This is a genomic window from Segatella oris (assembly GCF_900637655.1).
GTDB classification, from domain to species: Bacteria; Bacteroidota; Bacteroidia; order Bacteroidales; family Bacteroidaceae; genus Prevotella; species Prevotella oris.
Genome location: NZ_LR134384.1, coordinates 1,614,802 through 1,672,472 on the forward strand (window position 1 = coordinate 1,614,802; position 57,671 = coordinate 1,672,472).

Sequence of the window (57,671 nt, forward strand, 5' to 3'; positions counted from 1 at the left end):
TAGGTTATCTGTCTAATTCGGCAATCTCCATATTGAATTTCTTTGCAACAGAGGAGGGAGTGAAATCCTATTTAGTGTGGGGATTAGGGAATTTTGGCGGTGTTTCCATGGCTCACATGCCTCTTTTTGCCTCGGTTGTCATCTTAGGTCTGACAGCTTCTCTTTTGATGATGAAGCCTTTGAATGCCTTACTTTTAGGAGAACAGTATGCCGAAAACCTTGGCATTAACACGCAACGGACACGTAACTTTCTGCTTGTTGTGACGGGAATTCTGACTGCAATCACTACTGCTTTCTGTGGTCCTGTAGCTTTTATTGGGTTAGCAGTGCCGCATATTGCACGCTTGTTGCTGTGCACCGACAATCACCATTGGCTTTTACCTGCAACTATTCTTACAGGAGCTGCAGTTGCATTGCTCTGTAACTTGCTGTGCTTCCTGCCCGGTGAGAGGGGAGTCATTCCGTTGAATGCAGTGACTCCTTTGTTGGGAGCACCTATAATTATCTATGTTATCACCAAAAAAAGATGAGTTATGAAAATCTATACAAAAGGCGGAGATAAAGGGATGACGTCTTTGCTGCATGGAGAACGTGTTGCCAAGGATGATATCCGAATAGAAACCAATGGGCAACTTGATGAGTTGAATGCTTTATTAGGCATTGTTGTGGCCTTGATGAAGCCAAATCATCCGGATGCTTTGCGATTGCAAAACATACAGAAACTTTTAATGAAAATCATGGGGCAAATCGCTGATAACGGGCAAGAGCATTTGCGTGAAGATGCTTCTTTGTCTGAAATGATTACAAGTTTAGAGCATTTTATTGATGCCGAAACGAGTAGAGAACGCTTTTCTTTCGTTGTTCCGGGTGGTTCGTTGTTGGCTGCTCACTTGCAATATGCCCGTGCAAAGGCCCGTACATGTGAACGAAGAATGTGGACACTTCATCGTGATTATCCTTTAGATGAAACGGTGATGAAACTGATGAACCGACTGAGTGATTATCTGTTTGTATTGGCTTTATGCGTCTGATGATGTTTTTGTGAAATCATTTTGCAGAACAATGCCTATTGGATTGCGTTGCAATCTGCGTCAAGTCACGCTGTAATCTGCATCAAATGACATGGTCATCTGCGTCACTTTACCGCCTCATCTGCGTCACTTTGCAAGTCATTATGTATCAGTCAATTATACGTTTACATTTTAATAATCCGACAGGGAAATGTTGATTGCTCGTCGACTTTCATCTTTCAAAGTATATTAAGAATACATAGAACAACTTAATATGACTTGCTGGTTTGATGATGATGCCAAGTTTAATGCTGCTGATTAATAAGTGTAAAAATAAAAAAAGAGTCGTTTAAGAGCCGTTAAAGTGTTAAATTGAAGTGTTAAATTCGGATAAAGAATTAAGAGTTTCCGCTGATATTGCTGATTTTACTTATATATTTGTAATCAGTTTTGAATAAGAAAGAGTATTCATAAGTATAGAACGTAAACTAAAAAAGATAAGTATGAGAATGTTTGGTAAGTATGTTTTGGGTGCAATGTGCGTAGGTGCACTTGCCCTTTCTACAGGAGCTTTCATTAAGGTGAACGCTGCACCGGCGACAGAAGCAGTGGTTTCCGGCCAACCTGTTGACTTGACTTATGCTGCAGAGAAGGCACTTCCTGCGGTTGTTCATATTAAATATGTACAGAATTCTAAGGTTCAAACTGTAGAGATGGAGGATGACCCGTTCAGTGACTTCTTTGGACCTTTCGGCTTCTTTGGTTATCCTGACCAAGGAAACGGCAAGCAGAAGCGCAAGGTGCAAACACCAAAGAGGGAGGCAACCGGCAGTGGAGTGATTATAAGTCCTGATGGTTATATTGTCACTAACAATCATGTTGTGAATGGTGCAGACGAGTTAACGGTGACTTTGAACGACAATCGGGAGTTCTCTGCCCGCATTATTGGAACAGATCCCAATACGGATCTTGCACTCATCAAGATTAATGGAAAGAACCTTCCAACTTTACCTATAGGTGACAGTGACAATCTAAAGGTTGGTGAATGGGTGCTTGCTGTGGGTAATCCCTATAACCTAAGTTCAACGGTAACCGCCGGAATTGTCAGTGCCAAGGCGCGTTCAATGGGCGGAGAAGGCTCTAATGGCCCTCAGATTTCCAGCTTCATTCAGACTGATGCAGCTATTAATCCTGGAAACTCCGGGGGTGCATTGGTAAACGCCAAGGGTGAACTTGTAGGCATAAATGCCATGCTTTATTCACAAACAGGCTCTTATAGTGGTTATGGTTTTGCCATTCCAACGACTATCATGAATAAGGTTGTAAGTGATTTAAAGCAGTATGGTACAGTTCAACGTGCTGTTCTTGGTATTCGAGGTGGTGACGTATTGAACTATATCAATGCACAGAAAGATGCAAATAAAGAGGTTGATTTGGGTACCAACGAGGGTGTTTATGTTGCTGAAGTCTCTGATGGAAGCTCTGCATCTGCAGCTGGTATCGTTAAAGGTGATGTGATAACGGAGGCTGATGGCAAGAAGATAACCAAGATGTCTGAGCTTCAGGAGTTGTTGTCGAAGAAGCGTCCTGGCGAGAAAGTAACGTTGACTTATCTCCACAATAAATCAAAACGGTCGAAGACAGTGACCTTGATGAATGCACAAGGCAACACGAAAGTGATTAAAACGGCAGACCTTGATGTGCTTGGTGCAAGCTTCCGTCCTGTTACAGAACAGCAGAAGAAGGAGTTTGATTTGAGCTTTGGTCTTGAGGTGACAAAGGTTGGAAAAGGTGCTATTAAAGATGGAGGTATCGAACAAGGTTTCATCATGCAATATGCTAATGACACACCTCTTAAGAGTATTTCAGACCTTCAGGAACTTGTTAAGAGTGCTTCAACCAGCAAGGATCCTGTGCTGATTGTCAAGGGAGTTTGGCCTTCTGGGAAGCGTGATTATAAGGTGGTCAAGGTCTCAGAATAAAGACATTATTTGACAGAAGGGGCGGGTAGCAATACTCGTTCCTTTTTCTTTTTGGTGTACAATAAACCTTGTAGTGTCGGAATGTATAAGGAATGGTGCTTGAAAGGATTGCCTTTGTCTGCACATCTAATATCATTTCCAATAGAAAAGAAAATGGAGCTGATGGTTTTATTCTTCTGTTATGCGAAGGATGATGCTTGTGGCGCCAATGGTAAAAAGGCTGCCATCTGCGATGACTCTGCGCTCACGATTGCCTAAGATTTCGTTGTCGACAAAGGTTCCTGTATAGCTTGGCCCGTCACGCAGCACATATTTGAGATTACCTTCTTTGTTGCGACTGACATTAATGATGCAATGTGTCATGTCAATGCTGGGATCATTGGTTTCGATAGGACAGTTGATATCACTTCCTTTCATGTAGCGGCCAATGACATTATCACCCATTTGCAGGGGAATTACCTGTTTATAATGAAACACGTTCTCAATGACAACAATAGAGCCGCAACCTTTCTCGTTGGCTAATTCATTTAGTTGTTCATCCTTTTGAGCGTTGCGAAGTTTAGATACTCCCATGCGGATGCCAAAGTTCTTGCCACATTCCGGGCATTCAAAAATCAGGGATTGGCCTGTCTGATATTTGGTTTCATCAAATGTAATGTAGTTATCACATTTCGGGCAACGTACACGTTTCATAAATAAAAGGCTGAAAGTAGTTTATTTAATATGCATCACCCAACAATCAGCAAACTCCGCTTTGTTGTTGAGTTTATTGACAATATTGCGTGCCTCTCGTTCTGAAGCATATTCTCCATAAATGACTTTTGTGCGGTTGTTCTGTGTAAGCACGCCTGCTTCTGTGTAACCTTTACGATGAAGCTCACGCACAAAAAGCTTTGCATTCTTGCGAGTAACTCTGCTGGCCAGCACAATGCAGTAGTAGTTCTTGGGTGCGGCTGCCGGAATGAGGTCTGCTTTTATCTTGTTATTGTCTGCAGTCTGCTTTTGTTGTACAGTTTCAACGGCTTTCTTAGTTATATCTTTTGTGATATGAGTTGTCGCATTTCCTATAGTCACATCCTTGGGCATGATATATGTAAGAAAGTCTGTATCGATTTTGTTTCCAGTCATAGTTGCTATGTCTCCATTACCCAAAGACGAGGGTAACAACAAGAATACCAATATGGCAATACATGCAATGGCGATGTTTCTTACTACGCTTCGGCGAATAGTATAAGCCTCTTCTTCTTTTTCTTCGCCATTGGCGGTTGTGTTGAAATCTAAGAGCTGTGCTTTTGGTTGCGGCGCTACAATGTTCACCTCCTGTTCGGTTTCAAACGTTTCCACAGCATCTAATCGTTTGAATTCAAAGCAACTAAGTCCATAAAGGGCAGGAGTGAGGAGTCCGGCTTCACAAGGTTCGAAAGTATAGTGCCCCTCATCATTGATAAATAGAGTGCCTAAGTCTTTCAACTCGTATTTACCTTCTCTCTCAAGTATTTGCTTCATTTCTTCTGTTTCCTGCTCTATGCGACACAATGCTTCTGGATAACTGATATCGTAAGCCTCAACATAGGATTGTGCAAGAAGAGAATCGTTGATTTTAAGAAGGGGATTAAAGCCGACAGTTCGTGTTGGCGGAAGAAACGAAAAGTCTCTCTCGTCAAAACGCGCAGCCGTATAATGTGCCATAAATCCACCGAAAGCAGGGATTATGACACAGTCATTTGTGAGCAAAAGTATTTCTATATGTCTTTCTAACTCTATCACGTTTGCAAATTTAGTACTTTTATTTTAGGTTTCAAAGTGTTGTGATGAAAAATCATCAAGAAAAATTTATTTGTGCTTTTTATTTTGCAGACTATTATAAAAGTCGTATCTTTGTGCCAAAGAAAGAACAAATTCTTATTAGAAAATGGAGTATAAGCAAACGGAAATTAAAGGTGTTTATATCATCGAACCGCATGTTTTTAATGATGCTCGTGGCTATTTTTTTGAAGCGTGGAAAAATGAAGAATTCCAACGGTATGTAGGAAAGATTAATTTCATTCAAGACAACGAGTCTAAGTCTTCTTATGGCGTGTTGCGTGGCTTGCATTATCAGAAAGGCGAGTATTCACAGGCTAAATTGGTACGTGTCATCAAGGGTAAGGTGCTTGATGTAGCTGTTGATATCCGTAAGAGCAGCCCCACTTTCGGTAAGTATGTTATGGTAGAACTGTCAGATGAAAACAAGCGTCAGTTCTTTATTCCTCGTGGTTTTGCCCATGGTTTTCTTGTTTTGAGTGAAGAAGCCATTTTCACTTACAAGGTTGATAATGTCTATGCTCCTCAGCATGAGGCCAGTATTCGCTGGAATGATGAAGATATTCACATAGAATGGCCAATAGAAACAAAAGATGTGCTTACATCAGAAAAGGATCTCAAGGCATCGTCATTGAAAGATGCAGAATTGTTTGATTGATGAGCAAAAATATTTTTAGATACGCTTTTCTGCTGTTTGCTGTCAGTTGTCTTCTTATGGCATGCAGTAACCGAAAGCATGGAATATCTTTGGCTTCTTCTGAAGATCAGGTAGCAAAGAAAATGCTCCAGGGAGTTTGGTTGAATGAAGACGAGGACAATCCAGCCTTTCGTGTTGTCGGTGATACTATTTTCTATCCGGACAGTACGTCGCAGCCTGTTTACTTCCAGATATTCAAAGACACGCTTGTGCTTCATAGTTCGAATACAGCCAAGTATCTGATAGTTAAGCAAGCACCTCATCTTTTTATCTTCAAAAACCAGAATGGCGATATTGTTAAGTGTGTAAAAACAACTGATCGTTCATATCTTGCGTTTTTTGGAGAGTCTCGCCCCGTGGCTCTGAACCAGAATAAACTTATCAAACGTGACTCGGTTGTTATCTATGGAAACGAGCATTATCATTGGTATATACAGGTGAACCCCACTACTTACAAGGTAGCTAAGCAGACTTATAATGACAATGGAGTTGAGGTGGATAATGTTTATTTTGATAATATCATCCATTTGAGCCTGTTTCGTGGCGGTACACAAGTTTTCAGTCGCGACTTTCGAAAGAATGATTTCAAGCGTCAGGTACCTTCAGGTGTGTTGAGCCAGAGTATTCTGAGTGATATTATCTATACAGAAACCAATACAGCTGGTTTCCATTTCCGTGCCAATGTTTGTGTGCCGGATAGTCCTACAAGTTATCAAATAACCATTATTATCGGGTTTAATGGTAAGATGAGTTTGACAGTATAGCTTTTCATACGCACATTATTATGCTCCAAAACAGAATTAATTAGGCTTTTGATGAACTTTGGTGCTATTGAAGAGAATTATATGTTAAATTCCTTCAAGTATTTTTACACTTGGTAGTTTCAACTACCAAATGCGAATTTACTTAAGTTTTTTGTAAAAAACAAATTTCGGTGTCCTAAAGTTAAGTTTCTTCCTGGGTCTGTCATTTAATTTGGCTTCTATTGCAGCAATATACTGCGTTGAGAGTTTGTTTATATTACATCTTTTATCGATATACTGCCTGATTAGCATATTCCGATTTTCTACAGCTCCCTTCTGCCAGGGGCAGTGTGGATGTGCATAATATACGCTGCATCCTAAAGATTTTTCAATGTCCTCATACTGCATAAACTCCGGTCCGTTGTCGGTAGTTATGGTATGTACGGCATTCTTTATGGGTCTCAAAGCCTCTGTTACGGCCTTGGAAACCTCACGGGCCGTCTTGTATCTTGCTAACTTTCTGATAATTCCAAGATTGGTACTTCTCTCCACCATGGTTAATGCCGATGAGTTTCCCGGGCCGATGATCAGATCCATCTCCCAGTCTCCGAACCGCTTTCCGTCAGCACAGGCAGGACGTTCGTCTATGCTTTTCCGATTCCCCGAGAGTATCTTTTTGTCTCTTTTAAGCCAGTGGTTCCTGTATTTGAACTGGAAACGACAGTACTTATAGATGTCTCCACCGGCATTACGGTCCCGCCAGATGTACTTGTATATGGTCGTGTGAGACACACACTTCCTGCCAAGTGTCTTCATACGCCCGCATATCTGCTGTGCAGACCATCCCATCCTTAGATATTTACTGATGTTCCGCCACATCTCAGGAGTCATCTTGCGAGGTCTCTGATAGCGTCGCTTGCGCCTTCTTGCTCTCCTGACGGCAACCGTATAGGTGTATTTACCCGTATATTCTGAGGAGTTACGCTCTATCTCACGGTATACTGTACTTCTGTGGACGCTTATTGCTTCTGCAATTGCTTTCTTGGACATTTCTTTTTGGAGTAAGACAGAAATTGTGTATCTTTGCTCCGAGGTTAATTGATGGAACTTCATAATACAAAATTAATTAATCTTGGGGAGACCGTGGTCTCCCCTTTGTTTAATATATGTTTAATCGTAATCTTCTGTTTCGCTCTCGGGGGCTGCGAGCCCCCGCCGCTGGGCACCCCCCTCGGTGTTTTTCATAGTTCTTTGTAAACTATTTGTCACCGGAGACTGTCGCATTTACTAATTTAAACTGCAGATATGTAAATATGTCCTTCTTCTTTTTCTCCTATATATTGACGATAATATTGATTGAAGGGGAGGGGTGAAGGGCCTAAACTATAAGGCCTATTATCCGCTCGTTTACCATGTTGTTTGACAAGTAATTGCTGCATATTTCGCCAATATTGTGTCGTATCCATAAAGGTTTCGAGAATTGTTCTGGCTTCAACCATCTGTTCTTTTGTAATGGTGAAGGTTGTTTCGTCAGGGCTCTTGCTTCTTAGACTGTCAGTATTAAGGATGATATCTAATTGTTAAAGGAAACAGGTGCTGTTTTCATGCCAGGAAATGCAGAAAGAACAAGCTGATTGTGATTCAACTTACGCATAACAATCTTTCGATTTTCGTTATTTTCAGTCTTAATTTTCAACGTATCGCCACATATAACATAAGGAGTAAAATAGGAATAGAACCCAAATTTTGCCCAAGAATAGGTAATATCATGCTCTGAAATGTTCAATACAAGTTTGTGAAGTGTGCCTTCTTTGATGTTACTGAGCCATATTCCGTGGAGTTGTGTGGTGTCAACGGGCGACTTGATGAATTTAGTCTTTTCCTTTTCTCTAAAGGGAAGCCCCGTGATTTCAAGGGAACTATCATTTAAAGAAAGGATAACACATTCATAATTCTTAGACTTCTGATAATTGAGTCGTAGGCTATCATGATTGATTTTGTAGCTATCGAAGTACATAACCGTGTCTCCTATTGCAGGATCATAATAGACTTCAGCCTTTGAAATGGTGAGTGCTTGTGCCATGTTCAAAGGTTTCTTACTGACACTTTCCCATTCTCCAAGGAGTTGATGAGCATTGATGGCTTTCTTTTCGGTTGTAGAACAGGCCGCTGAAAAGAGTAAAGTCAGCGCAGCAAAAAGGATAGAAAATGTCTTCATAACTTGTATTTCTCTTTTAGTTTCAAAACAAAACTATTCAGTCTCTCATCTTCTTTGGCAATGATGATGCCTTGGTTTTTAGCGTACATGAAATAGAAATGTGTTGGTGTTTCTATGATTTTGTAGAGTTTGTCATAGGTGACAGTGCTTTGTTCTGTATCGGTCTGACTCTCAAAATGGTCGTTGAAAAGCGAAATTTTGAATTTGGTCATGCTACTTAATACCTTGTTCTGTTCGTAGAGTTTAGCTGCTCTGCGGTCTCTCCGCTTTCTTATATACCAGTTGTAGAAAGCTGTTAAGAGAACAGCGAATATGCTTAGCTTGGCAGTGAGCATAGGATCATGAGTGGCGGTAGAAAAGATACAGGGGCCCCATATAAGTAGCATGGCGATGCTTGCAATGGTGGCAGAGCGGTTGAAATGATATTCCGTGTTGCTTATAACGCGGTTGAACATGATGAAATCCTCCTTGAGAGGTTTCTTGGTTATAATTACGTTAGCTTCTTCCATAATGGTAAGTTTGAGAGAACAAATATAGAAAATATTGTTCAAAGTTATATGGCTTCAGTGCGCTTTTCTTTCTTTTTCCATACAATCATAAAGTTTTTGTGGTGTAACAAAGTGCTCGTTTTATCCATTTCTATCCTAAAAATGTGGTGAAATATGAGCAGTATAATAAAATAAAAGCATTATCTTTGTAAAAGAAAATAACCGATAACTAATCAAAACACAGGTATGAAAACCATCTGTACTGACTTTAGCGTGATTGCTGACTATTATCGAAGGCACTACGAAGAGGTGAGACTTTTCGTTGCCAAACGGCTCATGCAACATGGTGAAGAGGCTGAGGACATCGTGCAGAATGTCTTTCTAAAGCTCATGACGGCAGACAAGATGATTACTCCCGTGACCCTACCTTGTTTGGTATATACGACTGCTCGCAATCTGATTTGTGATTATTGGCGTCATCGTCACTATGTTGATAATTACGAACATTATATTAAATCTAATGGTTTGAAAACTACTGATGACAATCCCATGTCGGTCTGTTCTGTTGCTGAAACTCAGGAATTTCTTGAGCAGGGTATAGCTCGTTTAACTGTCAGACAACAGCGTGTGTATCGTCTCCATATTTATCAAGGTATGAAAGTCAGTGAAATATCCAAGGCTTTGGCTGTGAAATATAAAAGTGTGGAGCATTGTTTGGGAGATGCGAGAAAGGGAGTAAGGGAGTTTATGAAGAGGGAGTTGGCGTGAACATGGGCCTTACCTATATAATTAAAAAGCCTCTTTTCTTTCTTAATAACTGTGAGAAAAGAGGCTTTTTATATTTATATTGTCTTGCAAAATAAGCTTTTGCAGGCTCTATTTACATATTCTTCCCTGTTCTTTTTGAGGAGAGGGACGAGGAAAGTCTCCTATTTCTTTGCAGGAACTGAAGCTGCCATCTTTGCTGAAGGCTTATAGGCTTTATTCAGACCGGCAATGACTTCATTGGTAATATCCAATGCCTTGTCAGCATAGAGCAGATTATCACCGGCTTTACTGAGGATGAGACTGTATTTCTTGTCTTTGTTATAAACCTTCAGATAGTGCTGAATACTGTCGCGAAGCGCATTGTTATATTTTTCAGTTTCAGTCTGGAACTCTGTACTTAAGCGTTGATTGAGCACCTGAAGATCTGAGTTCTGCTTCTGAAGACCAGCGTTAATAGCCTCTGCTTGCTCACGAGTGTAAGCGTTTTGCTGTACTTTCTGCTGGAAGTTTGCAGCTGCAGCTTGCAGTTGTTGCTGTTTTGTTGCGAGGGTATTCTGGATGTTTTGTCCTTTCTTCTGAAGCACCATAGAATAGTCTTTGCAGAATTGATACTGGCTCATGATGCTGTCTACCTCGACATAGGCAATCTTCATTTCTTTTGATGTAGGCTGAGCGGCATCAGATTTTGCATCTACTTTTGGGGCAGACTGGTTGCAACTTGTCATAGCCAAGGTTGCAATTGCAGCCACAGCCATTGTCTTAAGAATGTTTTTCTTGTTCATTTCCTTTTATTTGTTTTTTGTTTTTAATCTGTTGTTAATATGCCCTGTTGTTCTTGCGTGCTTCTTTATCCTGATCAATAACACAGTGGATGCCTTGTTTCCGCAGCCCGGGATTATCGTGAATATGCTGTGAAGAGAACTTCCCATTCTTCTGAAAGATGAGCTTTATGCCTAATAACGCCATAGATATAGCAATTATTAACACGCTCAATACTAATGTCTTGATCATTTTTATTACTTTTGCAGTGAACCTCTTGGCACTTAAATATGGGCAAAGGTAATATAAATCGACAAAAGAACAAAATAAAACAAAATAAAAAGATATAAAAAATGAGTAATGTAGAACTAAGACCTGCTCGCGTGTTTGAGCAGTTTGCAGAGATTAATAAGATACCTCGTCCTTCTAAACACGAGGAAAATATGATTGCATATCTTAAGAAGTTTGCAGCTGAGCGCAACCTTGAAGTGCAGGAAGATGAAACTGGTAATGTCATTATCCGTAAGCCTGCAACCAAAGGTATGGAGCATTTGGCAACGACAATCCTGCAGAGTCACATGGACATGGTATGCGACAAGTTGGTTGATGTAGATTTTGATTTCCATAAAGATGCCATTCAAACCTATGTCGATGGTGATTGGTTACGTGCCAAAGGTACGACACTTGGTGCTGATGACGGTATCGGTTGTGCCATAGAATTAGCTATCCTTGACAGTAATGACATTGAGCATGGCCCAATAGAGTGCGTTTTTACGCGTGACGAAGAGACAGGATTGACTGGTGCATTTGGTATGAAGTCTGGTTTCATGACAGGCAAATACCTCATCAATCTCGACTCTGAAGATGAAGGACAGATATTCATTTCGTGTGCAGGTGGCATCAATACAACGGTTACTTACGATTTCACACGTGAGGATGCACCGGCAGATTTCTTCTTCATGCAGGCTTCGTTGAAGGGCTTGAACGGTGGACATTCGGGCGATGATATTAATAAAAAGCGTGCAAATGCCATTAAGATAATGGCTCGTTTCCTTTATATGGAGCAGAGCAAAATGGAACTTCGCTTGGCACAATGGAACTCCGGCAAGATGCATAACGCCATTCCACGTGATGGAAAGGTAGTTTTTGCTGTTCCTGCTGACCGTAAAGAAGAGGTGATGGCCGACTGGAATGTGTTCACTGCAGGTGTTGAAGATGAGTTCCATGTAACAGATCCGACAATGCATTGGGGCATGGAGAGTGTTGATCGTCAGCAAGTGATGCCACAGCAGACTTCTCGTGGTCTGATATTATCATTGCAGGCACTTGATAATGGCCCGCTTACAACTTGCCAGGATGAGGCACTTGCCTATATGGTTGAGACCTCAAGCAATGTTGCCAGCGTGCAAAGTGAAGCCAATAAGGTTGTGATTGTGGCCAGTCAGCGAAGCAATGTGATGAGTAATCTCACGAATATGGCCAATACGGTCAAGGCTGTTTTCGAACTGAGTGGTGCCAAAGTGGTTCAGAATGATGGTTATCCTGCATGGAAGATGAACCCTAACAGTAATCTTGTTAAAATCACGGTGGACGCTTACAAGAAGCTGTTTAAGAAAGAACCAACCGTGAAAGGTATTCATGCCGGACTTGAATGTGGTCTCTTTTCTGAGAAATATCCGGAACTTGATATGGTTAGTTTCGGGCCAACTCTGCGTAATGTTCACACGCCGGATGAGTGTCTGTATATCCCAACCGTACAGATGGTATGGGATCATCTGCTTGAAATTCTGAAGAACATTCCACAAGAATAAAATCCTATAGGTAATAAGTAATGAAACAGCCTCACTTTCAACAGTTCCTATTAAGGACTTTGAGAGTGAGGCTTTTCTATGAATTACTTGTCAAATTACGGTTTCTTTACCGCTGTTTCAGACGGTGCAGAAGCTTGTTTCTCTTTCAATATCTTGACTCCTGTTGGGCAGAACGTACTGAAAGGGCAGTCTTGGCATTGTGGTCTTTGACTTTTGCAAATATATCTTCCATGTAACAATAGCCAGTGATGTGCATTTCCTACATCTGCTTTTGGTATGTATTTCATCAGTTCCAACTCCACTTTCAAAGGTGTGTTTGCCGTTTCAGGAACGAGTCCCAAGCGGTGGCTGACACGGTAAACGTGGGTATCAACGGCCAAGGTTGGCTTTCCAAACCACACGGCTTGTACCACATTAGCCGTCTTTCTACCTACTCCCGGAAGTTGGGTCAAGTCATCCGTGTTGTCGGGAACCTCGCCATTGAAACGCTCCACCAGTATTTTTGCCATCTCACTCAGGTGGTGTGCCTTGGAGTTTGGATAGCTCACGCTCTTTATCAGTTGGAAGATATCCTCCCAATCAGCCTGTGCCATAGCCTCGGCTGTAGGGTAGTGGCGAAAGAGTTCGGGCGTAATCATATTGATTCGCTTGTCTGTACACTGTGCACTGAGTAGTGTGGCCACAATCAACTGAAAGGCACTCCCAAACTCAAGTTCGGTGGTAACCGGGCCTTGTTCCTTTCGGAAGTAATCTAAAATATAATTGAATCTTTCTTTTCTTGTCATGCGGCAAAAGTATAAAAAATATAGTATCTTTGCAACAATAGATAGATAAAAAACAATGAATACAAAAAGAATATTAGGTTATTTACATGAACTTTCGGCTCATAACAACCGGGATTGGTTTCATGAACATAAGGCAGAATATGACATATGCAGGCAGAATTTCGAGGAAGGAGTAGCACAAGCCGTGGCAACTATTGCGCAGTTTGATGCCTCTATCTCGCATATCACGCCCAAAGATGCCTGCTATCGTTTCAATCGTGATACGCGTTTCAGTGAGGATAAGCGCCCCTATAAAGAACATTTCGGAGCTTATATCTGTGCACATGGCAAGAAATCGTTGCGTGGAGGCTATTATCTTCATCTGCAACCAGGCCAATGTCTCTTAGGCGTTGGTTCCTACTGGCTGCCTACAAACATTCTAACGGCTTGCCGAAATGAGATTATGGGTAATATCGATGAATGGAGAAAATGCGTTGAGAATGGGAAGTTTGTTAAGCTTTTTGGCTATCCTAACGAGGGAAAATGGGATGAACCGGGTGGAAAGGGCTTTGGATTGGCAAGTCTAAAGACTGTTCCAAAAGGATTCCCACGCGATTATGAGTTCGTGGAATACCTGCGCATGAAAGATTATTGCTGTTGGCATGCCGTATCAGATGAATTCTTTGAAGGCGACAGTTGGCTCAAGGAAATCACTGATATTTTTAAGACAGCCAAGCCAATGATGGACTTTATGAACAATGTTATTGATGACTACGAATAAAGTCTTCGGCACGTTGTAGGTCTTCCGGAGTGTCTATACCCACAGTTTCGACGTTTGTGATGCCCACTTTTATGCGATATCCGTTCTCCAACCAACGCAGTTGCTCAAGGCTTTCGGCCAGTTCGAGTGACGATTGGGGCAGTCGGGTGATTGCTTTCAGTACTTCGGTGCGGTAAGCATAGATACCTAAATGCTTCAAGAATGGGTATTTCTTGAGCCATTCTTGCCTTTCTACACTACGCACAAAGGGTATGATGCTGCGGCTGAAATACATGGCATAACCGCGATTGTCAACTACAATCTTGGGCGAGTTGGGGTTTTCTACGGCCTCAATACATTCGAAAGGTTTTCCTAATGTGGCAATCTGTGTGTCTTCATCCTCGAAGCAATGGCACAGCGTTTCAATCTGACTCTGGGCAATAAAAGGTTCGTCACCTTGTATATTTACAACAACATCGAAGTCGCCTCCAACTTTTTCAAAGGCCTCTTCAATGCGGTCTGTACCACTATGGTGCTCGGTTGAGGTCATCACGGCCTTGCCTCCGAATTCCATAACCTTATTGTATATACGCTCATCGTCGGTTGCAACGTAGACCGCATCCAACACTTTGGCCGCCTGTTCATATACATGTTGAATGACAGGCTTACCTGCCAACAGAGCCAAAGGCTTGCCCGGAAAGCGCGTTGAAGCATAGCGGGCGGGAATTAATCCAATGAATTTCATTTTGTATAGTTTCTTATTATTACCGCAAAATTAATAAAAAATAGGATAAAAACATAGGAAATAAATCCTAAAAGCTTATTTTTTGTTCCTCTTCTTCCTTATAGATAAGCTATAATATCATGCAGTTAAGATACTTTCTTCCAGAGATATAGCGTGTAATGTAAGTTGCTTGGTTTATGATTCCACTACCAATGTGATTGGATGACAAATGCAGAAACCTCCTTTTTCTGTAAATATTCTTAATCAGTTTTTAACATATCCAGAGGAGACCAAATAGAAAAGCAGATGCCATAAAATGGAGATGTTTTTCTGATTTCAAAGGCTTTGGCCTGTAATCTCATTCATAATGTGTTGTAATTTGGCTTAAGTTACGTAGTCTTTTGAGTCAGATTGGAGTGTATTCCAATGCAGATTGCACCGTGATTTGATGCAAATTGCAACATCTTTCTGCGTGATTTGACATTGTAATTTTTACTTAATTCTGTAATAACTTGATAGTCAACAGATTATAAATCCGTAAAAAATAGCCTGTATGTAGAGTAGGGGAGAATTCTATTTCAAATCAGTGAGCCTACAGAATGCAATCGTAAATATCTTTCAATTGAATTAACACATAAATCGTTTATCGGAATTATAAGGTTTAGGTTGCTTGTAACAGGTTGATGATGAAAGAAAGAAAACTATATATTTAGGGATAGATAACATTCAGAATATTATAATAAAAAACGCTAACTTATTTTGTTGTCTTCTATTATTTTCTTATCTTTGGCCTTGAAACTATAATAGAGAATACAGTGAAAAAACTTATATTATTCATATACGCTTTGCTTATGCCTCTGTTTTTGTCGGCACAAAAGATTGTTTTGGGGTCGTGTACTACGCATGATGGAGGACAATATAAGGGACAGATGATGAACGGGAAACCGAATGGAAAGGGGCATACCGTATTCAAGAATGGCGATACCTACGAAGGAGAATATATCAAAGGAAAGCGTGAAGGTTATGGTGTTTATTCGTTTTCGGATGGTGAACGCTACGAAGGACAATGGTTTCAAGACCAGCAACACGGGCGTGGTACCTTTTATTTTGCCAATAACAATAAGTATGTAGGCCTTTGGTTTCGCGATTATCAGCAGGGACAGGGCACGATGTACTATTATAATGGCGACAAATATGAGGGGAATTGGGTCCAGGATAAGCGCGAGGGAAAGGGGCGTTACACCTATTCGAGTGGCGCATATTACGAGGGTCAGTGGAAGAATGACCAGAAGAGTGGCCGTGGTTTCTTTGATTGGGGGGACGGAACTACATATGATGGTATGTGGGCTAATAATCAACGGTCTGGAAAAGGGACGAATAAATATGCCGATGGTGACGTATATATAGGCAATTGGGCTGATGACATACAGAATGGCCGAGGCATCTATAAGTTTCAGAATGGCGATGTCTACGAGGGAGATTACGTTCAGGGAGAACGCACCGGAGAAGGTATCTTCAAGTATGCCAACGGAGATCGCTATACAGGACATTTTGAAGATGGGGCCAAGAGCGGTCAAGGCACGTTTGAATGGCGTTCGGGTGATGTCTATATCGGACAGTGGAAGAACGATCTGCAGAATGGTCATGGCAAGCTGACAAAGAAAGCCGGTGACAAGTTTGAAGGTGAATTCAAGAACGGAAAGATTGAAGGAGAGATTATCATTCACTATGCCAATGGCAGCCGTTTCAAGGGAACTTACAAGAAAGGTCTGCGCAATGGTGCTGCCATTGAAGTGGACAAGAATGGCAACCGGTTTGAAGGCAGTTATGTAGACGACCGCCGTGATGGTTGTTTTGTAGAGAAAGATCGTAATGGAAACATTACACGTACAGGTCGCTATGAGCTTGGTCGCCGTTTTGAAGACTGATTAGAGAATTTCAATTTGTTTGGAAATGATAGTTGACAGAATAGAAAATCTTGGGAAATATGTGGCCTTGCATCCGCTTTTTGCAGATGTTGTCACATTCATGCAGACGCATCAGCTCGTGCAGCTTGAAGAAGGAAAGCATGCTATCAAGGGCAAAGAACTGTTTGTGAACATTGAAACATGTAAAGGAAAAACGCAGGAAGAAGCAGTGTTGGAATATCATCGGCGTATGATAGACATTCAGATGCCGCTCACGACAGACGAGGTTTTTGGCTATTCACCAGTTGAAGACTTGCCCGAGGTGACGTTCGATGAAGAGAAAGACATTGCAAAAATCTCCGGTATTTCGGCACAGACCTATGTGAAAGTAAAGCCTGGACAGTTTGCCGTTTTCTTCCCGCAGGACGCTCATGCACCATGTATTGCTGATGCAGAATGTATGAAAAAGGCTATTTTCAAGGTTAAAAAATAATTGCATTTGACTATGGAAACAAAGAAAGAAATCTCAAAAAAGAAGATTGCTAAGACTGTGAAGAAACCTCAGACCACGAAACATATCGGTCTTGTTAAGAATGATCCGTATTTGGAACCCTATGAAGATGCCATTCGCGGACGCCATGACCATGCCTTGTGGAAACTCTCACAGCTGACCCAAGAAGGCAAGAAGAGTTTGTCGGATTTTGCAAGTGGCTATGATTACTATGGTCTCCATAAGCTTTCCCGTGGTTGGGTTTTCCGTGAATGGGCACCGAATGCCACGGCTATCTATTTGGTTGGAGATTTCAATAATTGGCAGGAGGATGAAAAATATCTTGCTAAACGCATTGAAGGGACGGGCAACTGGGAACTTCGTTTGCCTGAAAAGGCCATGCATCATGGTGATCTGTTTAAGATGCATGTGAAGTGGAATGGAGGAGAAGGAGAACGTATTCCTGCCTGGGCAACGCGTGTTGTGCAGGATGAGGTGACTAAGATTTTCTCAGCACAGGTATGGAGTCCCAAGGAAACTTACCAATGGAAGAAGAATAATTTCAAACCTCAAACCTCTCCGTTGTTAATTTATGAATGCCACATCGGAATGAGTCAGGATGCAGAAAAGGTGGGCACCTATACGGAGTTCAAGGATAATGTGCTGCCCCGAATAGTCAAAGATGGCTATAATTGCATTCAGATTATGGCCATACAGGAGCATCCCTACTATGGTTCTTTCGGCTATCATGTCAGTTCGTTCTTTGCTCCTTCAAGTCGTTTCGGTACCCCTGAGGAGCTGAAGGCTTTGATTGATGCAGCCCATGCCAAGGGCGTTGCGGTGATTATGGATATAGTTCATTCACACGCTGTAAAGAATGAAGTGGAAGGGTTGGGTAATCTTGCAGGCGATCCCAACCAGTATTTCTATCCGGGAGAGCGTCATGAGCATCCTGCATGGGATAGTCTTTGCTTTGATTATGGTAAAGATGACGTTATACATTTCCTGCTGTCAAACTGCAAGTATTGGCTTCAGGAATTCCATTTTGACGGCTTCCGCTTCGATGGCGTTACCTCAATGCTCTATTACAGCCATGGATTGGGTGAAGCATTTGGCGGATATGGCGATTATTTCAATGGTCATGAAGACGACAATGCCATTTGTTATCTCACCTTGGCCAATAAACTTATCCATGAAGTCAACCCCAAAGCTATTACCATTGCAGAGGAAGTGAGTGGCATGCCTGGCCTTGCTGCCAAGTTTGAAGATGGTGGATATGGCTTTGATTACCGTATGGCGATGAACATTCCTGACTTCTGGATTAAGATCATTAAAGAGCAGAAAGACGAAGACTGGAAGCCAAGTTCAATCTTCTGGGAGGTGAAAAACCGGCGCGCTGATGAGAAAACAATCTCTTATTGTGAGAGTCATGACCAGGCATTGGTAGGCGACAAGACCATTATTTTCCGTCTGATAGATGCTGATATGTATTGGCATTTCAAGAAAGGTGACGAGAACGATATGGCTTTCCGTGGTATAGCACTCCACAAAATGATACGTTTAGCTACGGCTTCGACAATCAACGGCGGTTATCTTAACTTTATGGGAAATGAGTTCGGGCATCCCGAATGGATTGATTTCCCGAGAGAAGGCAATGGCTGGAGTTACAAATATGCGCGCAGGCAGTGGAACCTCGTTGACAATAAGGAACTTGATTATCACTATTTGGGAGACTTTGACTGCGAAATGTTGAAGGTAATTAAGGATGAACGTAACTTTATTCGCACTGCCATTCAGGAGGTTTGGCATAACGACGGCGATCAAGTTCTGGCCTATATGCGTGGTGATTTGCTCTTTGTATTCAACTTCTCACCGACAAAATCGTTTACGGATTATGGCTTTCTCGTTCCGGTTGGCAGCTATAATATTGTGCTCGACACCGATAATAAGGCCTTTGGAGGGAACGGTTTCAATGATGATGCGTTGACGCATTTTACAAATTACGATCCACTCTACGTCAATGAACACAAAGAGTGGCTTAAACTTTACCTGCCAGCACGTACAGCTTTGGTTTTAAAGAAAAATTGATGATTTAATAAATGTCAGCCGATTTAATCACAAAACATAGCACACGCCCTTACAGAGTGGTGTGTGCATTGTTGTTCTTAGTATTCACATTCTGTTGTCTCTACTGTTATCAGGATAACTTGTTGGCCATGGGTCAGCACGTACTTTCAAATGGACAGACCCATTATAGCCGTTTGATTGGTACTGTTATCATCACATTTGTACTGTGGTTGATGCAGATTTGTCTTTATATGTTGACTCGGGTGAAGGGGAGATTTCATATTTTGACCTATGTGCCTTCCATTGTCTGCCTGACTGCATTGACTTCTATTGATAGTAATATTGTGCATGGAGTCACTTTAGGTTGGTGGTGGTTGACGGCACCACTCCTGATAGTTGTCGACGTCATTCTGCTGTTCTATGTCCGTCAGTTACAGGCTTATGAACCGCAGGATTTCTCTCATGGTTTTCTTGGTCGGCGTGCATGGATCAATTATAGCGGTCTGTTGGTCTTGTTAGTCTTTGTGATGCTTTGTTCAAATCATCGTCAGGTGCTCCATGCCCGATTGGAGATAGAGCAGTGTATAGAAGCAGGTGATTATCAAAAGGCAGTCAAGGTGGATGCGCATTCTTTACATACGGACTCTACTTTAACGAGTTTGCGTGTCTATTCCCTGTCTTTAGCAGGCCTGCTTCCCGATAAATTATTCGAATACTCCTTAGTTGGCGGTTCGTCAGTCATGCTCCCTGACAATCCCAATGTGTGTTATCTGATATGCGGAAAAGCCCCTTTTTATCAGCGTTTAGGTGGCATGTTTCGGCAGAAGATGAGTGCAATGCATTACCTTCGTTTTATTCATCAGCATCATTTAGCTACGTCTGTGGCTCATGATTACTTGCTTTGTGCCTATTTGTTGGATGGTGACTTGGAAGCTTTCGTACATGCAATTGGAAAGTATTACAATTTGAAACAACCACTTCCCAAACATTATCGTGAGGCTCTTGTGCTTTATGCTCATCTGCGTTCCAACCCATATATCGTCTATCATAATAGTGTTATGGAGGCTGATTTTGCCGATTTCCAGTCGCTTATCAAGCAATATAGCAATCTTAATGAGCGTCTCTCGGCTCTTCGAGATACCTATGGAAACACCTATTGGGTGTATTATTATCGGATGAAACATTAGGGAAAGTCCTCTGTCTGTCATGTGGACAGGTCAGAGAGGCTGAAATTCGGGAAAACAATGTTTCGGGATGCCCCGACGAGTTGTTTTCTTGAAAAATGAGCCGTTGGGATGCCCCGAAGCCTCAAAATCTTGAAAAACAAGCTTTCGGGGAGTCCCGAAGCCTTAAAATCTTGAAAAACAAGCTTTCGGGATGCCCCGAAGCTCGAAAAATCTGAAAATCAAGCTTTCGGGATGTCCCGAAGCCTCAAAATCTTGAAAAATAAGCTTTCGGGGAGTCCCGAAATACGTTTATCACTTATGGAAATCAGAACAATCCAAAAAGGCCGGAGGGTGCACCAAAATTTTACCTTCTGACACATACACTCCCCGACTTTTATACGCGGAAAAAGGGTAAACTGGACAGCAATAGTCGCGTAACTGCTCATAGGGTTGGGTAATACTGCTGTGTTTCAGCCAATCCGCATCGGTAGTGTCCTATAAAAGTGTGTAAGCCCATTTTATTCTTATCTTTGTACTTGAAAACAATAAAGAAACGAACAGATGAAGCTTACACATTCACAAATTTCGGAAATTCTTTCGAATTACACAAGCAGTAGCGAGGGTTTTGTCACCCTTCTGTCTTTAATTATGAACTCCTTGATGTTTCATGAACGGGAGCTTTTCGTCAGTGCAAACGGCAATGAGCAATACAACGGTTTCCGTTCTCGACGTTGGTACAGTCACGGCTTTGAGTTTTCCCTGCGCGTCCCCCGCAGCCGCAGTGGCAACTTCTATCCCGTTCTCCTGGGCCTGATACGCAATGAAAGCGAGGAACGTGTGAGGCTGTTCAACCTTCTCTACACCAAGGGACTTACTACGCAACAGATAGGCGAGTTCTCCGACAGCATCTATGGCCGCGCTTACAGCAGGCAGCAGGTTTCCTATCTGTCCAGGTGTTGCTGTGAAGACGTTGAGCAGTGGCTCGGCCGTGCCTTGTCCCCGCATTACTTAGCCGTCTACATTGACGCCACCTTTATCTCCACCCGCAGGGACGGGCAGGTATCCAAGGAGGCCTACTATACCATGCTGGGGGTGTTGGAGGACGGAAGCAGGGAAGTGCTCACCGTAGTCAACCATCCCACAGAAGGGGCCGTATGCTGGAAAGAGGAGCTTGAGGCGTTGAAAGAAAGGGGCGTCGAGGGAATTGACCTTGTCGTTTCCGATGCGCTGCAAGGCATAGAGAATGCCGTCTGTGCTGCCTTTCCGTAGGCAGCCCACCAGTTCTGTGTGGCACATGTCAAGCGACAGATACTTGGTAGCGTATCCCATAAGGATAAGCCGGAAGTGGTCCGGGAACTTGGCGAAGTGTTTTCCTTGGAGAACAAAGAGATGAAATCCTTGCAGGGATACGGACATTTCATTACTTTTGTAACCAAATGGGAAAAGAAGTACCCAACCTTGAGAAGGTATAAGGCGGAGCGTAACGCAGCTTACTTCACGTACATGGACTTCCCCATAGAAGTACAAAGGTGCATATACACGACCAACTGGATTGAAAGGTTAAACAGAAAATACAAGAGAACCGTAAGTATGAGGACCTCTATGCCGTCAGACAAGTCAGTGATATTCCTATTGGCTGCTGTGGCTGTGGAGGAAACAAAGAAGACATATGCCAGAAGAATATATCAATTTAAAAACTGGAAACAGAAGATAGAAAACGAATGGAAAGAGAGAATAGAATAGAAGGAATACTTACACACTTTGAAAGACAGTACCGATAATACTTTTATAAAGTATCATATTAGCAATAATTAAAAATAGGTTGTATAATTTCAACTGTGTCAAGGCTCTAATCCTTTATATTTTTCCTCATATGGATGACACGATTTCTAATCGTGTCATCCATATGAGGAACCTTTCTTCCGAGGTAAAGTTACATGATTTTAAAACGTTCTCCAAATTTTATTGCTAATTGTTGTGATATCTGAGACCAGTTTGCAAGTGGCATAGTCCATTTCTTACGTATATTCCAGTATACCATATATACAAGCTTTTCGGGAGAAGTATCGGACGGGAAGACTCCTCTGTTCTTTGTTACCTTACGTACTTGTCTGTGGTAGCCTTCAACCGTGTTGGTGGTGTATATCAGCTTACGTATCGCAGGTGTATACCGGAAGTATTCCGTGAGGCGTTCCCAGTTGTCACACCATGATTTTATGACGATGGGATACGTTTCTCCCCACTTGCTCTCGAGTGTGTCCAACTGTGTTTCCGCAGTCTCTTTGCTAACGGCACCATATACAGTCTTAAGGTTACGGAGGAACTCCTTTTGATGCTTACTGCCAACGGTGTTTGATAGAGCTGCGTATTTGATGGACAATACAGAGTTGGACACTTGTATTGGGGAATACGCTCTGTATAATATCAGGGAAGCCTTTCAGACCATCAACACAGCATATCAATATATCCCGGACACCTTTGTTTTGGAGGTCGCTCAGAACCTCTAACCAGAAGTTTGCACCTTCACTCTTGGAGATATACATACCAAGAAGTTCCTTGTGGCCTTCCTTGTTGATGCCTAAGACGTTGTAAATGGCGCGTGAGACCGCACGTCCGGTTTCGTCCCTCACCTTATAATGGATGGTATCCAGCCAGCATATTGCGTATACAGGGTCAAGCATTCGTGAACGCCATGCCTTGATTTCCGGCAGTACTCTGTCTGTGATGGAACTGATGGTTTCTGCAGATAGTCTGGTACCAAATTCACGCTCAAAACACTTGCTGATATCGCGGGTACTTGTACCAAAAGCATACATGTTTATAATCTGATCTGCCATACCTTCTGCAAGGATTGTCTCGCACTTTTTGACGGTCTGCGGTTCAAAGGAACCGTCACGGTCACGAGGTGTCTCAACAATGACCGCACCATAACAAGTTTGTACTTGCTTAGGCATTTTACCATTACGGCGATTGCCTTGTGAACGCTCTTCAGAAGTGAGATGGGCATCCATCTCACCTTCAAGAGCAGCATTTAAAATACGCTCCAACATTGGTGCCAAAGCACCATCCTTACCAAATAACGGTTCTCCATTACGAAGCTGCTCCGCAGCTCTCTTGTAATCAATTTCTTTGTTATCCATAAAAAATAAACTGTATAAAACTATTTTTTATTGTAGCCTGACACAGTTTACTTTACACTCTCAGCAAATATGATTAACGACACAATTGCCTAACTTTGCACTTGCGTATAGAATCCGCCAGTTGTATTTTGAGGTGAAAGAACTTTAAAGTGAACTCAAGTATGATTGGATTAAATTAAACTCGATACTCTTTCTCGGCTTATAGAGAATACATTTTCCTGATTGAGAAAAAGAACTTGCTGTGAAAGACTGATGCCATTAAGAATAGGAGAAACTTGCAGGATGATTAATTCTGTCACTTTTATCTTTTGACATTACAAAAGGCTTCACCGTCTTTCTCTGCTTCACTTATGCGTAGATATATTCCTTATTTCCCGTTCAGCTTATCCCCAGAATCGAAGAAGTTTTAAAAGAAAAAAGCGATGACCTTCACAGGTAACCGCTCCAAATCTTCAATAGGTATTAGTCTTCTTTAAGGTAAAAAGATTGTTTTCAGGATAACGATACAAAGGTAAAGCTTTTTTTTGGATTACCAAATGTTTCGCAATTTTTTTTGATAAAAAATCTTATTATTATCATTTGGCGAGTGAAAATTGGTAGAAATATCATCTCACTCCTTTTGTTATTTTATTTCACAACAATCTTTTTATGATTGATGATGTAGATACCTTTGTGTAATTTCTCTGTATTTGTTCCTAAATATCTGCCGTCAAGAGTGAATATTCGGTGGTCTTCTTGTGCATTGACCGTTGGAGAGTGAATGCCGGCCGGATGTTTGTAATCAGCAATGTATCTAAATGTAACTTTCCCGTCTTCACTGATGCTGATATTGTCAAGCGCTTGGTTTACCTTATAATAATTAGCGTTGAGTGTTGTCTTTTCATTTATATCGCCTTGCGAATACCACCAAAAGTTTGGTATGTTAGCGTCGAAGTTCAGCTTTTTTACATTGGATGTGCCTGGGAATACATCGCCTTTGAGTTGTTCCAAGTATTTGCGTTGTTCCTGCTTATTCAGTTCTTTATAGTTAGGTTCAGTGCTTTCGTGTCGTTGAATCTTATAAGATGACATGCAAAGTCCATCGGCTGGAACAACTGCAATACGTGGTTTGCCTGGTGTATTGTTCGGGTAATCGCCCATGTTAACTTTATCATAGTCCCAAACTTTATATACCAATAGCCCTTTGTTACTTGCACCTTTATACCAATCTGTTTGGATGATATTCTCTAAAAGAAAGTATTCATCCTTGTCATTAGGGTTTGTTATCTTATAAACAACACCTCCGTCATTAGCTGTCTGCTCCATTGTCATGCTACTTTCTGTTGTCAGTAATTGAATGTTTACAGGCCAGTTCATCTGTTTTTTCTCCCATGCAGTGTAGGGCATTGGTATAAAACCACCATTACCAGCATATTCACCTCCATCCATTAAATCCCAGAATTCCATTTCCTGATTATTTAGATAAGCTGATGATGTGAGAGGGTAGATATCGGGTAATCCCATGGCATGAGAAAACTCATGGCAAGTAACACCAATACTATTGATTTGCATTGTATGGTCTTGTGCATTGGCACGATGTCTGATGAGACTAGGAAAGAGTTCTGCTCCAATACTGAAATTGTAGACATTTTTATTTCCAATTTTCAGTGAAGCATCATTGATGACACTTGTACATGCCCATACTGATGTTGCACCTCCACCATTGTTTTGGCCTAAGCCGGCATAAACTACGTAAACACAATCTATGTATCCATCGTTGTTTGAATCTAATCGGTCAATGTTAGTGACCATGGTCTTTACTTGATTTATGGCATCTCGTACGAGATCCTGTGGGCGTTCATCATCTCTGTTGTTGGCTTTCTTTCCTCCATAGTAGGTCATGTAGTTTGGCAAGTCAATAGGTCCATAGATATCGAAAACCGGTTCAAAGGCTCCACGGCTTGTGGCTTTGAAGTATTGTGACACGCTTCCATAATTTTCATCATTGCCGTTTCCTCGATCTGAAATAGCGCCTGGTGCATTAAAGAAGTCGTAGAAAGCTTCCTTGGGGTCTTTTACTTGAAACTTCACATCCTTGAAGTTGGCAAGGATAACGAGGATATGAGGCTTTCCCGTATGAGGAGTATAGCGTGTATTAGGATCGATGGCTCGTGTCTTGACTCCCTGAAAATTGTCGGGATGTTTGCGGGGAGTTATGAGTTGTGCCTCTGCACTTCCCAATACAGGTACAGGTACCATTTTCCCGTCATATCTTCTAACAAGTGTTGTGTTCTCTTGGTCTGCATGGCTTGAAAGTGATGATGCCATTAAGCAAACTGCAAGTAAAAATGTCTTCATTATTGTAATTTTGTATTGTTGTTAATCTTAAGTGGTAGGGATAAATGAGGGTGTTTACCTGAAAAAATACTGTCCTTTATTTCGCGTTTGTTTGCCGAATTCAATGGCATGATGCGGGCAATAATGGTAGCAGGCAAAGCAGGTAAGACAACTGTTGTTGTGTTTCCACACGGGAATTTGACCATGTCCTCCTTCAATATTGGATGTTGGACAGACATTGGCACAGATACCACATTTTACACAACGCTGCTTCTCGACATGGAAAGGCTTGTCTGTAATGAGCCTGTTTACGAAATAAGAACCTAAAATCTTACTGTTAATCCATGGCCAATGACTCAGATACATGCGGTTTACACAATGCTCACGGTCGTAAATCTGCCCGCAATAAGTTTGCAACAACGCCGTTGCCTGCTGTCGTTTCTCTGTTGCAACCTCCCTGGTATCTACATTCATGAAAGGCAGTCCAACATAGGTGTTAGGCATTTTCAATGAGAAAGTGGCATGCGTATGTAGTCCGATTGTTGCAAGATCTTCGTTAAGATAGTCCATAGCCTGTCCGATATCATCGCCTGCAGTGCATAGTGCATAGCAATAGTGTGCAGAAAGTGAGTCTGAATGTTGACATGCAGTCAGCTTCAGATTTCCGATAAACTTCCTGACGAATAGTGGTGGGCGCCAGCCATGAATAGGAAACATGAAGCCAATACGCTCATCTCTTTCCAAGGTATAAGCATATTGGCTTTTTACAACATCAGGAATAGAATAGAGTTTCTCTCCTGTGATTTGAGCAACTTTCCGAGCTACCCAACGAGTGTTTCCTGTTGCAGAAAAGTAAAATATCATTTATTTTCTGATTCGGTCATTACTCCTTCAATATAAAGACGAGTCATTTCAGTTTTGGCATTACTGTGAACGGTAATACTCTTCTTGAAATGTCCGGCAAACAGTGTGGAACCATTATAAGTGACCTTGATTTCTCCTTTTTGTCCTGGCATGATAGGCGTCTTAGTGTAAGTAGGAACCGTACAACCACAACTTGCCATTGCCTGATTAATGACCAAAGGGGCGTCTCCGGTGTTTGTGAACACGAAAACGGTTTGACGAACAGGATTACTTTTTGGGAAAGTCCCAAGGTCAATAGTTACCTTGTCGAATTTAATCTCTGCCTGTTTCTGGGCAGATGCCATTGTAAAGAATGACATAAGCATGAATGCTATAGCTAATAATTTCTTCATATTCCTCTCTATTAATATTGAATTATGTGCAAAAATACGAAACATTTTGAATTCTTACCTTTTATATATAAGAATTTTATAGATTATTAATCAAATTCTTTCACTTTCATTGAGTTTTTTTCTCGTGTGCTAATGTTTAGGAAACAAAAGCTCATAGTCTCTTTTCAAGGCGGGATGAGTCCATGTTTCCGGCACAAAATGCCAGTTGTTATGAGGTTGGGCATCTATTATTTTGTGATGTTCTATATACTCCATGATAATACTTCTTTGATCTTTTGAACTGATGAATTCAATTCTCTGGGAAATCTCTTGCAATGGAATTCCTGCACCACGTGTCAGTAATTCTCCTCCGCCATTGCCTCGATAACTATTCATGGCAACGCGATATGTTCTGTTTTCTTCAAAGGATTGTCCATTAGACATACGGAGAATATGTACTTTTTGTCCATCGGGTTGTGTGACATCAACTTCATAATCAATGCCGGCAGCAGTGTCGAAGTTGAATGCAAGATTATGCCAATGCCAATGACCATCGGTTTCTTGGTCCATAAGCATAATGTGGTCATTTGGGTTTTGCATGGTTGTAACCCATTGATCATAACTCATTTCTAATAATAATCGTACTTCCTTACCGGTCATTCTGACTACATAGAGCTGATTTTCATACGTATAAAGATTAAAAAGATCACTCACATGAATATCTCCTTCGTGTATACATGCATCGAATTTCAAAGGAGCATTGAGTGAAATGTCGGCTCCTGTAAAGTCTAATTGAATATCGTGTATGAGATCAGAGAATGCAGATGAACCGAAAAAGCTGTCGCGAGTATAGATAGAATGTGTAAAGGTTCCAATCTTTCGACCGACATATTGCTTCACTTTCTCTATGTCAGAAGAGAAGTGTTCCATGAAAGTCTGATCAATTTTTTCATTATCAATATTCACAAGTTGGGCATCTGTTGATGCCAAATGTATTTGTCCTTGCGGACTTTTCTCAAAGTTTAAGCTGCATTCACTGATGTAATGTGCATTACTTGAAGGATTGATGATATAAATCTTTCTCCCATCCTTTTCAATACATTCTCTTTTTAATCTATGGTCGTGTCCACAGAGGATGAGGTCAACACCTGATACTTTTTGTGCTGTTTTTATACTTTCATTTTCATTGCCATTTGTATCTTGAATTCCCCCTTCAAAGCCCGAATGAAAGAGTCCGATGACTGCATCTGCATGTTCAATCTCACGTACATGTTTCACCCATTTTGCCATACAGCTTGGTATATCCAGAAAAGTCATGCCCTGCCACAGGTTTTCATGCAGCCAATAGGGGATGCTTGGAGTCAGCATACCGATAAAAGCAATCCTTATTCCTGCTATTTCCCGGATTGCATACGGCTTGAAGTAAGGCTTTAATGAATTGTTACAAACAATATTAGCTGCAAGGATATCATAATTTGCTTCAGCTGCATATTTGTCGTAAACAGCATGTCCTGTTTCGATATCGTGATTTCCTATGGTCTGCAAATCATACCCAAGGACATTCATAACACGCGCTGCAACATTTTCCATAGACGGCTGCACATAATTGCAATAATAGCATGAAGGCTGTCCTTGCAGCACATCTCCGCCATCTACAAGCAATAAATGTTGGTCGTATTTACAGCGCATTTGCTTCACGTATGATGCTATGCGTGCCATAGAGCCCTTGCAGGGATGCCCCTCAATAAAGTCAAAAGGGAAGAAGCATCCATGTATATCGGTTGTATGGAGTATCTTAATCGTGAATTTACTCATATATTCCGATATATTTCCGAGCTATATTTACATAGTCATGATGCCGCTCAATATAGGCGATACTCTCACGTTTGAGCGTGTCAATACGCTCTGGGTGAAGCACTAATTGTTTGAGAACGTGATACACACTGTCTTCATTGGGTTGTACATTCATAATGGGCCGAAGCTCCGTTTCGCCTAAAATCTCATAGTTTTCAGGTTCTCCGCCACCAATACAGATAAGTCCTCTATTCATAGCTTCCAATGAATTCATAGACGGAGTGTAGCTGTAGAGCTGATCAAGAATGGCATCGCATCCCTCCATCATTTTGACATAATCAGCAAAAGGAATGCTTTCTGCAATTTTCAGAACGATTTTTTCAGGATATTCTTGTGCTATCTTTTGTGCAGCCTTGAGCATGATATCCGTTCCTTTGTAGGCACTCCGTTCCTTGTTTATACCGATAAAGAGGTGGAGTTTGCCCTCAAATGGCCGAGGAAACCGATGAAGTGGAACAATGGGAAATGGGCAGAAGCTGGTTTTCTCAGGAAAAATGGGATGATAACAAGCCCAATATTCATAAAGCCCGGCAACGATATGGTCACAGTCTTTCGCTATATATTGGCACAATTCTGCTTTTGGTGTTCCTATCCAATCCTTTATATATTGCTGTGACTCCTGGTCTTTTCGTATGCTTTTCCCTATATTGAAGTCACTGTATCGCAAAGGGAAGCGTGTTATACACTCATGAACCCAATAGTAATCCATGCCAAAGGCCCCTAAGACAGTATGACGGTTATGTTTTCGCAGATAGTTGTAGAAGAAGCGAAGTCGCTCTGCTTTCAGCTCGAAAAACATGGGGTTGATGAGTTGAACTATGTCATAGCCACGCAGTTTTGGAAGTAGAAAGAGCAGACGGGCATAGAGTCTTACACCACCAAGTCGGCCTTTTGGCCGACTGACATCTATGTCGCGCGGATAGTTTTTCCAGAAATCTCCGTTGGAAACAACCGTGACTTCATGCCCCAACTTGCGCAAACCTTGCGCCAAAGTTGCATGTACATTACTGTATTCTCCTAACAGAAGTATTTTCATAGAAGCGTTGTTGCAATGATAATTCTGCGCCCCCAGCTACTTTTACAGAGCTTTTGAAAGACTCGATACTTGGCTGTATAGTTCTTTTCGGGCAGAGGAAACAGACCATGAGCACGCAACCTTTCGCATGTTTCTTCAAGTCTTGACAGGCTATGTGTCAGTCGGGCCGTGTTATAAAGATGATCCATGGAAAGTTGTGCTATGCGCCGTTGCAGGGCAAACTGCTTCGATTGAGGAAGTGTGTTGAGTTGTTCTTGCAGGTGAAGGATAATTTTTTCTGTGTTCTCGAGCCTTTGAATGCGACTGCGTTTATCGTGTTGATGCAGCACAGAAGCCTTGTGTTGTCGATAGAAATAGCTCTTAGCCGACGTTGCGAAAAGACGGTCGGCATGCAACATCAACTGTGCAGTAAACTCTTCATCTTCGGCATAATAGTTCATGTCGGAGCGGAAACGAAGCCCTTGCAACATGTCTTTCTTGAAAATATAACACCACGAAGCTCCTCTTATGTTGTGTGACTGCATATAGGCTGCACCGGTAAAAGGCCCTTCAATATCTTCGGTAATGGTGACTGAAGGCGAGTATGCTACATCGAAAACTATCATGTCCGGATTATGGTATCTGGCGATATCTAAGCAATGTTCATAGGTCGGTTGCAGCAGATAATCATCTCCGTCAATCAGTTGTATGTATTTTCCTTTGGCCATGTCTATACCCCGGTTTCGCGATCTGCTAATTCCCTGATTGGGTTGGCGCACATAGATGATATCATCACAAATATCAAGCAGTGTGCTGATAGCAGGCGTGTCGCTTCCGTCATCAATCACAATAATCTCCCGACTGTCATTGCTGAGCGACAAATTGCGTATGCTGTCTATGCATGAACGGAGCATTGTCGGGTCGGTATTGAATGTCGGGATGATGAAGCTCACCAATGGAGTCTTGTCATATTTTCGTAAGTCTTGCGAGTTGGGCATAGTCATGATTTTGTGGAACAAATATAAGAAAAAATCTCTCTGCGGCCAAGAATAAGCCGATTTTATTTTGAAAGGGGAGCGTTTGTAGCTTTAATAGCGAGAAACTTTAAGCTTTAATCATGCCCTTAGAAACTAGTGGTTATTATCAAATATAACGCATGAAACTGTTGATTTAATTTACTATTGATTTGCATTTGCCTCTAAAATTTATTATCTTTGCCAAGGGGAAGAATGCGAAAGTGTTTTTCCTTTTTTCGTTTATAGGCCGCGGACAGACAATGAAAGCATGCAAATGGCCTGATAATCTAAGTCAGATTACATTCTGAAGTGCGTCAAATCAGTGTGTAAAGTGACTTGTTTTGCAGATAAATATGAGGCATATTGTACCATGAAATGATGCAGATGAGTAAATAATTTGTTGTTTACGGAAAAACAGAACAATGCAAGATAACTTTTATTGTAATGTTTTCTGATTATTTTTTATTATTTTTTGGAGCGAGATAAAGAGTCAATCTAAATGAAATATCAGTGCAGTACGATATACCTGGAAAAGCTATATAAATCGGGAGAACAAAGAAATGTAGAACTTTAGAACTTCAAAATTTCTTTTCTATAGATAGATGAAGTAATTTCGTATGAAATGTTTCAATCTGTCGACAGCATTCTTTATAGTGGAAGATGAGTCGCAGGCAGGGTGTGCCTTTCGCTATGAAAAGACAAAAACAGAGGTGAAATAAACTAAAACTATGGTTTGCACAACTGATTTTATAGATTTTGTATGCCCGCAACTTGAGGGTGTGGGATAGTGAACTTGCTTTGTTTCGATGAAGTTTCAATAAAAAAAACAATTTCTTTTTGTTTTATTTTCCAAATTCATAAATAATTACTACATTTGCGTTGACAAACATATTAATTAATCTATCATCAGATAAAACAAGTAGAATCAAAATGAGTAAAATCGTTACATTGGGTGAAATCATGCTTCGCCTATCGCCAAAGGGTAATTATCGCTTTGTCCAGAGTGACTCTTTTCAGGTTATTCCGGGTGGCGGTGAAGCTAATGTGGCCGTCAGCCTTGCAAATTATGGACATGCTTCTTACTTCGTATCGAAGCTTCCGGCTCATGAAATTGGTCAGATAGCCGTGAATGGTTTGCGCCGCTATGGTGTCAACACAGATTATATTGTGCGTGGCGGGGATAGAGTAGGGCTTTATTATGCGGAGACCGGTGCAAGCATGCGTCCTTCAAAAGTCATTTATGATAGGGCTAACAGTGCCATTGCAGAGGCAGATCCTTCAGATTTCAACTTTGATGAAATCATGGAGGGTGCAGATTGGTTCCATTGGAGTGGCATCACTCCTGCAATCAGTGATAAGGCTGCAGAGCTTACCCGATTGGCTTGTGAAGCAGCCAAACGCCATCATGTAACAGTTTCGGTAGACCTGAATTTCCGTAAGAAGCTGTGGACATCAGAGAAGGCAATCGCTGTGATGCGTCCTTTAATGAAATATGTAGACGTATGTATCGGCAATGAAGAAGATGCACAGTTGTGCCTTGGTTTCAAGCCGGATGCCGATGTTGAGGGTGGAAAGACCGATGCAGAAGGCTACTATGGCATATTCAAGGGCATGATGAAGGAGTTTGGTTTCAAATATGTTGTCTCCACATTACGCGAAAGTTTCTCTGCTACTCACAATGGTTGGAAAGCACTGATCTATGATGGTAAGGAATTTTATCAAAGTAAGCATTACGACATCAACCCCATCATCGATCGTGTTGGTGGTGGTGATTCTTTCTCTGGCGGTTTAATTCATGGCATGCTTACCTACAAGGAACAAGCTAAGGCTTTGGAATTTGCAGTAGCAGCAAGTGCATTGAAGCATACTATTCCTGGCGATTTCAACGTGGTTTCAACTTCAGAAGTGGAGAGTTTAGCCGGTGGTAATGCCAATGGCCGTGTTCAACGATAATTTTAGATAAAAGAAATGGCAAGATTTAATAAGGTACAAGTACTTACTGCTATGAAGGAAACGGGCATGGTTCCTGTATTCTTCAATAGTGATATTGATATTTGCAAGCAAGTCATTAAGGCCTGCTATATGGGTGGTGTCCGTGTTTTCGAGTTTACAAATCGTGGTGACTTCGCCCACGAATTGTTTGGAGATTTGGTGAAATGGGCAGCAAAGGAGTGTCCGGAACTTATCCTTGGAGCAGGTACTGTGATTGATGCACCAACAGCAGTTCTGTATCTTCAGTTGGGAGCTAACTTCATTGTAGGCCCTAACTTCAATCCAGAGATTGCTCCTGTCTGCAATCGTAGATTGGTTCCTTATTCTCCGGGCTGTGGAAGTGTCAGTGAGATGAGTGATGCACAGGCTGCAGGCTGCGATGTAACCAAGGTTTTTCCGGCAGGCAATGTAGGTGGCCCTTCTTTTGTTAAGAACGTTTTAGGGCCATTGCGTTGGAGCAATATCATGGTGACAGGGGCTGTTTCTCCTGACGAAGAGAACCTTACTAATTGGATAAAGGCAGGTGTGCTTTGTGTTGGTATGGGTTCGAAATTGTTTCCGAAAGACGTCATTGCTGCTAAAAACTGGCAGTATATCACAGACAAATGCATTGAGGCATTAGGGTATATTGCCAAGGCTCGATCATAAGTTACGACATATAAAAGGCTTCCTATTGCTTCTGATAGGAGGTCTTTTCCTTTTTTCTGCTTGTAGACCGGAATACAAATCAGAGGTTGACAAGTTGAATGATATCTCATATTCTTTTCACTATCGTAATCTTGATTCAACCAAGTACTATGCAAACAAGGCTTTGAAATTAAGTAAAGATTACGATAATGGATATGCAGAAGCTTTGAATAATTTAGCCTTTGTAAGTATTGTCAAGATGAATTATGACAATGCTTACAAATTATTGAATGCGGTTTTGAAGGCTACAGATAATCAGTTTGAGCTTCTTGTGGCCGACATTCAGTTCATGCGTTTATGCCAACGTCAGTCCAGAAACAAAGACTTTTATATCTATAGAGAGAGCGCTCTTCACAGACTTCATCGCATCAAAGAAGAACAGTCAGGTCTTACTTCAAGGCAATTAAAGCGATTAACTTACGCAAAGTCAGAGTTTGATATTGTCAATTCCACCTATTTTTATTATATAGGTCTGCGTAAGCAGGCTATTGAAGCATTGGATAATATCGATCCATATGGTGCCATCCAGCAAGACACGGCACAGTTGTTGTCCTATTACTACAATATTGGTTCGGGTGGAATGATAACCTCTGGAACAAGTAGGGAAATCATCCAGAAAGAGTTCGACTATCTTGTGAAATGCTATCTGTTGGCTCTACAGCACAATTATCCATTTTGGGAAGCCAACTCAATGCAGGCTATCAGCGAACATTTACAAGATAAGAAACAACGCGATATGCTGATAGCTGATAATCTACCTACCATGAAGTTTCTTAATGTTGACCACATGCCAGACTCTTTGTTGGCAGGAAATCTTGCCCAACGATCGCTTGATATCTTCATCAGATATGGGGATGTCTATCAGATTGCGGGTGCCTATAGAACGTTGGCACAGTGCTATTGGCATATCAATGACTATCATTCGGCTAATATCTGCCTTAACGATGCATTGCTGCGTGACACAGTTATTCAACGCGCTCCAGACCTTGTGGCTTCTATTCGCGAGCAGATGTCATTGGTTTATTCGGCAATAGATGATAAAACTCAGAGCGATTTCAATCGCAATATCTATCTTGACATGCAGGAAAAGACACGCCAGGATCGTCAACTTGAAGCTCGTGCAGACCAGCTTAACAAGTCAGCATCGACATTGAATTTTATGATTGGGGCTGTTGTTTTCATGATAGTTATCGTGATACTTCTCTTGATTTTCTTTGACAGAATGCGTGTGCGAAGTGACAAGAAGTTTTCTATAGAGCGACTTTTTGCACCTTTGGATGAATGGCAGGAACGTGAAAAGAAAATCAGGCTACAGCAGGAGGATAACTTCGAACAGGTGGATGAACAAATCCAAATGGAGAGTTTGCACCTCTCTGACAACTTGAGGAGAAACATTGAGCAGCGGGCTAAGATTGCTCTCGTCAATAGTATTACTCCACTTATCGACCGTATTATCCACGAAATCAACTGTTTGCGTAATCGCCATGAGACAGACAAAGTGAGATTAGAGCGGTATGCATACATCAGTGAACTTACCAATCAGATTGGTGAATATAATAATGTGCTGACGCAATGGATACAGCTTCGCCAAGGACAGCTTAGTATTAAGGTCGAGAGTTTCGCCCTTCAGGAACTGTTTAATATCGTGGTCAAGGGTTATATGAGTTTCAGATTGAAAGGTATCTCCCTGAAAGTTAAACCTACAGATGCTGTTGTCAAGGCTGATAAAACATTGACTCTGTTCATGATTAACACTCTGGCTGATAACGCACGCAAGTATACTCCGCAAGGAGGTTGTGTGACTATCTATAGTCAGACTACTGAAGAAGCGGTGGAAATCGTGATAGAAGACAATGGACAAGGTATGACCGAAAAGCAGGTTTTGCATTTGTTTGATCACAAAACCATTGTTGATGAGTCGTTGAAAGAAAGCGAGTTGATTCCAGAAGAGAAGTCTCATGGCTTCGGTTTGATGAATTGTAAGGGCATCATTGATAAGTATCGAAAAATCAGTTCAATCTTTTCTGTATGCTCTATCAAGGTGGAAAGTGAGATTGGTAAAGGCAGTCGCTTTGCTTTCAGGCTTCCTAAAGGCGTATTACGCTTGCTTTTTGTTTTCTCATTTCTTAGTCTTTCGTCTTCTATATTTGCATCTTCATATCTCTTGAAAAAGGCTGCAGCTTTCGCTGACAGTGCTTATTTTTGTAATTTGAATGGCAGATATGAGACGACTTTAGATTATGCTGACAGTTGCAGAACCTATTTGAATAAATATTATCGGTTGCTTGGTCTCCAGGAAACTGCTGATACTTTGCGGTATATAGAAACAGAAGTTACACCTGTAGAGATTACATGGTATCACCGTCATTTACGCTTCGACTACAATGTTATCCTTGACATTCGTAATGAAACTGCTGTTGCTAATCTTGCTTTGCATGATTGGGATGCTTATCATTACAATAATAGGGTCTATACATTACTGTTTCGTGAGACCTCGGCTGATAATAGTTTGGGAGAGTATGTACGTGTAATGCAGCGGTCAGAAAACAATAAAAATGTGGCTATCATACTTCTTGTATTGCTTCTTATATTGATTTTTCCTGCCTATTATTTTCTTTATTACCGGCATCGTCTATATTACAGACTGGCTGTGGATCGTGTTGATAAAATCAATGCTGTTTTGTTATCAGACCTAACTCCTCAGGAAAAACTCAGCAATATCAATAAAATCTGGGCACAGGCTAACTTGTTGCTCAAGGCTACAAACTCCAAGTTGAACGATGTTGTTGAAAAGATTAGGCTTGCACTTGCTAATAAAATAGAAGACGATAATAAGCAGTCAATAAGTCTGGAATTGGCAAAAGATGAATTGCATAGGATTATTTATGAAAATCAACGACTGCACATCAGCAATAATGTGCTTGACAACTGTCTGTCAACGCTAAAGCATGAGACGATGTATTACCCCTCGCGCATACGTCAGTTGGTGGATGAAAAGGATAAAAATCTTAATGCTATTAACGAAGTTGCACTTTATTATAAACAGCTTTACGCCTTGCTGAGTGAACAAGCTATGGTACAAATAGACAATAATCTAAAAGCGAATTCGCAATTAGTGAACTATCTTCTTGAACTTCTTAAAAAGATAAGTGGAGAAAAGAACTTAGAAAAAACATTGGTAGAAAAAGATAATCAATATGTCATTATACGTTTGATATTACCTTCACTTCATCTTTCTGATGCACAATGTGCAGCATTATTTACGCCATTATCTATCAATATCAATTATATGGTGTGTCGTCAGATAGTCAGAGAAATAGGAGAAACGACAAATCTTAGAGGTTGTGGTATAGAGGCAAGTCATCTTCCTGATGATGCAGGAACACAGATTGAAATCACTCTTCCACGTCAGTTGAATATAAAATTAAACTCATGAATAACTTTAAAATTATTATCGTTGAAGATGTACCATTGGAGTTAAAAGGTACGGAGGGTATCATTAAGAATGATATTCCGGAGGCAGAAATCATAGGAACAGCAGAAAATGAAACCGCTTATTGGAAGCTGTTGAAAGACCACCAGCCCGATTTGGTCTTGCTTGATCTTGGACTCGGGGGGAGTACAACGGTTGGTGTAGAGATTTGTCGCCATACAAAAGAAACGCATCCTGAAATTAAAGTGTTGATTTTCACAGGCGAAATCTTGAATGAGAAGCTTTGGGTTGATGTCTTGGATGCGGGATGTGATGGTATAATTCTCAAGAGTGGGGAACTTCTGACACGTGGAGATGTCTCCAGTGTTATGGATGGAAAGCGTCTTGTTTTCAATCAACCCATCTTAGAAAAGATAGTATCTCGTTTCAAAGCAAGCGTCGATAACCAGTTGATGCGGCAGGAAGCTTTGATTAATTATGAAATTGATGAATACGATGAACGCTTTCTTCGCCATCTTGCTTTGGGGTATACGAAAGAACAGATAACTAATCTTCGAGGTATGCCTTTCGGCGTAAAGAGTTTGGAAAAGCGTCAGAACGAATTGGTTCAGAAGTTATTCCCTGATGGTAATGGTGGCGTTGGCGTCAATGCAACACGTTTAGTTGTGCGGGCGCTTGAACTTAGGATCTTGGATATTGATAATCTACGACCGGATGAAGAATAAACGAAAACAGCGCTATCTTGGGAACATTATGGTGTTCTTGGCTGCAGGTCAGCTTCTTGTTATACTGTTGTCGTGGCTGCTTTCTGCGGCTTTACCTGATCTGTCGGTGCATTCCTTGCTCAGTAGTGAAGGGATAAGATGGTTCTTCGGACGTTTTTCATATAATATTGCCACGCCTATGACCGCTTGGTTGATTGTTGCAACGATTGCCTATGGTTGTCTTTCATCATGTGGAATCTTGGAATTGCGCCGCCCAATCGACTTCCGTCAGCGCATAGCTCTGCGGTTTGTGGTTTATGAAATCATCGCTTTTGCGGCTATTCTTCTGTTACTGACGCTTGTACCTCATGCCGTATTGCTGAGTGTCGATGGCAACATTCTCTCTCGTAGCTTTGTGAATAGCTTCATCCCTTATGTCTCTTTTGTTGTTTGTGTGATTTCTGTCAGCTATGCTTACATGTCAGGAAAGTATACCTCTAAAGCTGATATTTTCAATATGCTCTGTGAAGGAAGCCGCAAACTTGCACCAATTTTCGTGCTTTATGTGCTGTTCATGCAACTTGTTTTTTCTATACTTTTCGTGTTTTCAAACGGCGGATAGCCGCATTTAACTCCTTATTTGTATCCGTCTATTGACCACAAAGGAAATGGAAAATGCTTTATCGCAGCTCATTACAAAACTTATCAAACTCATTTTGATACCCATTAAACACGTTGATGTCTACAAGACCATGGATGCCTTTTACTCTTCCATCAGGTGACAGTTGCCAATAAACCAGCTTTACATCAGGCTTATATTCTCCGTAACGTGCAATCCAAACCCGATATTTAGCTTTGAGATCAGGAGCTTCTGGAAGGTAACGATTAACGAAAATCTGGCTGATATAAAGAATTGGTCTGCGTCCCGTTGCTTTCTCTACAATGCGGAGCCATGTTCTCACTGCTTTGAAAAGTGCTTTTGTTCCTCCCATTCTATGTATTTGTGAGGGTAGGGGTTCGACGTCAAGAACAGGTGGAAAGTCTCCCTTTTTAACGGATGAATTTTTCAAAAAGTTGTATGCTTGCTGTGCAGCCGGCGTCTTTGTGGTAAAGAAGTGATAGCTGCCAACCTTGAAACCTGCAGCTTTTGCATCGCGATAGTCCTTTTTGTAATAAGGATTTTGCAGGCTTTTTCCCTCGGTACTCTTCAGATAAATGAAACTGATTGGATAGTCAATGCGCCCTGTTACCTTTTTCTTACTGATTTTCCCCAGGCCAACAATGCGCAGTTGATGCCATTTAATACCATAATGTTTCTTTCCAATGACGTGCTGATACTTAGAGATATCAATGCCATAAATACGGTTATTGGTATAGTTCAAGCGTTCTCCGTGAAAGTGACCATGGTGCCATTCGCCCGCTTTCAGTTCGTTATTGGCAGTTATAGCCACTCCAAAACCGTCACGTTTTCCATTTATCCAGTTTCCTTCATAGTATGTTCCATCTTTTGATTGATAGACACCATAGCCCTGCGGTTGTGCATCTTGATTGAAGAAACCAATGTAACGATTTCCTATACTGTCAGTACAAGTGCCACTTATCAGCGTGTCATTTCTCCAAGTTCCCTCATAGATATTCCCGATGGAATCGCGCATTTTTCCATTTCCTTGTCGCTTTCCATCTATCACATAGCCTTGATATATGGTGCTTCCTCTTTTTACAATGCCATAATTGAGTTTCTTGTTAATGCTCATTTTACCACAAGAAGCAAAGCAAAGAGCAATGACAGATAAAATTCCTATTTGATATATCCTGTTCAAATCTTATTTTCCTAAATGAAAAAGTTCTTTAATTTGTTCACTATCATGATAGTCATTCTGCAGTTTTATGCCTACAAAACGCCCTTTATTCATATAAGTTGGAACGAAAATCATACTTCCCGGTCGTGCAAATTCGGCTGGACAAGGGCTTGAAAAACGTGATGTAATGGCCATGGCATCAAGCATTTTTGTGATTTTCCATGGCACAATGGTGATTGCATTTACGCCATGAGGTGTCTTCCTGTCCTCTGTTTCGAGGAGCAATATGCTGTTATGTTTGTCTTTAGCAATGGCAGAGCAGTGTTTCTTTTCAGTTTCCCCTTTTGTGTTTTTATAGGTAGCTGTATACTCATCTGCACGATGGATACTTATTTTTCCATTCCTGTTAAATCGTTGGAGCAGGGCTATCGCCTTCTCTAATGTATCCCTTCGCATATGGATCTTTGTTGCATACTTGGCCACTATATCGTATCCTATGTCTTGAACACCATGCACTCGCAGATAGTATCTCAGTTCATGTTGCTGTTGTTTCAGGCTGTTGAGTTCATGTTGACAGGCTTTCAACTGATGAACGATAAGTTGTGCAGGTTTGATTGCAGATACCAGCAGATCCATAGTGTCTGCAATGGCAGTAACGATGCGTCCTCTGCATGATGGATAGAGCCAATTTTGATTTATCCAAAAGCCATCAGTGTGTTTATGAATAGGGTGAATATCTTTGACTTTCCATGCCATTCCATTTAATAAGGTGTCTGTACTAATGGTTGAAAAAAAGAGATTATTCCCCATTTCATCGCTGATTTGGTAATATCGTTTAAGGTCTATCTGCGTGAGTGCTTGCCTTGCATATGCAGTATTATCTGGCCATAGACGATAAGTGCACCATGAAATCAGCACCATTGAAATAGCAGCAAGCACCCCAAAAAGCTTTCTTTTTTTCATCAGAAAACAATATTCTGCACTAAAAGTGATATTATCTCAAATCTATAATCTCGGCTTTTGGGAAGTCTTTGGCTTTGAAACTGAAAATCGCATCGCTTTGATCTTTTGCCTTAAAGTTACTTATATTGATTGTAGTCCAGTTCTCTCCCTGTCGCATTTTAACTTGAGAAGGAATATGGTTTTTGCCAATCGTGATGTATAGTTCCTGGATACTACGCTTCTTGTTCTGTGCAGTCATGTGAACATGATAGGCACTTCCTTGACTCTTCATACTCAGATTATAACCGCTTTTATAGATTGTTATGAACTTGTAAGGATTCATCTGAGCCTGCTTAGCCTCGTTTGGTGTGGTTACATTTACCTCATTGGTAGCTTTCATGTAAGTCCACTGCGTTTTTCCATTAAACCAAACTGTGGCCTCCGGGGTATGTGCGTAGAACTTGTTTCCTTTGATAGCGATAGTGCCATTGGTTGCTCCGAGGGCATTTCCACGGATAGAAAAGTTGGCACTTGCACCTCCGTTACGGCCAATTACGGTAGCCGTCTTATCAAGTATCTTCATTGCTTGCTCCGAATTCTGTGCCACACAACAGAATGAAGTCAATATCATACACGAGAGAAGGATAATCTTTTTCATCATATTTCTTGTTTTTTAATTTCCTGCAAAGATAAATAATTTATCTGAACTTCAATAGAGTTAGCCTGTTATTAAATAAGAAAGATGTTAAAGGTGTTAAAGAGATGATGTCGCAATTACATGAATATGGTGAAAGATAGAGACTCTTTTACTTGTCGCATATCATTCTCATTGATAATCAATTACTTGCAAACGTGTTTGCAACTTGCGTCAAATCATGATGCAACTTGCATCAAGTTACGCTGCAATCTGCGTCAAAATGCGTGATGATTTGACGCAAATTGAAAGCTTGTTTGGCTATACTTATATTTTATGACAACGTAGTTGACAGAAGCATCTCAAACAAAATACAGCTGTACCGGACTCTAATGAATTCTTATGCAACTGTATTCTTTAATTACTTTTCTATGAATTTTCTTAGCTACGGAGCTGAAGCAGAAGGCTGTTCAACTGGTTTTCGTCTTGAATAAGCACTTCGCGTGGCTTGCTTCCTTGTGCAGCCCCCACGATACCTACTTGCTCGAGTTGGTCCATCAAGCGGCCTGCACGGTTGTAACCAATAGAGAAACGGCGCTGTATCATACTGGTGGAGCCTTGCTGTGAAAGTACAATTGCATGGGCGGCCTCCTCAAAATAGGGGTCAAGTGTGGACATGTCAGCACTGCCACTGCCTATACCGCCACCACTGTTGTCATCAATGGGTTCGGGAAGTTCCATTGGTTCAACGGGCCCCGGCTCTTCCATGATGTAGTCGTTGATGCGTTCAATCTCCGGCGTATCAACGAAAGCACACTGTACACGAACGGGTTCGTTGCCGTTAAGAAACAGAAGGTCACCACGTCCTACAAGCTGATTGGCTCCTGAACGGTCGAGAATGGTGCGTGAATCAATCTGTGAACTCACGCGGAATGCCATTCTTCCCGGGAAGTTAGCCTTGATATTACCGGTGATAATCTTTGTAGTTGGTCGCTGTGTAGCAATTACCATGTGAATACCTACGGCTCGGGCAAGCTGTGCAATACGTGCAATTGGGAGCTCAATTTCTTTACCTGCAGTCATGATTAAGTCGCCGAACTCATCAATAATGACAACAATATAAGGCATATAGTCGTGACCTTTCGTCAAATCTAACTTGTGATTGACATATTTTGCGTTGTATTCTTTGATGTTCTTTGCACCGGCAACTTTCAAAAGATCATAGCGATGATCCATGAGTGCACAGAGACTGTTGAGTGTTCTGACGACTTTGGTTACATCGGTGATAATAGGTTCTTCATCGTTCTCTGGCAGACAGGCCATGAAATGGTCTGAAATCTTGTGGTAAACACTGAATTCTACCTTCTTTGGATCAACAAGAACGAACTTCAGTTCATTTGGATGCTTCTTATATAATAATGAAGTGATTATAGCATTCAAGCCGACAGACTTACCTTGTCCCGTTGCACCGGCAACAAGCAAGTGTGGGATTTTAGCCAAATCAACCATGAACACCTCGTTGGTAATGGTCTTTCCAAGAGCCAGCGGAAGCTCCATCTTTGTCTCTTTGAATTTCTTTGAGTTCAGAATACTCTCCATTGAAACTATCTGCGGCCTCTTATTTGGTACCTCAATACCAATAGTTCCCTTTCCAGGGATAGGTGCAATAATTCGGATGCCAAGTGCAGAGAGACTCAAAGCTATGTCATCTTCAAGGTTTCGGATCTTGGAAATGCGTACGCCTTCAGCAGGGGTTATTTCGTAAAGTGTAATCGTTGGGCCTACAGTAGCCTTGATTTCGCGGATAGATACACCGAAACTATTGAGCACTTCTACAATGCGTGCGTTGTTAGCTTTGATTTCATCCATGTCGACATTTGGCTTGTCTCCGTCGTCATATTTCTTGAGAAGATCAAGCGTAGGCTTCTTATATTTCGTGAAAGGTTCAAGCGGATCGATAGGAGTATTGAGGATTTCCTCAATGTTAACTACATCACTTCCGGCTTTTTCTTCATTCTTTGCTACCTCTACAGTCAGTTTGTTGTCGTTGCTCTCTGTAGCGTTTAGAGGAGTCTCTGCCTTGGGAGAAAGATTTACTACAGGAGAAGTTGCTGTAGAAGTGTGTGCTGAATTGTCAACATTATCGTAGTTGGTGAAGTCAAGAACAGGTGCAGGGATATCATTTGGTAAACCATCTTCAATTGTAGGCTCATCCTCAATAGCTTCATCAGTAATGTCTTCTGATATATCTTCCTGGGGTGTTTCCGTTGTCTGGGACTCATGATTTGTAACGGAGAATTTTACCTTTGAGGTGAGATATTTTACCGGATTCATCGCTTTTCTGACGACGTTAATAGTCTCTGCACTTAGATATGTAAGGAAGGCAAGTGCTGTAAAAAGAAGTATGCCAATTAATCCTGGTGCACCAACTATGTTTTCCAAATGCTGAACACAAAACAGTCCATGTTCTCCACCAGGGTTAAAAAAGAGATTACCCATAATGGGGGAAAGGAATTTTGCAAAGGTTATAGAACACCAAATCATTGTCAGCATCATGCCGAAAAACCATTTCCAAAGGTTTATGGTATAGATTTTCATCAGTTTTAAACCAACTAAAATGATGAAAGCAGGCATGATAAAAGCAGGAATTCCAAAGTTGACAGCTATGAAGAAATAGGCCATGATAGCCCCGATGGAACCGCAATAATTTGTAAACGAATGATTAGTGTTTACCCATTCTCCTGGTCTTAACCCTTCAAGCAGGCTTTGGTCACCTTGTCCTGTGGAAAAGAAAGAAACCATTGCAATGATGACAAAGATTGCAATGAGAAGGAGTATTAATCCTAAAAGAAAGTCTGTTTTTTCGTTGCTGAATATATTACGGAAGCCGACTGCCTCTCCCAAGTTCTTAGGTTTGCGGTCAGATTTTTTTCTTGCCATGCTCTTATTATATTGTATTTCTTGCAAAATTAACGTAAAAATCCGAGAAATGGCGTTCTTTTCATAACTTTTTTCTAATTTTGCAAATTAGAGTTATGTATTTAATGATGAAGAAAACAATATATAGTAAGTTCGATAAGAGACTGATAACTGCCCTTCCTGCGGCTCAATTTCCAGGAAGAATCATAACTGTTATCAGTGAGGCCGATGCAGATAAAGCTGTTGATTATCTGCTGTCATGTGATATTTTGGGCGTTGATACCGAGACAAGACCGACCTTTCATAAAGGTGAACAGCACAAAGTAGCCTTGCTTCAAGTGGCTTCACGTGACACATGTTTTCTTTTCAGACTTAATGATATAGGAATGCCAGCATCGGTAATCAGACTCTTGGAAGACAGAACTGTTCCAAAAATTGGATTGTCATGGCATGATGATATCCTTTCTCTTCACCGTCGTTCAGAGTTTGAACCAGGTTATTTTATTGATTTACAGGACATCGTTGGAAAGATAGGAATAAAAGATTTAAGTCTTCAAAAACTCTATGCCAATATCTTTCATCAGAAGATTAGCAAGCGGCAGCGTCTTACAAACTGGGAAGCCGGAGTGCTTACTGACAAGCAAAAGCAATATGCAGCGACGGATGCCTGGACGTGTATAAAACTATATGAAGAAATCAGACGGCTGTATAAAACCAAGGAGTATAAACTTGTTGTACCTGTAGAACCCAGCAGGTCAGAGGGGACTCCAACAGAAAAAGCAATGGCTAAATTAGCATAATGAAATGGTGATAATAGCTCGTTCAGAGGCTTTATTAATCAATTGAAATTCTAAAATACTTATGTATAAGTCAATCTATCTTAAAAAAGGGAAAGAGGAATCATTGAATCGTTTTCATCCTTGGATTTTTTCAGGGGCAATTCATCATATGGATGATAATATAGAGGAGGGGGAACTTGTCAATATATTCACGGCTTCAAATGAGTTTATTGCGGTTGGACATTATCAAATTGGGTCGATTGCTATACGTGTATTGACGTTTTCAAAGGTGGAAATCAGTTATGATTTCTGGTGCGATCGACTGAGTAGTGCTTTGAAAATGCGCCAAAATGTTGGGATTGCAGATAATAATGTGAATAATACTTATCGTTTGGTACATGGCGAAGGAGACTATCTTCCAGGCTTAGTAATTGATTGTTATGGCGAAACTGCAGTCATGCAAGCGCACAGTGTAGGCATGCACGTGTGCCGTGAAGAAATCTGCCGGGCACTGATTAAAGTAATGGGGGAGCGTATTAAGCATGTTTATTATAAAAGCGAGACAACACTTCCCTTCAAAGCAGAACTTGGACAAGAGAATGGTTTCATGTATGGTGAAACGGATAATGATATTGCTATAGAGAATGGCTTGAAGTTCCATGTAGACTGGCTTCGTGGTCAAAAGACCGGTTTTTTTGTTGATCAACGGGAAAATCGAAACCTTTTAGAGCATTATGCAAAAGGGAAAAGCGTGCTGAATATGTTTTGTTATACAGGTGGCTTCTCTGTATATGCCATGCGAGGTCAAGCCAAATTAGTTCATTCTGTGGATAGCAGTGCAAAGGCTGTTGAATTGACAAACCGAAATATAGCCTTGAATTTTCCAGATGATTTGCGTCATGAAGCATTTTGTGAGGATGCTTTCAAATACTTGGATAATAATGATAACAAGTACGATTTGATAATCCTTGATCCACCGGCTTTTGCCAAACATCGTGCAGCTTTACGCAATGCATTGAAAGGTTATACACGTTTGAATGTAAAAGGTCTGCAACGTATCAAGCACGGTGGCATTTTATTTACTTTCAGTTGTTCACAAGTTGTATCGAAAGAACATTTTCGTAATGCTGTATTTACAGCAGCAGCACAGGCTGGTCGCAAGGTGAGGATACTTCATCAGCTGCATCAACCGGCAGATCATCCTATCAACATCTATCATCCGGAGGGGGAATATCTGAAAGGTTTAGTTTTATATGTTGAGTAGTTTTGCTCATAGAATTAAGTTGTTCATAGATAGAAACCTTCTGCTGAAGCCTGGAGGTTTTTATCTTGTTGCCTTGAGCGGGGGCTGTGATAGTGTTGCCCTACTTCGGGTCATGATTGAACTTGGCTATCATATTGCAGTCATTCATTGTAATTTTCAATTACGAGGTGAAGAATCAGAACGTGATGAACGCTTCTGTGAAGAACTGTGTAACTCACAAAAAGTCCCATTTCATCGAGTTCATTTTGATACAAGAGAGTATGCAGAACTTCATCATATCAGTATTGAAATGGCTGCACGTGAACTGCGTTATCAATATTTTGAACAGTTAAGAAAGGATATCTGTGCTGACGCTATACTTGTGGCACATCATCAGGATGACACTGTTGAAACTGTATTGTTAAATTTAATACGTGGCACCGGCATTCACGGTTTGCAAGGAATTAAGCCAAAGAACGGTCATGTTATACGTCCTTTATTGCCAATGACACGCAATGATATAGAGAATTATCTTTCTTCTATTCAGCAGACTTTTATCACTGATAGCAGCAATCTTATTGCAGACATCAAACGTAATAAGATAAGATTGAAAGTATTACCATTGTTGCGTGAGATAAATCCTTCGGTATCAGAAAGTATAACTTTAACTGCTAAACATTTGAATGATGCAGCAAAAGTGTTTGATAATGCCTTGCAAGAGAGTGTTGAGAGGGTGACTTTAGTTCGTAAGGCTGACCGATATGTTGTGGATATAGACAAATTAGAACGTGAAATTTCGCCGGAGCAGACACTATATACCATTCTGAAGAATTTTTCGTTTTCATCTGCTCAGATTGAGAATATGGCATACTCACTTGATGCACCGACAGGGAAAAAGTGGTTATCGAATACGCATGAAGCCGTTATTGATAGAGGAACGCTTGTTATAGCCCCGCTTTTGGATGCGTCAAATAAGGTTTTAAAAGTGCCGGAAACAGGGTGCTACGTTTGGGATGATAAAGTTAAATTTAATATCACATCACATGTTATAACCCCTGAATTCAAGCCAAGTCACGACCCTGATAAAATAACTATAGATGCCGAAAAGGTGTTTTTCCCTTTGATAATCCGTTATGCACGGCAAGGAGATAGATTTCATCCTTTTGGTATGGCAGGTAGTAAATTGGTCAGTGATTACTTGACTGACCTGAAGCTGTCATTAGTAGATAAACAACGACAAATCGTTATTGAAGATGCTAAAGGAAAGCTACTATGGATTGTCGGACGAAGAATTGACAACCATTTTGGTGTTACGAATCAAACAAAGGGAGTGCTGATTCTGGCTCTTATGAATGAATGACATTTGCAATAGCACGTGAATGCTCAATTCTATAGAATTATTTCATTGTAGTTTGATATATTGGATTTTTTGTCTAAATTTGTGGCATGGAGAAGCGAAGTCATACAAGAGAAGAGAAAATGCAGGCGTTTGGACGTTTGCTTGATATACAGGACAGGCTTAGAAAAGAGTGCCCTTGGGATAGAAAACAGACGTATGAAAGTCTGCGTCCAAATACAATTGAAGAGGTATATGAATTATGTGACGCACTGATAAAAGGCAATCAGAAGGAAATTTGCAAGGAGCTGGGCGATGTTATGGAGCATGTAGTCTTTTATGCCATGTTAGGACAAGAGACAGGAGACTTCGACATTGCTGATGTCTGCAATGCACAGGCAGACAAACTAATGTTCAGACACGATTTCATTGATTGGAACCAAGGTGGAAATTGGACTGTTACGAATCCCGATATGGTAATTAATCCACAAGGACAGGTTGTCTATAAGGACGAAGAACAGAAGGGAAACGCAACTAAACCGATGACAGCTTCAGAGGTTTCCACTACATGGGAGCAGCGCAAACAACAGGAACGTGGTGGAAACAAGACGGTTCTTTCAGGGGTTCCTGAGTCGTTACCATCTCTCATCAAGGCATACCGAATACAGGACAAGGCACGAAATGTGGGCTTTGATTGGAAACAAAAGGAAGATGTGTGGGACAAAGTACGCGAGGAACTTGGCGAACTTGAGGTAGAATTGAAGAAAGAAGACAAAGATAAGTCTATCGGAGAATTGGGAGATTTCCTTTTCAGCATTATCAATGCTGCCCGCCTATATCACCTCAATCCTGATAATGCATTGGAACGAACCAATCAGAAGTTTATCCATCGCTTTGCATATGTGGAACGAAAAGCAAAGGAAAAGCATAAGCAACTGAAAGATATGACTATAGAAGAGATGGATAAACTGTGGAATGAAGCAAAGACTATAGAAAACAATATATAAACTAAAGCATATGAAAAAGTTATTTTATTTCGGCGTAATCTTGCTGAGCATGATGAGTATAGTCGCATGCAAGCATAGGCAAAGCGCATCGAATGTAGGGATGAAAGACAGTATGGAAGATGTTGGTTTTGCAGATACTACCGTTTATGGCGTATGTGGAGAAAACACATCAATGCATAATATTGAATTGATTACTGACTTAGGTGACACGCTTGAATATACTGCATTGGATGACGGAAGAGACTCTACCGTTATTTTAGGTGGCCTTTTGTCAGGCGACCGTCTGGCGGTTATCGGTCATGAAGTTGATGGCGAACGCTTTGCACAGCGTGTGATTAACTTGACTACTTTGCTTGGAAAATGGGTTAGTATAGACAGGAATTTCGAGATACTTGAGGGCGGACAGATCAAGAGCAATGTAAAGGCTGAGACAAATCCATGGACAGTTTGGAAGATCTGTAATGGCAAATTATTGCTGAATAAGGATACTTTCATGATAGATAACTTGGGTGCAGACTCGCTTTATATCGAGAACAAAGAGGGCATCTTCGCTTTTAAGAGGGTAAAGTAAGGCTCATATCTACGCAATATGTGCGTGAATATTAAGTTTAAGCCCCATTATATAATACTCGAAAAGCTACGCTATGGAACCATTTAAAATCCATATTCTCGGCTGTGGATCGGCCTTGCCGACTCTCAGTCACTATGCTTCCTCACAGGTTGTTGAAATCAGAGAGAAGCTTTTTATGGTTGATTGTGGTGAGGGAACGCAAATGCAACTCAGGCGAAATAAAATACGTTTCACGAAGTTGCAGGCTGTTTTTATTTCTCATTTGCATGGAGATCATTGTTTTGGATTGATTGGTATGATTAGCACTTTCGGGATGTTGGGGCGCACAGCCCCCTTTCATGTGTATGCACCGGAAGCATTAGGTCCAATTCTGCAAATCCAATTGGACTTCTTTTGCAAAGGGTTGGGATTTGATGTCAAGTTTCATCCCATTGATACAACCCGGAAAATCGTGATTTATGAAGACCGAAGTCTGACGGTTGAAACAATTCCTCTTGAACACAGAACCCCAACATGTGGTTTCTTGTTCAGGGAAAAACCCAAATTGCGACATATAAATCGTGAGATGATTGATTGTTATGAAGTGCCTTTGAGCCAATTGAATAACATCCGGACAGGCATGGATTGGACAACACCTGAGGGCGTGATTATTCCCAATGAAAGGCTGACAACTCCTGCTGATCCGTCAAGAGCCTATGCTTATTGTAGTGATACGCGCTATATCCCCACGCTTCATGAGTTGATAACCGGTGTAGATACACTTTATCACGAAAGCACCTATGCAGAAGATAATGCATCGCGTGCCCAGTTATATTGGCATTCCACAGCACGCCAGGCAGCGACGGTGGCGCGTGATGCTCATGTAGGGAAGTTATTGTTAGGGCATTTCAGTGCCCGCTATGATGATGACAAATGTCTTCTTGATGAAGCCAAAGCTGTTTTCAAAAACAGTTGGTTAACAAATGAAGGACTTGTGTTTAACGTTTGATAGGTGGTGATTTAAAAAGAAAAGAAAATACATCGTTGAGATGAACTATTATTGCCTCATCAGCTATTTCTTCATCTTGAATTTAACATAATCAGCCATATGGCAATGTATAGTTCCAAATTTTACACTACATTTTGACTTTTGCTAAATTTATTTACAAATGACTTTATAATATTCACAGATTTGAAATGAAAGCATCCTAAGCTTTCAATAATGCTTATTTTTTAGCTCTTCACAATTTCTTGACTATCAGATTGTTATAAAACTTAAGGAGAAGTACAAGGCAAAATCACAATAAAAAGCGATGTGATTTGTGTTGAATTAAGTCGTAATTTGTACCATTTCATCGTGTGTTTTGATGCAAATGGCAGTATGTTTTGAGTCAAATTGCAACGCATAATGCCTGAAGTTGTAAGCCAAAGAAAGGGAAATGAAGACATTGAAGCTATAAAGAGGCTTTACACATGCGCTGAAAAGTGACTTTTGTTTCTATTTGGTGTCCCTCTGAAATGTTAAAAACGAGCAGTAATATTTACAGAAAGGAAGAAATGTTTAGCTTTATATGCCCTTTTTCTGTATTGCAAGTATCTTCTTTAGTCTTATGCCTTGTTAAACCACTTCACCGCAAAGAGAGAGTTTTGTACGATTAAGATAGACAGTCATCCTTAAGGATGTTTTCAGGAAAATGCCTTTAATTATTGTTAAATTTGTTTTAGGATTACAATAAAATCCATAACTTTGTACACAAATAAAGGTTTCAGTAATTTGAAGAATTGTAATCGTTTATGGCAAAATCTCTACTTAAAATATTTTTCTTTGCGATTTTCTTTTGGGTGTCTCCTGTAGCGTTTGGTGCTACGGAGAATATGAATGCAATGGACATTCCCGGTGCTCATGAGATTGAAATTACGATTAGTCAGACAACATTACGCGTTACAGGGGGCGCCGGTCAGGTGCTTTATATCTATAATGTTGCAGGAGTCTGTGTCATGACGCTTCGGGTGGATAGCAACGACAAGCGTTTCGATTTGAACTTGGCCAAGGGCTGTTATATCGTAAAGGTGGGTAGAACTGTCAGAAAAGTTTCAATACATTGATATTCCCTAAAATCAGTTTTGTTCATAACGGATAACTCAATGTATCGCATATTCTTGTTTTTGCTTTTAGTTGTAGCATTCTTCAGTTCTTGTAGTAATAGGTCAAGAAATCCTAATCTGCATCTTCAATTGTCAGATTTTGAGGCATTGAACACATCCGACTACGCATTAAATTCACACCGTATTCATCATTATTTGGAACAAGTGGCTCTGTCCGATACAGAAACTACAGGCGTTGATGGTCGTGCAAAAAGTTATTACCTCCATGGTGGTGAATTCATTTGGGTGAGTCGTCAAGGGGTTAATCATCAGGCTGACACTTTACTTGCCTATCTGCAAAGGGTAGACGAATTGGGATTTAGTAAGAGTAGATTCAGTGTTTCCAAAATAGAAGCAGACTTGAGAAGGTTCCATTTGTTGGATTTTGATAAGGGAGAGCATGCTATAAACAAGGTTCTGGGCCGTTTGGAATACAATCTGACGAAAGCTTATCTGCGCTATACTATCGTGCAAAATTTTGGTTTAGTCAACCCTTCGCGCTTGCTGAATAAGCTTGACAGAAATGAAAGAGACACCGTTCGGGTAAGCTATCGTGGCCTTTTCGATATTCCAATGAAGACTGTGGGAAAGCAATTCTGTAAGGAAGCATTGGCTAAAATCACCCATGACAGCGTGGGGAGTTTTCTTCATGAAATACAACCTAAAAGTGAATTGTATAGCCAACTGAAAAGCTTGTTAGCTGTTACAACTGACAAGATGATGCGAAGTAGGATATTATGCAATATGGAACGTTGTCGCTGGAGATACTATGATGAGCCAGGCAAGCATCAAAAATATGTGCTTGTCAACATTCCTTCTTTCCATTTGCGCGCTGTAAACGGAAGAGAGGTGTTGGAGATGAAAATAGGATGTGGAACAACTGAAACGAAAACACCGCTCTTGACAAGCTGTATTATGCGCATGGATATCAACCCGCAATGGGTAATTCCACGTAGCATTACAGAGAAAAACATAGCAAACCACTTTGGTGACAGACAATATTTCGATAGTCATCGTTACTTTGTCAGAGATCGTAAAACAGGACAGAAAGTACCGTTTGATCGAATAACACAGGACATGTTCTACAGCAAAGATTATCTTGTGATACAGAAAGGTGGCATCGGTAATTCATTGGGAAGGATTATCTTTCGGTTCAATAATTCGTTCAGTGTGTTTCTACATGACACCAATCGGCATAACGTTTTCTCTCAAGAGAATCGGGGAGTGAGTCATGGTTGCATACGTGTAGAGCGTCCTTTTGATCTGGCTGTATTCTTGTTGAAAGACAAAAACGAGAGTTTAATCCGTAAACTTCATTATTCCATGACTGCAGAAATAGGTGGGGAAAGTTCTGTGCTGCCTGAAGAAGAAAAGAAAATGATAAGGAAACAAAAGCCAGATACTTTGCAGCGCTCCATGTTGATCAGTTCCCTGAAGGTGGAACCACAGATACCTATCTTCATCACCTATTTCACAATTTACCCTGATGTGAATGGCAAGTTGCAGTATTTCAGTGATGTATATGGCTATGATAAGGTTATATTCGATGCCCTCAAAAGCTTTGGTGTAAAGTGATGGAATACAATGAAAAAGAGATTTTGGAGGCATTGAGGAACGAAAAGACTAAATATCATGCCTTTTCTCAATTAGTGGAGCACTATCGCGAGCCGCTATATTGGCGTATCAGGCGCATTGTCATAGCGCATGAAGATGCAAATGATGTCTTGCAGAATACGTTTATAAAGGTGTGGAGTAATATGGACAAGTTCCAAATGCGTGCCCAGTTTTCTACATGGATTAATCGTATTGCTATCAACGAAAGTCTGGATTTTCTCCGCTCCAAGAAAGATAAAATAAGCACAGATGAATATGGTGGTGTGGCAATAAGACTACTGGCTGATAACTATTTTGATGGTGATGCGACACAAGCACTGCTGCAGGAGGCAATCGCAACATTGCCGGAAGTACAGCGAACAGTCTTTAATTTGCGTTACTTTGACGAAATGAAATATAACGAGATGAGTCAAGTTTTAGGAACAAGCGAAGGAGCTTTGAAAGCAAGTTACCACTTGGCAGTGAAAAAAATCTGTGATTTTTTAAAGCTGCGTGATTAAACTTTGGTAAACACTTTACGTCAAAAGGATAAGAAAAGGAATTTAATGATATGGAAAAATACGAGCAGGAACTTTTAGAAAAGTTTGGAAAGAGCAGGCCTTTTACCGTCCCCGATGGTTATTTTGAGGATTTCAGTGCCCGCCTAATGAACAGTCTGTCAGACTCAAATGACACAAAACGAGTATTAACTTTCCGTTCTAAGAAGTTTGTTCGATTATTCCGCTATACGGCAGTAGCCTGCTTTGTAGCAGTATTTTCTGTGTTGGGCATTAATAGTTTCTTGACAGCTGAGAATTCTATAGAGGCACCTGTGGCAGAACAACACTATAATGGAGATAAACTATTCGACCAAATAGCAGATTATGCAATGATGGATAATGAAGATTACTATGCAACACTTTCTGATAATTAAATGTAGAATGGAAATGAAAAGAATATTATTACCCCTTGTTGTCATGCTTTTTACAGCATTACAACTTGTGGCTCAAGTTCCAGATAGAGGGCGTCCGAAGTTCGATCCAAAAGCCTTTGAAATGAAAATGGAGCAATACGTATCGACAGCTGCAGGTTTTACACCCGCTGAAGCCAGTAAGTTCTTCCCGATTTATCGTGAGATGCACCGCAAGTTAAGAGGATGTTTTGATGAAATGCGTATGTATCGGCACGTCGATACCAATGATGATGAAGCGTCATATAAAGCGATTAAGCGATTAGATGAAATTGATTTGGAAATGAAAGAATTGCAACAGCGTTATCATGCAAAGCTTTTGAAGGTTGTTCCTGCAGGTAAGGTGATGAAAGTGATTAAGGCAGAAGAACGCTTTCATCGTCAAGCTTTCAAGCAGATTTTAGAAAGTCCGAAAAACTAAATAGATGCAAAGGTATTTCATTTATCTCAGCTATGATGGCTCAGCTTATCACGGGTGGCAAATTCAACCTAATGGTATTTCTGTACAGGAGAAGCTTCAGGAAGCTCTTTCCAAACTTCTTCGGCAGAAGATAGAGATTGTTGGAGCCGGGCGTACTGACACGGGAGTACATGCTCGAATGATGGTTGCCCATTTTGATTTTCCTAAAAGTATAGAAGAAGAACAGCTGAGGTATAGGCTTAATAGGCTGTTGCCACGTGATATTACTATCAATAAAGTGATACCTGTGGAAGCGGATATGCACGCACGCTTTTCGGCAAAATGGCGCACGTATCGGTACTACATTCATACACAAAAAAATGCTTTTCTGCGTCATTATTCCTATGAAAGTCCTTATAAACTCGATTATCAGTTGATGAATCAGGGGGCAGAGCTACTGAAAAGTCACACAGATTTTGCAGCATTCTGCAAGACCGGAGCCGACAATAAGTCCACACTGTGTACTATAAGAGAATGCAAATGGGTGCAGACTTCTGCTATTTCGTGGTACTTTGAGATTACAGCTAATCGCTTTTTAAGAAATATGGTGCGTGCAACCGTGGGGACTCTGTTTCTTTTGGGACGTCATCATATTTCGCTTGATGATTTGGATTACATCTTACAAGAAGGTGATCGAAGTAATGCAGGAGAGAGTATGCCTGGTCATGCTTTGTTCTTGGAGAACATAGAATATTGAATTAAAAAATGTGGTTACTATTAGCATTCCTTTCAGCAACACTGTTGGGATTTTATGATTCGTTTAAGAAAAAGGCACTTCATGACAATGCTGTCATCCCAATATTATTTTTGAATACTGTTTTTTCTTCATTAATATTCTTGCCTTTTATCTTTTTGTCTTCGTTTACTCGGATTTTAGAAGGCAGTATATTCTTTGTATCACAAGGAGGTTGGGAAGTGCATCGCTTCATTCTTCTAAAGAGTTTAATTGTCTTGTCCAGTTGGATTTTCGGCTATTTTGCCATGAAACATTTGCCTTTGACAATTGTTGGGCCGATTAATGCCACTCGTCCGGTGATGGTTCTTGTTGGAGCTTTATTGGTATTTGGTGAGCGATTGAATGGCTGGCAATGGATAGGTGTGGCCCTTGCTGTGGTGTCTTTCTTGCTGTTAAGTAAGAGTGGCAGGAAAGAAGGAATTAATTTCAAGCATAACAAGTGGATATATTTCCTCGTGTTTGCTGCACTATTGGGGGCAATTAGTGGACTCTATGACAAATATCTGATGGCAAGTCCGCAGAATGGTGGTGTAGGTATAGACAGGATGATGGTTCAAAGCTGGTATAACATCTATCAGATGGGGATGATGGGAAGCGTGATGCTCCTGCTATGGTGGCCTACTCGAAAACGCACAACACCTTTTCATTGGGATTGGACTGTAGTTTTAATCTCCTTGTTCTTATGTGTTGCCGACTTTGTTTATTTCTATGCGTTAAGCTTACCTGGTGCAATGATATCCATAATCAGCATGATACGTCGAGGCAGTGTGTTGGTGAGTTTCCTTTTTGGAGCACTATTTTTCCATGAAAAGAATCTCAAAGCTAAAGCATTCGACTTGGCACTTGTCCTGCTTGGTATGATATTCCTCTATATTGGTTCAAGATAGTTAGGGTGGGATAGAGGTGTGTTGTTGAATTAATTTGTCAGATTATCTTTGCTTTTTGATATAAAACTTGTATCTTTGTAGACAAGATTGATCGTAAAACAATATAGCATGGCACGTAACATTTTCAAGGGCTTAGGAATTGCCTTGATAACACCTTTCACCTTAGATGGTAAGGTTGACTACAAATCATTGAAGCGTCTTTTGGAATATCAGTTGGCTAACGGTGCTGATTTTCTGTGCATTTTAGCTACAACAGGAGAGGCTCCTTGTCTGACAGCTCAGGAGAAAGAAGAACTTACGGCATTTATAAAAGACATTGTAAGAGGCCGAATTCCAATTCTTAAATATTGTGGAGGCAATAATACTGCTGCGGTTGTTGAAGAGATTAAGACTACAAATTGGACTGGAATTGACGGTATCCTTAGCATTTGTCCATATTATAACAAACCTTCTCAGGAAGGTCTTTATCAGCATTTCAAAGCGATAGCAGAAGTTAGTCCGTTACCAATAGTCCTCTATAATGTTCCTGGTCGTACGGGAATTAATATGAAAGCTGAAACAACTGTAAAGTTGGCCAGAGACTTTTCTAATATCATTGCAGTGAAAGAGGCCAGTGGAAGTCTTGAGCAAGTGGATGAGATTATTAAGAATAAACCTGATTATTTTGATGTTATCAGTGGTGATGATGCCTTGACATTCTCTATGATAGCGAGTGGTGCAGCAGGTGTTATCTCTGTGATTGGAAATGCACTTCCTCGGGAATTCAGCCGCATGATACGTCTTGAGTTTAAGGGGGAATATGAGCCGGCACGTAAGATACACCACATGTTTACCGAACTTTATTCCTTACTGTTCGTTGACGGTAATCCTGCAGGTTGTAAGGCATTGCTGAATGATATGGGGATGATTGAGAATGTGCTTCGGCTTCCGCTTGTTCCAACAACCATAACAACAAAGCAGAAGATGGCCGACATTCTGAAAGAGTTAAGAATTTGATAGAAACTTAAATGAAGAGAGTTAACAGATTAATTTCTCTTTAAAAACGCTAAAAGACACATGAACACAAAGGAAAAAGTCTGTATTTCTTTTGTGAAATACAGAATAATAGTTATCTTTGCATTGTGTTTTTCATGGTATTAGATTATTAAGGTTAAAGAAAAGATTGGTTGTCGTGAGGCAATCAATCTTTTTAGTTTGCGATCAATAAAGTTATCTATTTATTTTGTCATACCCTTATTTTCCTTTATCTTTGCAGGCAGAAAGCAGTGTCCCGGCTCTGTTGCTGGCATAATTTCATATGCGAGAGGAAAGTCCGGGCAGCATAGGATACTCCACTTCTGAAAATAGAAGCTATTGGTGACAGTAGGTGTCGACAGAAGAAAACAACCGCCATAAATTGGGATACTGACTGGTTTTCCGGTCAAGTCTTTTTGTGGTAAGGGTGAGAAGGTGGTGTAAGAGACCACCAGCTGACGGGTGATCGTCAGGCTGTGTCATCTGGAGGCTGCAAGTTCATGTATACCGTAGACTGAGGGTTGTCCGCCTGAAGGATTTCGAATCCGCTACGGAGGGTAGAATGCTTAAGCCGTGGGGTGACTCATGGATTAGATAAATAACAGGGCTTCATCTTCGTGATGAATACAGAACCCGGCTTATCAGGGCGCTGCTTTCTTTTTCTTTTCGTTATAACTCCAAATCACTTTCAATATGAATTTTACATTAAACGAGACTGATTACAAGGTAGATGACCTACAACAATCCATTTTGAGAGTTGTTAACACGTGGGGAGACTCACAAAACTTCCCACAGATGAAAGATTACGGAGTGACCAAAGAGTCGTTGTTATCTTATCTCTTTGATAAGCAATCCATTCTTGACAGTATGGGAAGTGAACGCTTTCAGCTGACACTGTTAGGAATTTTTGTCGTCATTCCCATTTTTATAGCTTCATTATTCCCTGAAAAGAATTTACCGTTTGGACCATATACAGCGATTGTATGCGGGGTAGGGGGTGCGTTTCTTTTTGGACTTCTTAAGCTGTTCATGAACTTTCTCATTCGTAAAAGGCTTGCAAAATTGTATGATGAGGACCATGAAGCATATATAGTGCAAGTGCTTTCAT

52 protein-coding genes, 1 other RNA gene and 2 pseudogenes (2 of these 55 only partly in view) are annotated in these 57,671 nt (G+C 40.9%); 34 read left to right on the forward strand and 21 right to left on the reverse strand.

Annotated features, from left to right (window positions below; translation table 11 throughout):
* From EL210_RS06735 to EL210_RS06745, 3 genes are all read left to right on the forward strand, one after another.
* On the forward strand, positions 1–530 hold the 3' portion of the coding sequence (locus EL210_RS06735; RefSeq protein ID WP_025879822.1) for an iron ABC transporter permease. The gene continues 508 nt to the left of window position 1, outside the view; only the last 530 of its 1,038 coding nucleotides appear in the window; its start codon lies beyond the left edge, outside the window; it ends in the stop codon at positions 528–530.
* A gap of 3 nt (positions 531–533) precedes the next feature.
* Complete coding sequence (locus EL210_RS06740) at positions 534–1,031, forward strand: cob(I)yrinic acid a,c-diamide adenosyltransferase (RefSeq protein WP_018920845.1); 498 nt, start codon at positions 534–536, stop codon at positions 1,029–1,031.
* A 482-nt stretch (positions 1,032–1,513) separates the two neighbouring features.
* Positions 1,514–2,992: a Do family serine endopeptidase gene (locus EL210_RS06745; RefSeq protein WP_004370988.1), complete on the forward strand. Its 1,479-nt coding sequence runs from the start codon at positions 1,514–1,516 to the stop codon at positions 2,990–2,992.
* Positions 2,993–3,160: 168 nt separating this feature from the next.
* On the opposite strand, the gene EL210_RS06750 is transcribed toward EL210_RS06745, so the two are convergent.
* Entirely contained in the window at positions 3,161–3,685 is a 525-nt protein-coding gene (locus tag EL210_RS06750; protein ID WP_018920846.1) for an FHA domain-containing protein, read from the reverse strand.
* A 21-nt stretch (positions 3,686–3,706) separates the two neighbouring features.
* Complete coding sequence (locus EL210_RS06755) at positions 3,707–4,759, reverse strand: HU domain-containing protein (RefSeq protein WP_018920847.1); 1,053 nt, start codon at positions 4,757–4,759, stop codon at positions 3,707–3,709.
* Positions 4,760–4,904: 145 nt separating this feature from the next.
* On the opposite strand from EL210_RS06755, the gene rfbC reads away from it, so the two are divergent.
* Positions 4,905–5,453, forward strand: coding sequence for a dTDP-4-dehydrorhamnose 3,5-epimerase (gene rfbC / locus EL210_RS06760; protein ID WP_018920848.1), 549 nt, complete (start codon positions 4,905–4,907; stop codon positions 5,451–5,453).
* Positions 5,453–6,256: a DUF4738 domain-containing protein gene (locus tag EL210_RS06765; RefSeq protein ID WP_025879823.1), complete on the forward strand. Its 804-nt coding sequence runs from the start codon at positions 5,453–5,455 to the stop codon at positions 6,254–6,256. The genes rfbC and EL210_RS06765 overlap by 1 nt, the downstream gene beginning before the upstream one ends.
* Before the next feature lie 138 nt (positions 6,257–6,394).
* Here the strand turns inward: EL210_RS06765 and EL210_RS06770 are convergent, their stop codons facing one another.
* The 4 genes from EL210_RS06770 to EL210_RS06780 all read right to left on the reverse strand — a co-directional run bounded on the left by EL210_RS06770 (position 6,395) and on the right by EL210_RS06780 (position 8,962).
* Entirely contained in the window at positions 6,395–7,348 is a 954-nt protein-coding gene (locus tag EL210_RS06770) for an IS30 family transposase (RefSeq protein WP_126370219.1), read from the reverse strand.
* Positions 7,349–7,527: 179 nt separating this feature from the next.
* On the reverse strand, positions 7,528–7,734 hold the full coding sequence (locus EL210_RS13795; RefSeq protein ID WP_232000299.1) for a hypothetical protein: 207 nt from the start codon (positions 7,732–7,734) through the stop codon (positions 7,528–7,530).
* 74 nt (positions 7,735–7,808) lie between these two features.
* Positions 7,809–8,453: a hypothetical protein gene (locus EL210_RS06775; protein ID WP_018920853.1), complete on the reverse strand. Its 645-nt coding sequence runs from the start codon at positions 8,451–8,453 to the stop codon at positions 7,809–7,811.
* Complete coding sequence (locus EL210_RS06780; RefSeq protein ID WP_018920854.1) at positions 8,450–8,962, reverse strand: YcxB family protein; 513 nt, start codon at positions 8,960–8,962, stop codon at positions 8,450–8,452. Before EL210_RS06780 ends, EL210_RS06775 begins: the two co-directional genes overlap by 4 nt.
* A 225-nt stretch (positions 8,963–9,187) precedes the next feature.
* On the opposite strand from EL210_RS06780, the gene EL210_RS06785 reads away from it, so the two are divergent.
* Positions 9,188–9,709, forward strand: a complete 522-nt coding sequence (locus tag EL210_RS06785) for an RNA polymerase sigma factor (protein WP_025879854.1) — start codon at positions 9,188–9,190, stop codon at positions 9,707–9,709.
* 161 nt (positions 9,710–9,870) lie between these two features.
* Here EL210_RS06785 and EL210_RS06790 read toward each other — a convergent pair whose 3' ends face one another.
* Together EL210_RS06790 and EL210_RS06795 are read right to left on the reverse strand one after the other, a co-directional pair.
* Entirely contained in the window at positions 9,871–10,491 is a 621-nt protein-coding gene (locus EL210_RS06790; RefSeq protein WP_004370978.1) for an OmpH/Skp family outer membrane protein, read from the reverse strand.
* A gap of 34 nt (positions 10,492–10,525) precedes the next feature.
* Positions 10,526–10,720: a hypothetical protein gene (locus tag EL210_RS06795; RefSeq protein ID WP_025879855.1), complete on the reverse strand. Its 195-nt coding sequence runs from the start codon at positions 10,718–10,720 to the stop codon at positions 10,526–10,528.
* Between the two features lie 101 nt (positions 10,721–10,821).
* Between EL210_RS06795 and EL210_RS06800 the strand changes: the two genes are divergently transcribed.
* Positions 10,822–12,279 carry an aminoacyl-histidine dipeptidase gene (locus EL210_RS06800; RefSeq protein WP_018920857.1) on the forward strand — a complete coding sequence of 486 codons (1,458 nt, stop codon included), beginning with the start codon at positions 10,822–10,824 and terminating at the stop codon, positions 12,277–12,279.
* Between the two features lie 95 nt (positions 12,280–12,374).
* Here the strand turns inward: EL210_RS06800 and nth are convergent, their stop codons facing one another.
* Positions 12,375–13,064 carry an endonuclease III gene (gene nth, locus EL210_RS06805; protein WP_018920858.1) on the reverse strand — a complete coding sequence of 230 codons (690 nt, stop codon included), beginning with the start codon at positions 13,062–13,064 and terminating at the stop codon, positions 12,375–12,377.
* Positions 13,065–13,119: 55 nt separating this feature from the next.
* Here nth and EL210_RS06810 point away from each other — a divergent pair, with 55 nt between their 5' ends.
* The gene (locus EL210_RS06810; RefSeq protein WP_018920859.1) at positions 13,120–13,824 is read left to right on the forward strand and encodes a DUF2461 domain-containing protein; all 705 of its coding nucleotides are present in this window, start codon (positions 13,120–13,122) and stop codon (positions 13,822–13,824) included.
* Here the strand turns inward: EL210_RS06810 and kdsB are convergent.
* Positions 13,805–14,548 carry a 3-deoxy-manno-octulosonate cytidylyltransferase gene (gene kdsB, locus EL210_RS06815; protein ID WP_018920860.1) on the reverse strand — a complete coding sequence of 248 codons (744 nt, stop codon included), beginning with the start codon at positions 14,546–14,548 and terminating at the stop codon, positions 13,805–13,807. The two genes, EL210_RS06810 and kdsB, sit on opposite strands and share 20 nt — an antisense overlap.
* A gap of 794 nt (positions 14,549–15,342) precedes the next feature.
* Here kdsB and EL210_RS06820 point away from each other — a divergent pair.
* The 5 genes and pseudogenes from EL210_RS06820 to EL210_RS06840 all read left to right on the forward strand — a co-directional run bounded on the left by EL210_RS06820 (position 15,343) and on the right by EL210_RS06840 (position 21,900).
* Entirely contained in the window at positions 15,343–16,455 is a 1,113-nt protein-coding gene (locus EL210_RS06820) for a phosphatidylinositol-4-phosphate 5-kinase (protein WP_025879856.1), read from the forward strand.
* Between the two features lie 25 nt (positions 16,456–16,480).
* On the forward strand, positions 16,481–16,927 hold the full coding sequence (locus tag EL210_RS06825; protein ID WP_018920862.1) for a YhcH/YjgK/YiaL family protein: 447 nt from the start codon (positions 16,481–16,483) through the stop codon (positions 16,925–16,927).
* Between the two features lie 12 nt (positions 16,928–16,939).
* Complete coding sequence (locus EL210_RS06830; RefSeq protein ID WP_018920863.1) at positions 16,940–19,012, forward strand: alpha amylase C-terminal domain-containing protein; 2,073 nt, start codon at positions 16,940–16,942, stop codon at positions 19,010–19,012.
* A gap of 11 nt (positions 19,013–19,023) precedes the next feature.
* Positions 19,024–20,178 carry a DUF6057 family protein gene (locus EL210_RS06835; protein WP_018920864.1) on the forward strand — a complete coding sequence of 385 codons (1,155 nt, stop codon included), beginning with the start codon at positions 19,024–19,026 and terminating at the stop codon, positions 20,176–20,178.
* A gap of 540 nt (positions 20,179–20,718) precedes the next feature.
* Positions 20,719–21,900 (forward strand): annotated as a pseudogene (locus tag EL210_RS06840) (IS256 family transposase).
* A gap of 190 nt (positions 21,901–22,090) precedes the next feature.
* On the opposite strand, the pseudogene EL210_RS06845 reads toward EL210_RS06840, so the two are convergent.
* The 7 genes and pseudogenes from EL210_RS06845 to EL210_RS06875 all read right to left on the reverse strand — a co-directional run bounded on the left by EL210_RS06845 (position 22,091) and on the right by EL210_RS06875 (position 30,721).
* Positions 22,091–23,297, reverse strand: a pseudogene (locus EL210_RS06845) (IS256 family transposase).
* Positions 23,298–23,924: 627 nt separating this feature from the next.
* Positions 23,925–25,634, reverse strand: a complete 1,710-nt coding sequence (locus tag EL210_RS06850; protein ID WP_025879509.1) for a M6 family metalloprotease domain-containing protein — start codon at positions 25,632–25,634, stop codon at positions 23,925–23,927.
* A gap of 54 nt (positions 25,635–25,688) precedes the next feature.
* Positions 25,689–26,477 (reverse strand): EFR1 family ferrodoxin, encoded by a 789-nt coding sequence (locus EL210_RS06855; protein WP_018920086.1) that lies wholly within the window; start codon positions 26,475–26,477, stop codon positions 25,689–25,691.
* On the reverse strand, positions 26,474–26,869 hold the full coding sequence (locus tag EL210_RS06860; protein WP_018920087.1) for a DUF1573 domain-containing protein: 396 nt from the start codon (positions 26,867–26,869) through the stop codon (positions 26,474–26,476). The genes EL210_RS06855 and EL210_RS06860 overlap by 4 nt, the downstream gene beginning before the upstream one ends.
* Before the next feature lie 129 nt (positions 26,870–26,998).
* Positions 26,999–28,663, reverse strand: coding sequence for a bifunctional metallophosphatase/5'-nucleotidase (locus tag EL210_RS06865; protein WP_018920088.1), 1,665 nt, complete (start codon positions 28,661–28,663; stop codon positions 26,999–27,001).
* The gene (locus EL210_RS06870) at positions 28,656–29,738 is read right to left on the reverse strand and encodes a glycosyltransferase family protein (RefSeq protein WP_018920089.1); all 1,083 of its coding nucleotides are present in this window, start codon (positions 29,736–29,738) and stop codon (positions 28,656–28,658) included. Before EL210_RS06870 ends, EL210_RS06865 begins: the two co-directional genes overlap by 8 nt.
* The gene (locus EL210_RS06875) at positions 29,735–30,721 is read right to left on the reverse strand and encodes a glycosyltransferase family 2 protein (RefSeq protein ID WP_018920090.1); all 987 of its coding nucleotides are present in this window, start codon (positions 30,719–30,721) and stop codon (positions 29,735–29,737) included. Before EL210_RS06875 ends, EL210_RS06870 begins: the two co-directional genes overlap by 4 nt.
* Before the next feature lie 942 nt (positions 30,722–31,663).
* Between EL210_RS06875 and EL210_RS06880 the strand changes: the two genes are divergently transcribed.
* Genes EL210_RS06880 through EL210_RS06900 form a run of 5 tightly spaced genes read left to right on the forward strand, consistent with a single transcriptional unit; the run spans position 31,664 to position 38,171 of the window.
* Positions 31,664–32,686: a sugar kinase gene (locus tag EL210_RS06880; protein ID WP_018920092.1), complete on the forward strand. Its 1,023-nt coding sequence runs from the start codon at positions 31,664–31,666 to the stop codon at positions 32,684–32,686.
* A gap of 15 nt (positions 32,687–32,701) precedes the next feature.
* Positions 32,702–33,373 (forward strand): bifunctional 4-hydroxy-2-oxoglutarate aldolase/2-dehydro-3-deoxy-phosphogluconate aldolase, encoded by a 672-nt coding sequence (locus EL210_RS06885; protein ID WP_004376322.1) that lies wholly within the window; start codon positions 32,702–32,704, stop codon positions 33,371–33,373.
* A complete protein-coding gene (locus EL210_RS06890) occupies positions 33,354–36,848 on the forward strand; it encodes an ATP-binding protein (RefSeq protein ID WP_025879510.1) in 3,495 nt (1,164 codons plus the stop codon). The genes EL210_RS06885 and EL210_RS06890 overlap by 20 nt, the downstream gene beginning before the upstream one ends.
* Positions 36,845–37,570 carry a DUF5932 domain-containing protein gene (locus EL210_RS06895; protein WP_004375182.1) on the forward strand — a complete coding sequence of 242 codons (726 nt, stop codon included), beginning with the start codon at positions 36,845–36,847 and terminating at the stop codon, positions 37,568–37,570. Before EL210_RS06890 ends, EL210_RS06895 begins: the two co-directional genes overlap by 4 nt.
* Positions 37,560–38,171, forward strand: a complete 612-nt coding sequence (locus tag EL210_RS06900; protein ID WP_018920095.1) for an AbgT family transporter — start codon at positions 37,560–37,562, stop codon at positions 38,169–38,171. Before EL210_RS06895 ends, EL210_RS06900 begins: the two co-directional genes overlap by 11 nt.
* Positions 38,172–38,229: 58 nt before the next feature.
* Here EL210_RS06900 and EL210_RS06905 read toward each other — a convergent pair whose 3' ends face one another.
* The 4 genes from EL210_RS06905 to EL210_RS06920 all read right to left on the reverse strand — a co-directional run bounded on the left by EL210_RS06905 (position 38,230) and on the right by EL210_RS06920 (position 43,864).
* Entirely contained in the window at positions 38,230–39,303 is a 1,074-nt protein-coding gene (locus EL210_RS06905) for a GH25 family lysozyme (RefSeq protein WP_018920096.1), read from the reverse strand.
* 69 nt (positions 39,304–39,372) lie between these two features.
* The gene (locus tag EL210_RS06910) at positions 39,373–40,311 is read right to left on the reverse strand and encodes a hypothetical protein (protein WP_018920097.1); all 939 of its coding nucleotides are present in this window, start codon (positions 40,309–40,311) and stop codon (positions 39,373–39,375) included.
* A gap of 31 nt (positions 40,312–40,342) precedes the next feature.
* On the reverse strand, positions 40,343–40,951 hold the full coding sequence (locus tag EL210_RS06915; protein ID WP_018920098.1) for a LolA-like putative outer membrane lipoprotein chaperone: 609 nt from the start codon (positions 40,949–40,951) through the stop codon (positions 40,343–40,345).
* 414 nt (positions 40,952–41,365) lie between these two features.
* On the reverse strand, positions 41,366–43,864 hold the full coding sequence (locus EL210_RS06920) for an FtsK/SpoIIIE family DNA translocase (protein ID WP_018920100.1): 2,499 nt from the start codon (positions 43,862–43,864) through the stop codon (positions 41,366–41,368).
* Positions 43,865–43,971: 107 nt separating this feature from the next.
* On the opposite strand from EL210_RS06920, the gene EL210_RS06925 reads away from it, so the two are divergent.
* From EL210_RS06925 to EL210_RS07000, 16 genes are all read left to right on the forward strand, one after another.
* Positions 43,972–44,643, forward strand: coding sequence for a 3'-5' exonuclease (locus tag EL210_RS06925; RefSeq protein WP_025879511.1), 672 nt, complete (start codon positions 43,972–43,974; stop codon positions 44,641–44,643).
* 61 nt (positions 44,644–44,704) lie between these two features.
* Positions 44,705–45,886: a class I SAM-dependent rRNA methyltransferase gene (locus EL210_RS06930; protein ID WP_018920102.1), complete on the forward strand. Its 1,182-nt coding sequence runs from the start codon at positions 44,705–44,707 to the stop codon at positions 45,884–45,886.
* On the forward strand, positions 45,876–47,225 hold the full coding sequence (gene tilS / locus EL210_RS06935) for a tRNA lysidine(34) synthetase TilS (RefSeq protein WP_018920103.1): 1,350 nt from the start codon (positions 45,876–45,878) through the stop codon (positions 47,223–47,225). Before EL210_RS06930 ends, tilS begins: the two co-directional genes overlap by 11 nt.
* A gap of 86 nt (positions 47,226–47,311) precedes the next feature.
* The gene (gene mazG, locus EL210_RS06940) at positions 47,312–48,208 is read left to right on the forward strand and encodes a nucleoside triphosphate pyrophosphohydrolase (protein ID WP_018920104.1); all 897 of its coding nucleotides are present in this window, start codon (positions 47,312–47,314) and stop codon (positions 48,206–48,208) included.
* A gap of 10 nt (positions 48,209–48,218) precedes the next feature.
* Positions 48,219–48,779, forward strand: a complete 561-nt coding sequence (locus EL210_RS06945) for a lipocalin-like domain-containing protein (protein ID WP_025879512.1) — start codon at positions 48,219–48,221, stop codon at positions 48,777–48,779.
* Between the two features lie 73 nt (positions 48,780–48,852).
* Positions 48,853–49,767, forward strand: coding sequence for a ribonuclease Z (locus EL210_RS06950; RefSeq protein ID WP_018920106.1), 915 nt, complete (start codon positions 48,853–48,855; stop codon positions 49,765–49,767).
* A 785-nt stretch (positions 49,768–50,552) separates the two neighbouring features.
* Entirely contained in the window at positions 50,553–50,864 is a 312-nt protein-coding gene (locus EL210_RS06955) for a T9SS type A sorting domain-containing protein (protein ID WP_004375161.1), read from the forward strand.
* 129 nt (positions 50,865–50,993) lie between these two features.
* The gene (locus EL210_RS06960) at positions 50,994–52,478 is read left to right on the forward strand and encodes a L,D-transpeptidase family protein (protein ID WP_458693807.1); all 1,485 of its coding nucleotides are present in this window, start codon (positions 50,994–50,996) and stop codon (positions 52,476–52,478) included.
* Positions 52,478–53,017, forward strand: a complete 540-nt coding sequence (locus tag EL210_RS06965; RefSeq protein WP_018920108.1) for an RNA polymerase sigma factor — start codon at positions 52,478–52,480, stop codon at positions 53,015–53,017. The genes EL210_RS06960 and EL210_RS06965 overlap by 1 nt, the downstream gene beginning before the upstream one ends.
* A 50-nt stretch (positions 53,018–53,067) precedes the next feature.
* Positions 53,068–53,430, forward strand: a complete 363-nt coding sequence (locus tag EL210_RS06970; protein ID WP_004376295.1) for a hypothetical protein — start codon at positions 53,068–53,070, stop codon at positions 53,428–53,430.
* Positions 53,431–53,437: 7 nt separating this feature from the next.
* Positions 53,438–53,887 (forward strand): hypothetical protein, encoded by a 450-nt coding sequence (locus tag EL210_RS06975; protein ID WP_018920109.1) that lies wholly within the window; start codon positions 53,438–53,440, stop codon positions 53,885–53,887.
* A 4-nt stretch (positions 53,888–53,891) separates the two neighbouring features.
* Positions 53,892–54,623 (forward strand): tRNA pseudouridine(38-40) synthase TruA, encoded by a 732-nt coding sequence (truA, locus tag EL210_RS06980; protein ID WP_018920110.1) that lies wholly within the window; start codon positions 53,892–53,894, stop codon positions 54,621–54,623.
* A gap of 8 nt (positions 54,624–54,631) precedes the next feature.
* Positions 54,632–55,549: a DMT family transporter gene (locus EL210_RS06985; RefSeq protein ID WP_018920111.1), complete on the forward strand. Its 918-nt coding sequence runs from the start codon at positions 54,632–54,634 to the stop codon at positions 55,547–55,549.
* 108 nt (positions 55,550–55,657) lie between these two features.
* Positions 55,658–56,545, forward strand: coding sequence for a 4-hydroxy-tetrahydrodipicolinate synthase (gene dapA, locus EL210_RS06990; protein WP_018920112.1), 888 nt, complete (start codon positions 55,658–55,660; stop codon positions 56,543–56,545).
* A 266-nt stretch (positions 56,546–56,811) separates the two neighbouring features.
* An RNA gene (gene rnpB, locus EL210_RS06995) (RNase P RNA component class A) lies at positions 56,812–57,220 on the forward strand.
* 36 nt (positions 57,221–57,256) lie between these two features.
* A protein-coding gene (locus tag EL210_RS07000; protein WP_018920113.1) for a hypothetical protein crosses the window boundary here: on the forward strand, positions 57,257–57,671 show its 5' portion. The gene runs 23 nt beyond the window's last position; only the first 415 of its 438 coding nucleotides appear in the window; its start codon is at positions 57,257–57,259; the stop codon falls past the right edge of the window.

Bases quoted from the DNA above. Each gene is read 5' to 3' on its own strand.
- EL210_RS06740 (WP_018920845.1), top strand. From the start codon at position 534: ATGAAAATCTATACAAAAGGCGGAGATAAAGGGATGACGTCTTTGCTG.
- EL210_RS06745 (WP_004370988.1), top strand. From the start codon at position 1,514: ATGAGAATGTTTGGTAAGTATGTTTTGGGTGCAATGTGCGTAGGTGCA.
- EL210_RS06750 (WP_018920846.1), bottom strand. From the start codon at position 3,685: ATGAAACGTGTACGTTGCCCGAAATGTGATAACTACATTACATTTGAT.
- rfbC (WP_018920848.1), top strand. From the start codon at position 4,905: ATGGAGTATAAGCAAACGGAAATTAAAGGTGTTTATATCATCGAACCG.
- EL210_RS06765 (WP_025879823.1), top strand. From the start codon at position 5,453: ATGAGCAAAAATATTTTTAGATACGCTTTTCTGCTGTTTGCTGTCAGT.
- EL210_RS06770 (WP_126370219.1), bottom strand. From the start codon at position 7,348: ATGAAGTTCCATCAATTAACCTCGGAGCAAAGATACACAATTTCTGTC.
- EL210_RS13795 (WP_232000299.1), bottom strand. From the start codon at position 7,734: ATGGTTGAAGCCAGAACAATTCTCGAAACCTTTATGGATACGACACAA.
- EL210_RS06775 (WP_018920853.1), bottom strand. From the start codon at position 8,453: ATGAAGACATTTTCTATCCTTTTTGCTGCGCTGACTTTACTCTTTTCA.
- EL210_RS06780 (WP_018920854.1), bottom strand. From the start codon at position 8,962: ATGGAAGAAGCTAACGTAATTATAACCAAGAAACCTCTCAAGGAGGAT.
- EL210_RS06785 (WP_025879854.1), top strand. From the start codon at position 9,188: ATGAAAACCATCTGTACTGACTTTAGCGTGATTGCTGACTATTATCGA.
- EL210_RS06790 (WP_004370978.1), bottom strand. From the start codon at position 10,491: ATGAACAAGAAAAACATTCTTAAGACAATGGCTGTGGCTGCAATTGCA.
- EL210_RS06795 (WP_025879855.1), bottom strand. From the start codon at position 10,720: ATGATCAAGACATTAGTATTGAGCGTGTTAATAATTGCTATATCTATG.
- EL210_RS06800 (WP_018920857.1), top strand. From the start codon at position 10,822: ATGAGTAATGTAGAACTAAGACCTGCTCGCGTGTTTGAGCAGTTTGCA.
- nth (WP_018920858.1), bottom strand. From the start codon at position 13,064: ATGACAAGAAAAGAAAGATTCAATTATATTTTAGATTACTTCCGAAAG.
- EL210_RS06810 (WP_018920859.1), top strand. From the start codon at position 13,120: ATGAATACAAAAAGAATATTAGGTTATTTACATGAACTTTCGGCTCAT.
- kdsB (WP_018920860.1), bottom strand. From the start codon at position 14,548: ATGAAATTCATTGGATTAATTCCCGCCCGCTATGCTTCAACGCGCTTT.
- EL210_RS06825 (WP_018920862.1), top strand. From the start codon at position 16,481: ATGATAGTTGACAGAATAGAAAATCTTGGGAAATATGTGGCCTTGCAT.
- EL210_RS06830 (WP_018920863.1), top strand. From the start codon at position 16,940: ATGGAAACAAAGAAAGAAATCTCAAAAAAGAAGATTGCTAAGACTGTG.
- EL210_RS06835 (WP_018920864.1), top strand. From the start codon at position 19,024: ATGTCAGCCGATTTAATCACAAAACATAGCACACGCCCTTACAGAGTG.
- EL210_RS06850 (WP_025879509.1), bottom strand. From the start codon at position 25,634: ATGAAGACATTTTTACTTGCAGTTTGCTTAATGGCATCATCACTTTCA.
- EL210_RS06855 (WP_018920086.1), bottom strand. From the start codon at position 26,477: ATGATATTTTACTTTTCTGCAACAGGAAACACTCGTTGGGTAGCTCGG.
- EL210_RS06860 (WP_018920087.1), bottom strand. From the start codon at position 26,869: ATGAAGAAATTATTAGCTATAGCATTCATGCTTATGTCATTCTTTACA.
- EL210_RS06865 (WP_018920088.1), bottom strand. From the start codon at position 28,663: ATGAGTAAATTCACGATTAAGATACTCCATACAACCGATATACATGGA.
- EL210_RS06870 (WP_018920089.1), bottom strand. From the start codon at position 29,738: ATGAAAATACTTCTGTTAGGAGAATACAGTAATGTACATGCAACTTTG.
- EL210_RS06875 (WP_018920090.1), bottom strand. From the start codon at position 30,721: ATGACTATGCCCAACTCGCAAGACTTACGAAAATATGACAAGACTCCA.
- EL210_RS06880 (WP_018920092.1), top strand. From the start codon at position 31,664: ATGAGTAAAATCGTTACATTGGGTGAAATCATGCTTCGCCTATCGCCA.
- EL210_RS06885 (WP_004376322.1), top strand. From the start codon at position 32,702: ATGGCAAGATTTAATAAGGTACAAGTACTTACTGCTATGAAGGAAACG.
- EL210_RS06895 (WP_004375182.1), top strand. From the start codon at position 36,845: ATGAATAACTTTAAAATTATTATCGTTGAAGATGTACCATTGGAGTTA.
- EL210_RS06900 (WP_018920095.1), top strand. From the start codon at position 37,560: ATGAAGAATAAACGAAAACAGCGCTATCTTGGGAACATTATGGTGTTC.
- EL210_RS06905 (WP_018920096.1), bottom strand. From the start codon at position 39,303: ATGAGCATTAACAAGAAACTCAATTATGGCATTGTAAAAAGAGGAAGC.
- EL210_RS06910 (WP_018920097.1), bottom strand. From the start codon at position 40,311: ATGAAAAAAAGAAAGCTTTTTGGGGTGCTTGCTGCTATTTCAATGGTG.
- EL210_RS06915 (WP_018920098.1), bottom strand. From the start codon at position 40,951: ATGATGAAAAAGATTATCCTTCTCTCGTGTATGATATTGACTTCATTC.
- EL210_RS06920 (WP_018920100.1), bottom strand. From the start codon at position 43,864: ATGGCAAGAAAAAAATCTGACCGCAAACCTAAGAACTTGGGAGAGGCA.
- EL210_RS06925 (WP_025879511.1), top strand. From the start codon at position 43,972: ATGAAGAAAACAATATATAGTAAGTTCGATAAGAGACTGATAACTGCC.
- EL210_RS06930 (WP_018920102.1), top strand. From the start codon at position 44,705: ATGTATAAGTCAATCTATCTTAAAAAAGGGAAAGAGGAATCATTGAAT.
- tilS (WP_018920103.1), top strand. From the start codon at position 45,876: ATGTTGAGTAGTTTTGCTCATAGAATTAAGTTGTTCATAGATAGAAAC.
- mazG (WP_018920104.1), top strand. From the start codon at position 47,312: ATGGAGAAGCGAAGTCATACAAGAGAAGAGAAAATGCAGGCGTTTGGA.
- EL210_RS06945 (WP_025879512.1), top strand. From the start codon at position 48,219: ATGAAAAAGTTATTTTATTTCGGCGTAATCTTGCTGAGCATGATGAGT.
- EL210_RS06950 (WP_018920106.1), top strand. From the start codon at position 48,853: ATGGAACCATTTAAAATCCATATTCTCGGCTGTGGATCGGCCTTGCCG.
- EL210_RS06955 (WP_004375161.1), top strand. From the start codon at position 50,553: ATGGCAAAATCTCTACTTAAAATATTTTTCTTTGCGATTTTCTTTTGG.
- EL210_RS06965 (WP_018920108.1), top strand. From the start codon at position 52,478: ATGGAATACAATGAAAAAGAGATTTTGGAGGCATTGAGGAACGAAAAG.
- EL210_RS06970 (WP_004376295.1), top strand. From the start codon at position 53,068: ATGGAAAAATACGAGCAGGAACTTTTAGAAAAGTTTGGAAAGAGCAGG.
- EL210_RS06975 (WP_018920109.1), top strand. From the start codon at position 53,438: ATGGAAATGAAAAGAATATTATTACCCCTTGTTGTCATGCTTTTTACA.
- truA (WP_018920110.1), top strand. From the start codon at position 53,892: ATGCAAAGGTATTTCATTTATCTCAGCTATGATGGCTCAGCTTATCAC.
- EL210_RS06985 (WP_018920111.1), top strand. From the start codon at position 54,632: ATGTGGTTACTATTAGCATTCCTTTCAGCAACACTGTTGGGATTTTAT.
- dapA (WP_018920112.1), top strand. From the start codon at position 55,658: ATGGCACGTAACATTTTCAAGGGCTTAGGAATTGCCTTGATAACACCT.